The 57108-nt window shown below is 69.4% G+C and carries 48 protein-coding genes and 3 tRNA genes (1 of these 51 only partly in view); 33 read left to right on the forward strand and 18 right to left on the reverse strand.

Going from position 1 to position 57108, the window contains the following annotated elements; genetic code table 11:
• Nucleotides 1–636: 636 nt before the first annotated feature.
• The 4 genes from dnaN to ACFYNL_RS17120 all read left to right on the forward strand — a co-directional run bounded on the left by dnaN (nucleotide 637) and on the right by ACFYNL_RS17120 (nucleotide 4638).
• Nucleotides 637–1767 carry a DNA polymerase III subunit beta gene (dnaN, locus tag ACFYNL_RS17105; protein ID WP_388804570.1) on the forward strand — a complete coding sequence of 377 codons (1131 nt, stop codon included), beginning with the start codon at nucleotides 637–639 and terminating at the stop codon, nucleotides 1765–1767.
• 188 nt (nucleotides 1768–1955) lie between these two features.
• A complete protein-coding gene (gene gnd / locus ACFYNL_RS17110; RefSeq protein ID WP_388803422.1) occupies nucleotides 1956–2831 on the forward strand; it encodes a phosphogluconate dehydrogenase (NAD(+)-dependent, decarboxylating) in 876 nt (291 codons plus the stop codon).
• Nucleotides 2832–2968: 137 nt separating this feature from the next.
• A complete protein-coding gene (gene recF / locus ACFYNL_RS17115; protein WP_388803425.1) occupies nucleotides 2969–4090 on the forward strand; it encodes a DNA replication/repair protein RecF in 1122 nt (373 codons plus the stop codon).
• Complete coding sequence (locus tag ACFYNL_RS17120) at nucleotides 4087–4638, forward strand: DUF721 domain-containing protein (RefSeq protein WP_388803428.1); 552 nt, start codon at nucleotides 4087–4089, stop codon at nucleotides 4636–4638. The genes recF and ACFYNL_RS17120 overlap by 4 nt, the downstream gene beginning before the upstream one ends.
• 217 nt (nucleotides 4639–4855) lie before the next feature.
• Here the strand turns inward: ACFYNL_RS17120 and ACFYNL_RS17125 are convergent, their stop codons facing one another.
• On the reverse strand, nucleotides 4856–5320 hold the full coding sequence (locus tag ACFYNL_RS17125) for a hypothetical protein (protein ID WP_388803430.1): 465 nt from the start codon (nucleotides 5318–5320) through the stop codon (nucleotides 4856–4858).
• A 523-nt stretch (nucleotides 5321–5843) separates the two neighbouring features.
• On the opposite strand from ACFYNL_RS17125, the gene gyrB reads away from it, so the two are divergent.
• From gyrB to ACFYNL_RS17155, 6 genes are all read left to right on the forward strand, one after another.
• Complete coding sequence (gene gyrB / locus ACFYNL_RS17130) at nucleotides 5844–7916, forward strand: DNA topoisomerase (ATP-hydrolyzing) subunit B (protein WP_388803432.1); 2073 nt, start codon at nucleotides 5844–5846, stop codon at nucleotides 7914–7916.
• A 42-nt stretch (nucleotides 7917–7958) separates the two neighbouring features.
• Nucleotides 7959–10556 carry a DNA gyrase subunit A gene (gene gyrA / locus ACFYNL_RS17135; protein ID WP_388803435.1) on the forward strand — a complete coding sequence of 866 codons (2598 nt, stop codon included), beginning with the start codon at nucleotides 7959–7961 and terminating at the stop codon, nucleotides 10554–10556.
• 18 nt (nucleotides 10557–10574) lie between these two features.
• Complete coding sequence (locus ACFYNL_RS17140) at nucleotides 10575–11363, forward strand: DUF3566 domain-containing protein (protein ID WP_388803438.1); 789 nt, start codon at nucleotides 10575–10577, stop codon at nucleotides 11361–11363.
• A gap of 125 nt (nucleotides 11364–11488) precedes the next feature.
• Nucleotides 11489–11565, forward strand: a tRNA-Ile gene (locus tag ACFYNL_RS17145).
• A gap of 294 nt (nucleotides 11566–11859) precedes the next feature.
• Nucleotides 11860–13290, forward strand: a complete 1431-nt coding sequence (locus ACFYNL_RS17150; protein ID WP_388803441.1) for a PA14 domain-containing protein — start codon at nucleotides 11860–11862, stop codon at nucleotides 13288–13290.
• Between the two features lie 143 nt (nucleotides 13291–13433).
• Nucleotides 13434–14189: an AAA family ATPase gene (locus ACFYNL_RS17155; protein WP_388803444.1), complete on the forward strand. Its 756-nt coding sequence runs from the start codon at nucleotides 13434–13436 to the stop codon at nucleotides 14187–14189.
• 202 nt (nucleotides 14190–14391) lie between these two features.
• Here the strand turns inward: ACFYNL_RS17155 and ACFYNL_RS17160 are convergent, their stop codons facing one another.
• Nucleotides 14392–14772: a DUF6344 domain-containing protein gene (locus ACFYNL_RS17160; protein ID WP_388803447.1), complete on the reverse strand. Its 381-nt coding sequence runs from the start codon at nucleotides 14770–14772 to the stop codon at nucleotides 14392–14394.
• Nucleotides 14773–15119: 347 nt separating this feature from the next.
• Between ACFYNL_RS17160 and ACFYNL_RS17165 the strand changes: the two genes are divergently transcribed.
• Nucleotides 15120–15248 (forward strand): DLW-39 family protein, encoded by a 129-nt coding sequence (locus ACFYNL_RS17165; RefSeq protein ID WP_003999697.1) that lies wholly within the window; start codon nucleotides 15120–15122, stop codon nucleotides 15246–15248.
• 349 nt (nucleotides 15249–15597) lie between these two features.
• Complete coding sequence (locus ACFYNL_RS17170) at nucleotides 15598–16878, forward strand: hypothetical protein (RefSeq protein WP_388803450.1); 1281 nt, start codon at nucleotides 15598–15600, stop codon at nucleotides 16876–16878.
• Nucleotides 16879–17055: 177 nt separating this feature from the next.
• Here the strand turns inward: ACFYNL_RS17170 and ACFYNL_RS17175 are convergent, their stop codons facing one another.
• Together ACFYNL_RS17175 and ACFYNL_RS17180 are read right to left on the reverse strand one after the other, a co-directional pair.
• Nucleotides 17056–18849 carry a protein kinase gene (locus tag ACFYNL_RS17175; RefSeq protein ID WP_388803453.1) on the reverse strand — a complete coding sequence of 598 codons (1794 nt, stop codon included), beginning with the start codon at nucleotides 18847–18849 and terminating at the stop codon, nucleotides 17056–17058.
• A gap of 288 nt (nucleotides 18850–19137) precedes the next feature.
• Complete coding sequence (locus tag ACFYNL_RS17180) at nucleotides 19138–19686, reverse strand: hypothetical protein (protein ID WP_019753195.1); 549 nt, start codon at nucleotides 19684–19686, stop codon at nucleotides 19138–19140.
• A gap of 182 nt (nucleotides 19687–19868) precedes the next feature.
• On the opposite strand from ACFYNL_RS17180, the gene ACFYNL_RS17185 reads away from it, so the two are divergent.
• From ACFYNL_RS17185 to ACFYNL_RS17200, 4 genes are all read left to right on the forward strand, one after another.
• Nucleotides 19869–19941: transfer RNA gene (locus ACFYNL_RS17185), tRNA-Ala, on the forward strand.
• A 407-nt stretch (nucleotides 19942–20348) separates the two neighbouring features.
• Nucleotides 20349–20522 carry a hypothetical protein gene (locus ACFYNL_RS17190; protein ID WP_388803457.1) on the forward strand — a complete coding sequence of 58 codons (174 nt, stop codon included), beginning with the start codon at nucleotides 20349–20351 and terminating at the stop codon, nucleotides 20520–20522.
• The gene (locus tag ACFYNL_RS17195) at nucleotides 20519–21163 is read left to right on the forward strand and encodes an RNA polymerase sigma factor (RefSeq protein WP_388803460.1); all 645 of its coding nucleotides are present in this window, start codon (nucleotides 20519–20521) and stop codon (nucleotides 21161–21163) included. Before ACFYNL_RS17190 ends, ACFYNL_RS17195 begins: the two co-directional genes overlap by 4 nt.
• Nucleotides 21147–22082, forward strand: a complete 936-nt coding sequence (locus ACFYNL_RS17200; RefSeq protein WP_388803463.1) for a hypothetical protein — start codon at nucleotides 21147–21149, stop codon at nucleotides 22080–22082. Before ACFYNL_RS17195 ends, ACFYNL_RS17200 begins: the two co-directional genes overlap by 17 nt.
• A 105-nt stretch (nucleotides 22083–22187) precedes the next feature.
• Here ACFYNL_RS17200 and ACFYNL_RS17205 read toward each other — a convergent pair whose 3' ends face one another.
• The gene (locus ACFYNL_RS17205; protein ID WP_388803467.1) at nucleotides 22188–22898 is read right to left on the reverse strand and encodes a DUF5324 family protein; all 711 of its coding nucleotides are present in this window, start codon (nucleotides 22896–22898) and stop codon (nucleotides 22188–22190) included.
• A 328-nt stretch (nucleotides 22899–23226) separates the two neighbouring features.
• Between ACFYNL_RS17205 and ACFYNL_RS17210 the strand changes: the two genes are divergently transcribed.
• Together ACFYNL_RS17210 and ACFYNL_RS17215 are read left to right on the forward strand one after the other, a co-directional pair.
• Nucleotides 23227–23760: a peptidylprolyl isomerase gene (locus tag ACFYNL_RS17210; RefSeq protein ID WP_388803470.1), complete on the forward strand. Its 534-nt coding sequence runs from the start codon at nucleotides 23227–23229 to the stop codon at nucleotides 23758–23760.
• A gap of 121 nt (nucleotides 23761–23881) precedes the next feature.
• A complete protein-coding gene (locus ACFYNL_RS17215; RefSeq protein ID WP_388803473.1) occupies nucleotides 23882–24769 on the forward strand; it encodes a rhomboid family intramembrane serine protease in 888 nt (295 codons plus the stop codon).
• A gap of 304 nt (nucleotides 24770–25073) precedes the next feature.
• Here the strand turns inward: ACFYNL_RS17215 and crgA are convergent, their stop codons facing one another.
• The gene (gene crgA / locus ACFYNL_RS17220; protein ID WP_019756195.1) at nucleotides 25074–25328 is read right to left on the reverse strand and encodes a cell division protein CrgA; all 255 of its coding nucleotides are present in this window, start codon (nucleotides 25326–25328) and stop codon (nucleotides 25074–25076) included.
• 142 nt (nucleotides 25329–25470) lie between these two features.
• Here crgA and ACFYNL_RS17225 point away from each other — a divergent pair, with 142 nt between their 5' ends.
• The 6 genes from ACFYNL_RS17225 to ACFYNL_RS17250 are packed head-to-tail and all read left to right on the forward strand — an operon-like array spanning nucleotide 25471 to nucleotide 29782.
• Nucleotides 25471–26247, forward strand: a complete 777-nt coding sequence (locus ACFYNL_RS17225) for a DUF881 domain-containing protein (RefSeq protein WP_388803477.1) — start codon at nucleotides 25471–25473, stop codon at nucleotides 26245–26247.
• Nucleotides 26248–26265: 18 nt separating this feature from the next.
• A complete protein-coding gene (locus ACFYNL_RS17230) occupies nucleotides 26266–26979 on the forward strand; it encodes a class E sortase (protein WP_388803480.1) in 714 nt (237 codons plus the stop codon).
• A 17-nt stretch (nucleotides 26980–26996) separates the two neighbouring features.
• A complete protein-coding gene (locus ACFYNL_RS17235; protein ID WP_388804640.1) occupies nucleotides 26997–27194 on the forward strand; it encodes a hypothetical protein in 198 nt (65 codons plus the stop codon).
• Nucleotides 27191–27829 carry an aminodeoxychorismate/anthranilate synthase component II gene (locus ACFYNL_RS17240; RefSeq protein WP_388803483.1) on the forward strand — a complete coding sequence of 213 codons (639 nt, stop codon included), beginning with the start codon at nucleotides 27191–27193 and terminating at the stop codon, nucleotides 27827–27829. The genes ACFYNL_RS17235 and ACFYNL_RS17240 overlap by 4 nt, the downstream gene beginning before the upstream one ends.
• Complete coding sequence (locus tag ACFYNL_RS17245) at nucleotides 27826–29007, forward strand: class E sortase (protein ID WP_388803486.1); 1182 nt, start codon at nucleotides 27826–27828, stop codon at nucleotides 29005–29007. The genes ACFYNL_RS17240 and ACFYNL_RS17245 overlap by 4 nt, the downstream gene beginning before the upstream one ends.
• A gap of 13 nt (nucleotides 29008–29020) precedes the next feature.
• Complete coding sequence (locus tag ACFYNL_RS17250; protein ID WP_388803489.1) at nucleotides 29021–29782, forward strand: class E sortase; 762 nt, start codon at nucleotides 29021–29023, stop codon at nucleotides 29780–29782.
• A gap of 226 nt (nucleotides 29783–30008) precedes the next feature.
• On the opposite strand, the gene pknB is transcribed toward ACFYNL_RS17250, so the two are convergent.
• The 6 genes from pknB to ACFYNL_RS17280 form a co-directional block, all read right to left on the reverse strand.
• Entirely contained in the window at nucleotides 30009–32039 is a 2031-nt protein-coding gene (gene pknB, locus ACFYNL_RS17255; RefSeq protein ID WP_388803492.1) for a Stk1 family PASTA domain-containing Ser/Thr kinase, read from the reverse strand.
• A gap of 169 nt (nucleotides 32040–32208) precedes the next feature.
• A complete protein-coding gene (locus ACFYNL_RS17260; protein WP_388803495.1) occupies nucleotides 32209–33681 on the reverse strand; it encodes a peptidoglycan D,D-transpeptidase FtsI family protein in 1473 nt (490 codons plus the stop codon).
• Nucleotides 33678–35117 (reverse strand): FtsW/RodA/SpoVE family cell cycle protein, encoded by a 1440-nt coding sequence (locus ACFYNL_RS17265; RefSeq protein WP_388803498.1) that lies wholly within the window; start codon nucleotides 35115–35117, stop codon nucleotides 33678–33680. The genes ACFYNL_RS17260 and ACFYNL_RS17265 overlap by 4 nt, the downstream gene beginning before the upstream one ends.
• A gap of 27 nt (nucleotides 35118–35144) precedes the next feature.
• A complete protein-coding gene (locus ACFYNL_RS17270) occupies nucleotides 35145–36722 on the reverse strand; it encodes a Stp1/IreP family PP2C-type Ser/Thr phosphatase (RefSeq protein WP_388804573.1) in 1578 nt (525 codons plus the stop codon).
• 98 nt (nucleotides 36723–36820) lie between these two features.
• Nucleotides 36821–37333 carry an FHA domain-containing protein gene (locus ACFYNL_RS17275; RefSeq protein ID WP_388803501.1) on the reverse strand — a complete coding sequence of 171 codons (513 nt, stop codon included), beginning with the start codon at nucleotides 37331–37333 and terminating at the stop codon, nucleotides 36821–36823.
• Nucleotides 37334–37343: 10 nt separating this feature from the next.
• Nucleotides 37344–38231: an FhaA domain-containing protein gene (locus ACFYNL_RS17280; protein ID WP_388803504.1), complete on the reverse strand. Its 888-nt coding sequence runs from the start codon at nucleotides 38229–38231 to the stop codon at nucleotides 37344–37346.
• Nucleotides 38232–38729: 498 nt separating this feature from the next.
• Here ACFYNL_RS17280 and ACFYNL_RS17285 point away from each other — a divergent pair.
• A tRNA-Leu gene (locus ACFYNL_RS17285) sits at nucleotides 38730–38813 on the forward strand.
• Between the two features lie 356 nt (nucleotides 38814–39169).
• Here the strand turns inward: ACFYNL_RS17285 and ACFYNL_RS17290 are convergent.
• The 4 genes from ACFYNL_RS17290 to ACFYNL_RS17305 all read right to left on the reverse strand — a co-directional run bounded on the left by ACFYNL_RS17290 (nucleotide 39170) and on the right by ACFYNL_RS17305 (nucleotide 45590).
• Nucleotides 39170–39934, reverse strand: coding sequence for a ribosome-inactivating family protein (locus ACFYNL_RS17290; RefSeq protein ID WP_388803507.1), 765 nt, complete (start codon nucleotides 39932–39934; stop codon nucleotides 39170–39172).
• Between the two features lie 196 nt (nucleotides 39935–40130).
• A complete protein-coding gene (locus tag ACFYNL_RS17295; RefSeq protein ID WP_388803509.1) occupies nucleotides 40131–43868 on the reverse strand; it encodes a helix-turn-helix domain-containing protein in 3738 nt (1245 codons plus the stop codon).
• Nucleotides 43869–44293: 425 nt separating this feature from the next.
• Complete coding sequence (locus ACFYNL_RS17300) at nucleotides 44294–44656, reverse strand: DUF1304 domain-containing protein (protein WP_388803512.1); 363 nt, start codon at nucleotides 44654–44656, stop codon at nucleotides 44294–44296.
• A 283-nt stretch (nucleotides 44657–44939) separates the two neighbouring features.
• Nucleotides 44940–45590, reverse strand: a complete 651-nt coding sequence (locus ACFYNL_RS17305; RefSeq protein WP_388803515.1) for an FMN-dependent NADH-azoreductase — start codon at nucleotides 45588–45590, stop codon at nucleotides 44940–44942.
• A gap of 139 nt (nucleotides 45591–45729) precedes the next feature.
• On the opposite strand from ACFYNL_RS17305, the gene ACFYNL_RS17310 reads away from it, so the two are divergent.
• The 4 genes from ACFYNL_RS17310 to ACFYNL_RS17325 all read left to right on the forward strand — a co-directional run bounded on the left by ACFYNL_RS17310 (nucleotide 45730) and on the right by ACFYNL_RS17325 (nucleotide 49683).
• Complete coding sequence (locus ACFYNL_RS17310; protein WP_388803518.1) at nucleotides 45730–46092, forward strand: winged helix-turn-helix transcriptional regulator; 363 nt, start codon at nucleotides 45730–45732, stop codon at nucleotides 46090–46092.
• Nucleotides 46093–46308: 216 nt separating this feature from the next.
• Nucleotides 46309–47733 (forward strand): DUF2252 domain-containing protein, encoded by a 1425-nt coding sequence (locus tag ACFYNL_RS17315; protein WP_388803521.1) that lies wholly within the window; start codon nucleotides 46309–46311, stop codon nucleotides 47731–47733.
• A 354-nt stretch (nucleotides 47734–48087) separates the two neighbouring features.
• Complete coding sequence (locus ACFYNL_RS17320) at nucleotides 48088–48990, forward strand: hypothetical protein (protein WP_388803524.1); 903 nt, start codon at nucleotides 48088–48090, stop codon at nucleotides 48988–48990.
• 345 nt (nucleotides 48991–49335) lie between these two features.
• Complete coding sequence (locus ACFYNL_RS17325; RefSeq protein WP_388803527.1) at nucleotides 49336–49683, forward strand: rhodanese-like domain-containing protein; 348 nt, start codon at nucleotides 49336–49338, stop codon at nucleotides 49681–49683.
• 56 nt (nucleotides 49684–49739) lie between these two features.
• Here ACFYNL_RS17325 and ACFYNL_RS17330 read toward each other — a convergent pair whose 3' ends face one another.
• Nucleotides 49740–50873, reverse strand: a complete 1134-nt coding sequence (locus ACFYNL_RS17330) for an acyl-CoA dehydrogenase family protein (RefSeq protein ID WP_388803530.1) — start codon at nucleotides 50871–50873, stop codon at nucleotides 49740–49742.
• 245 nt (nucleotides 50874–51118) lie between these two features.
• Between ACFYNL_RS17330 and ACFYNL_RS17335 the strand changes: the two genes are divergently transcribed.
• Genes ACFYNL_RS17335 through ACFYNL_RS17345 form a run of 3 tightly spaced genes read left to right on the forward strand, consistent with a single transcriptional unit; the run spans nucleotide 51119 to nucleotide 53858 of the window.
• Entirely contained in the window at nucleotides 51119–51901 is a 783-nt protein-coding gene (locus ACFYNL_RS17335; protein WP_388803533.1) for a DUF5819 family protein, read from the forward strand.
• Entirely contained in the window at nucleotides 51898–53124 is a 1227-nt protein-coding gene (locus ACFYNL_RS17340) for an HTTM domain-containing protein (RefSeq protein WP_388803536.1), read from the forward strand. Before ACFYNL_RS17335 ends, ACFYNL_RS17340 begins: the two co-directional genes overlap by 4 nt.
• Entirely contained in the window at nucleotides 53121–53858 is a 738-nt protein-coding gene (locus ACFYNL_RS17345; protein ID WP_388803539.1) for a TrmH family RNA methyltransferase, read from the forward strand. Before ACFYNL_RS17340 ends, ACFYNL_RS17345 begins: the two co-directional genes overlap by 4 nt.
• Here ACFYNL_RS17345 and paaN read toward each other — a convergent pair.
• Complete coding sequence (gene paaN, locus ACFYNL_RS17350) at nucleotides 53855–55549, reverse strand: phenylacetic acid degradation protein PaaN (protein ID WP_388803542.1); 1695 nt, start codon at nucleotides 55547–55549, stop codon at nucleotides 53855–53857. The genes ACFYNL_RS17345 and paaN overlap by 4 nt on opposite strands.
• A 160-nt stretch (nucleotides 55550–55709) precedes the next feature.
• Here paaN and ACFYNL_RS17355 point away from each other — a divergent pair, with 160 nt between their 5' ends.
• Nucleotides 55710–57108, forward strand: the 5' portion of a protein-coding gene (locus tag ACFYNL_RS17355) for a 3-hydroxyacyl-CoA dehydrogenase (RefSeq protein ID WP_388803545.1). It continues 128 nt past the right edge of the window; 1399 of the gene's 1527 nt are visible here — the first part of the coding sequence; it begins with the start codon at nucleotides 55710–55712; its stop codon lies off the right edge, out of view.

The following is a 57108-nucleotide window of genomic DNA, read 5'->3' on the forward strand; positions in this document are numbered from 1 at the left end:
GGATTCGTGGACGAGCGATCTCCACAGACTGTGGACAGCGAGAAGATCCACAGGCTGTGCATCGAGTTGTCCACCGGCAACTCACAGGCTGGGGCCAGTTGTCCCCAGCGATCCCCAGCTTCTCCACATGGCTGTCCACTGTTCGGCAACCCGACGCGCCTGCTCACCGGGTCGAGTGAAAGGCGTCACATGAAGGTGCCGGACTGCCCTGTGGGAAAGCTGGGTAAACCTGGGGACGGCGCTGGGGAGAAGTCGCCTCAGGCTGTGCATGGGGTGTGCAGAACTTTCTGTTCTCCACAGAGACACCCGGTTGTCCACTGCTTCCGCCCACAGGGCCGGTGGACAAAATCTCCGCTCTGACCTGGGCAAACGAGGTTATCCACGGTATCCACAGGCCCTACTACTACTCCCAACTAGAGAGAGTGGGGAATCCGTTTCGAAGGGGGTCCTGTGCACAACTCGCTGTCCGGCTCCCGGCTGCCCCTCGTCACGACTTGACCCCGAGAGGCACCTACTGTCAGTGGGGTGCGTCAGACTGTTCCCGGTGTCCTTCCCCGCACCGGGGCCGACGACACCGAGACAGATGACGAAGCCAGGCAGGCCGAGAAGCGCCGGCAACAGCAGGAGGCGGCAACAGTGAAGATCCGGGTGGAACGCGACGTACTCGCGGAGGCCGTGGCCTGGGCGGCGCGCAGCCTCCCGGCCCGTCCGCCGGCGCCTGTCCTCGCCGGCCTCCTGCTCAAGGCCGACGACGGTCAGCTGAGCCTGTCCAGCTTCGACTACGAGGTCTCCGCACGTGTGAGCGTCGACGCCGAGGTCGAGGAGGAGGGCACGGTCCTCGTCTCCGGCCGTCTCCTCGCGGACATCTCCCGCGCGCTCCCCAACCGCCCGGTGGAGATTTCCACAGACGGTGTACGGGCCACCGTGGTCTGCGGCTCCTCGCGGTTCACACTCCACACCCTGCCTGTGGAGGAGTACCCGTCCCTTCCGCAGATGCCGAACGCGACCGGGACGGTCCCGGGCGAGGTCTTCGCCTCCGCCGTGCAGCAGGTGGCCATCGCCGCCGGCCGTGACGACACGCTGCCCGTCCTGACCGGTGTGCGCATCGAGATCGAGGGCGACACCGTGACGCTGGCGTCCACCGACCGCTACCGCTTCGCGGTTCGCGAGTTCCTGTGGAAGCCGGAGAACCCGGAGGCCTCCGCGGTCGCCCTGGTCCCGGCCAAGACGCTCCTGGACACCGCCAAGGCGCTGACCAGCGGTGACAGCGTCACGCTGGCGCTGTCCGGCTCGGGTGCGGGCGAGGGACTGATCGGTTTCGAGGGCGCGGGCCGCCGTACGACGACCCGGCTGCTGGAGGGCGACCTCCCGAAGTACCGCACGCTGTTCCCGACGGAGTTCAACAGCGTCGCCGTGATCGAGACCGCCCCCTTCGTGGAGGCCGTCAAGCGTGTGGCCCTGGTCGCCGAGCGCAACACCCCGGTGCGGCTGAGCTTCGAGCAGGGGGTGCTGATCCTGGAGGCCGGCTCCAGCGACGACGCACAGGCTGTGGAAAGGGTGGACGCCCAGCTGGAGGGCGACGACATCTCGATCGCCTTCAACCCGACGTTCCTGCTGGACGGCCTGAGCGCCATCGACTCCCCGGTGGCCCAGCTGTCGTTCACGACGTCCACCAAGCCCGCGCTGCTCAGCGGTAAGCCGGCGCTGGACGCGGAGGCGGACGAGGCCTACAAGTACCTGATCATGCCGGTGCGGCTGAGCGGCTGAGCCGCCGGGGATCGCCGCGAGTTGTCCACAGGCCGGGGAGGAACTGGCCCGGCCTGTGGGAAAAACCCGCAGGTGAGAGTGTACGTATGAGCGCGTATGCCCACAGCTGTGCATGGACGTCCGGGTTTAGGCTCGTACGTGGGTACGAAGGTGCCTCACACGCCACAGCAACCTAAGGAACACAACTGATGGAGCTCGGTCTCGTCGGCCTCGGCAAGATGGGCGGCAACATGCGCGAGCGGATCCGCCGCGCGGGCCACACCGTCGTCGGATACGACCGCAATCCGGACCTCGCGGATGTCCACAGCCTGGAAGAGCTTGTGGGCAAGCTCTCGGGTCCGCGCGTGGTCTGGGTGATGGTCCCGGCGGGTGCCGCGACCCAGTCGACGATCGATGAGCTGGCCGAGCTGCTGGAGCCCGGTGACGTCGTGGTGGACGGCGGGAACTCCCGCTGGACGGATGACGAGAAGCACGCGGAGGAGCTGGCGGCCAAGGGCATCGGCTTCGTCGACTGCGGTGTCTCCGGCGGCGTCTGGGGCCTGGAGAACGGTTATGCGCTGATGTACGGCGGTGACGCGGAGAACGTGGCCAAGGTGCAGCCGATCTTCGACGCCCTCAAGCCGGCGGGCGACTTCGGCTCGGTGCACGCCGGGAAGGTCGGCGCGGGCCACTTCGCGAAGATGGTCCACAACGGCATCGAGTACGCGATGATGCAGGCGTATGCCGAGGGCTGGGAGCTGCTGGAGAAGGTCGACTCCGTGACCGACGTCCGGGAGGTCTTCCGCTCCTGGCAGGAGGGCACGGTCATCCGCTCCTGGCTGCTGGACCTCGCGGTGAACGCCCTCGACGAGGACGAGCACCTGGACGGGCTCCGGGGTTATGCACAGGACTCGGGCGAGGGACGCTGGACTGTGGAAGCCGCCATCGACCACGCGGTGCCGCTGCCGGCGATCACCGCGTCGCTCTTCGCGCGGTTCGCCTCCCGTCAGGAGGACTCTCCGCAGATGAAGATGATCGCGGCGCTGCGGAACCAGTTCGGTGGCCACGCGGTCGAGAAGAAGTAGCCCGTCGCGCACGGACGCGGGCAGGAGAAGAAGTAGTCCACACCCTGGGGATGCCGATCTGGCACCCTGGGTGGCCCGGTTGTCCACAGCTGGGGACGGTTGAACCACACACGTTGGGGGAGGTCGGCGAAACGACCATGCACGTCACGCATCTGTCGCTGGCCGACTTCCGCTCGTACGCCCGGGTCGAAGTTCCGCTCGACTCGGGCGTCACGGCCTTCGTGGGGCCCAATGGGCAGGGCAAGACGAACCTCGTCGAGGCCGTCGGCTATCTCGCCACCCTCGGCAGCCATCGGGTGTCCTCCGACGCCCCCCTCGTCCGCATGGGCGCCGAGCGGGCGGTCATCAGGGCGCAGGTGCGGCAGGGCGAGCGGCAGCAGCTGGTCGAGCTGGAGCTGAATCCCGGCAAGGCGAACCGCGCCCGCATCAACAGGTCCTCGCAGGTCAGACCGCGTGATGTGCTCGGAATCGTGCGCACCGTCCTGTTCGCCCCGGAGGACCTCGCCCTGGTCAAGGGCGACCCGGGTGAGCGGCGCCGGTTCCTGGACGAGCTGATCACCGCCCGCTCCCCGCGCATGGCGGGCGTCCGCTCGGACTACGAGCGGGTGCTCAAGCAGCGCAACACCCTCCTGAAGTCGGCCGCGCTGGCCCGTCGCCACGGCGGCCGCACGATGGACCTGTCCACGCTCGATGTCTGGGATCAGCATCTCGCGCGCGTAGGCGCCGAGTTGCTCGCCCAGCGCCTCGATCTGATCGCGGCGCTCCAGCCGCTCGCCGACAAGGCGTACGAGCAACTGGCACCAGGTGGCGGCCCCGTCGCGCTGGACTACAAGCCGTCGGCCCCGGGCGAGGCACACACGCGTGAGGACCTCTTCGAGCAGCTGATGGCGGCGCTCGCCGATGCCCGTAAGCAGGAGATCGAGCGGGGTGTCACCCTCGTGGGCCCGCATCGGGACGATGTGCTTCTCAGACTCGGTCAGCTGCCCGCCAAGGGATATGCCTCCCATGGCGAGTCCTGGTCGTACGCGCTGGCGTTGCGTCTGGCTTCGTACGACCTGCTCAGGGCGGAGGGCAATGAGCCGGTGCTGGTCCTCGACGATGTGTTCGCCGAACTGGACAGCCGCCGCCGTGAGCGCCTGGCCGAGCTGGTCGCGCCCGGTGAGCAGGTGCTGGTGACCGCCGCGGTCGATGACGACGTGCCGGACGTGCTCTCCGGAGTGCGGTACTCCGTGTCGGAGGGTGCGGTGGAGCGCGTATGAGCGAGAAACCGGCCGAGGAGCCGGCGGTGAGCGCTCCGAAGAAGACGCCCGAGCCCTCCGGAGTCGACCTCGCGCGTGTGGCGCTTCGGGCGGCCAAGGAGCAGGCACGCGCGCGTGGGGACGCGGCACGGCAGAAGAAGCAGGCGCGGCGCGGGGGGCTCCGCTCCGGCGCGCGGGCCGACGGACGCGACCCGATGGCGCTCGGCTCCGCCATCAACAGGCTCATCACCGAGCGCGGCTGGGAGACGCCGGCCGCGGTGGGCGGGGTGATGGGGCGCTGGCCGCAGATCGTGGGTGAGGACGTCGCCAAGCACTGTGTGCCGGAGAGGTACGACGAGGACGAGCGGGTCCTGGTCGTGCGGTGCGACTCGACGGCCTGGGCGACGAACCTGCGGCTGCTCGCGCCGACACTGGTCGCCCGCCTCAACGAGGACCTCGGTCATGGTGCGGTGCGGCAGATCAGAGTGCAGGGGCCCGGTGGCCCCGCCCGCCGCTACGGACCGCTGCGAGCACCGGGCAGCACGGGACCCGGCGACACCTACGGGTAGGCGACAGGTCCTCAGCGGAAAAGAAAATATTCTGGAATTCCGGATTCTCAAGAGCGCCGGACGGTCGTTCCGCAGCGGATTTTTACGTCATGGCGGCAGCCCTGGAGAATTCCGGCAACGAACAGGGGCCTGTGGCACACCCACAGGCCCCTGTTGAGTGCTCAGCCGGAGCCGCCACCGCTCAAATCATTTGTGCAGCGTCGGGTCCGACAACTGGCTAGGCCAGTGCGGCACGCCATCCGCTGCAGAACTGAGGCGCTCCATCGGCGCCGTTACGGAGGCAGACCTTGATCTCGACCTTGGTCTCTTCCGCGATCGAGAAAATGCGTGACACCGAGCCCGAGGAGGAACCGGTGCTGGCCCCGTTGGCATCGTCCAGACGGTGCGTGGTGCCGTTGAACCGTATGTAGCCGGAGGCTCGCAGGCCATCGGCCTGGTGGTCAGTGACGGTGAACTTGTCCCCGTTGGGCCAGAAGGTGGCCCAGCCGCCGGGGTTGTCGTCCGTGGTCTTGACCGTGATGGGGTCGCCGGCTGCCCAGGAGTTCGTTGCCGTACCCAGAACCAGAGCTGCCGAGCCGACGATGATTCCCGCCTTGACTACAGACGCCTTTCGAACCTTCACTTTACCTGCCGTTTCGTTAAACGTTGAGCTAATATCCGCGTTCTCTTTACGGTGATCCAACCGTAACAGGCTGCGGTGGGCTGGCAAATTCTTTTTCGGGTGGGCTGTATTTGAAGGCTCAACTCGTCGGAGCGCCTCGGTTCGGGTCGTGTCGCATTGCGCGCCGCTAAATCCATAAAGCGGCACTTATTGACATCGGGGATGAAATGCCCGCTTCCGGGGATCGGATGCAGGTCTTCGAGGCATGTGGACATAAGGGGCATTACGGTCCCGCTTCGACGCGGTGGCGACTCAGTAGCTGAAGGTTGACAGTCCGAAGCGCTGAGTGCCGCTGTGAGCCTCTCGGAGCCCCGTGCCGCATATGGGGAGTCGGCCGAGGCCGGTTCAGGGCGGTACGTGCGGACTCAGGTACCGGCAAACCCCCATCACTGTCGGCGCTACCGGTAGACTGGAAGTAATCCCGCCCCAATCGTGGGGACCGTCCGGGAAAAGCTGAGCAACGCTGATCAAGGCTTACCAACGCAACATGCCGCAGCCGCTCCGGCACCCTCCCGCAAAGGGGGCACCTCAAGGAGCCCGGCTCGTGCTGTGCCAGAAAGGGCGCTTCGTGGCCGATTCCGGCAACCCCAACGAGAACATCCCGTCCACCGACGCCGCGGCGACCTCGTCGAACGGCGAGGTCACCGCCTCGTACGACGCCAGCGCCATCACCGTCCTCGAGGGTCTGGACGCGGTCCGCAAGCGGCCCGGTATGTACATCGGCTCGACCGGTGAGCGAGGGCTGCACCACCTCGTGTACGAGGTCGTCGACAACTCCGTCGACGAGGCGCTGGCCGGCCACGCGGACACCATCGACGTGACGATCCTCGCCGACGGCGGCGTCCGGGTCGTCGACAACGGCCGTGGCATCCCGGTGGGCATCGTCCCCTCCGAGAACAAGCCGGCCCTTGAGGTCGTGCTGACCGTGCTGCACGCGGGCGGCAAGTTCGGCGGCGGTGGCTACGCGGTCTCCGGTGGTCTGCACGGCGTGGGTGTCTCCGTCGTGAACGCGCTGTCCTCGAAGGTTGCCGTCGAGGTCAGGACCGACGGTCACCGCTGGACGCAGGACTACAAGATGGGCGTCCCCACGGCCCCGCTCGCCAAGCACGAGGCCACGGAGGAGACCGGCACGTCGGTCACGTTCTGGGCGGACGGCGACATCTTCGAGACCACCGACTACTCCTTCGAGACGCTCTCCCGGCGTTTCCAGGAGATGGCGTTCCTCAACAAGGGTTTGACGATCAAACTCACTGATGAGCGCGAGTCGGCGAAGGCCACGTTCGGAGCCGACGAGGCGGGCGCCGACGAGACCGCCGAGGTCAAGACCGTCACGTACCACTACGAAGGCGGCATCGTCGACTTCGTGAAGTACCTCAACTCCCGCAAGGGAGACGTGGTGCACCCGACGGTGATCGACCTCGAGGCCGAGGACAAGGACAGGAGCCTGTCCCTCGAAGTCGCGATGCAGTGGAACAGCGGTTACAGCGAGGGCGTGTACTCCTTCGCCAACATCATCCACACGCACGAGGGCGGTACCCACGAAGAGGGCTTCCGCGCGGCGCTGACCAACCTGGTCAACAAGTACGCGCGCGACAAGAAGCTGCTGCGCGAGAAGGACGACAACCTCACGGGTGACGACATCCGCGAGGGTCTGACCGCGATCATCTCGGTGAAGCTGAGCGAGCCGCAGTTCGAGGGCCAGACCAAGACCAAGCTGGGCAACACGGAGGCCAAGACCTTCGTTCAGAAGGCGGTCTACGAGCACCTCAACGACTGGCTGGACCGCAACCCGGTCGAGGCCGCGGACATCGTCCGCAAGGGCATCCAGGCGGCCACCGCGCGCGTGGCGGCCCGCAAGGCCCGTGACCTGACGCGTCGCAAGGGCCTGCTGGAGACGGCGTCGCTGCCGGGCAAGCTCTCCGACTGCCAGTCGAACGATCCCACCAAGTGCGAGATCTTCATCGTCGAGGGTGACTCCGCCGGCGGTTCGGCCAAGTCCGGCCGCAACCCGCAGTACCAGGCGATCCTCCCGATCCGAGGCAAGATCCTCAACGTCGAGAAGGCGCGGATCGACAAGATCCTGCAGAACCAGGAGATCCAGGCGCTGATCTCCGCCTTCGGCACCGGCGTGCACGAGGACTTCGACATCGAGAAGCTCCGCTATCACAAGATCATCCTGATGGCGGACGCCGACGTCGACGGCCAGCACATCAGCACCCTGCTGCTGACCTTCCTGTTCCGCTTCATGCGGCCGCTGGTCGAGGCCGGACACGTGTATCTCTCCCGCCCCCCGCTGTACAAGATCAAGTGGGGCCGGGACGACGTCGAGTACGCCTACTCGGACCGCGAGCGCGACGCGCTGATCGAGATGGGCCGCCAGCGCGGCAAGCGCGTCCGCGAGGACTCCATCCAGCGCTTCAAGGGTCTCGGCGAGATGAACGCCGAGGAACTGCGCGTCACCACGATGGACCAGGAGCACCGGGTCCTCGGGCAGGTCACCCTCGACGACGCCGCCCAGGCCGACGACCTGTTCTCGGTCCTCATGGGCGAGGACGTCGAGGCCCGCCGCCAGTTCATCCAGCGCAACGCCAAGGACGTCCGCTTCCTCGACATCTGAGTCGGTCTCAGCTGACCGCACCAGGAAGGATCTTCACCAGCAATGACCGACGAGAACACTCCCGTCACCCCTGAAGAGGGCGGCGAACTCGTGATGCGTGTCGAGCCCGTCGGGCTCGAGACGGAGATGCAGCGCTCGTACCTCGACTACGCGATGTCCGTCATCGTCTCGCGTGCGCTGCCGGACGTCCGCGACGGCCTCAAGCCCGTCCACCGCCGTGTGCTGTACGCCATGTACGACGGCGGCTACCGCCCCGAGCGCGGCTTCTACAAGTGCGCGCGCGTGGTCGGCGACGTCATGGGCAACTACCACCCCCACGGCGACAGTTCGATCTACGACGCCCTGGTGCGGCTCGCCCAGCCGTGGTCGATGCGGATGCCGCTGGTCGACTCCAACGGCAACTTCGGCTCTCCGGGCAACGACCCGGCGGCGGCCATGCGCTACACCGAGTGCAAGATGGCGCCGCTGTCGATGGAGATGGTCCGTGACATCGACGAGGAGACCGTCGACTTCACGGACAACTACGACGGCCGCTCCCAGGAGCCGACCGTCCTGCCGGCCCGCTTCCCGAACCTGCTGATCAACGGCTCGGCCGGTATCGCGGTCGGTATGGCCACCAACATCCCGCCGCACAACCTGCGCGAGGTCGCGGCCGGCGCCCAGTGGTACCTGGAGAACCCGGACGTCTCGCACGAGGAGCTGCTGGACGCGCTCATGGAGCGCATCAAGGGCCCCGACTTCCCGACGGGCGCCCTTGTCGTGGGCCGCAAGGGCATCGAGGAGGCGTACCGCACGGGCCGCGGCTCCATCACCATGCGCGCGGTCGTCGAGGTCGAGGAGATCCAGAACCGCCAGTGCCTGGTGGTCACGGAGCTGCCGTACCAGACCAACCCCGACAACCTCGCGCAGAAGATCGCCGACCTGGTGAAGGACGGCAAGATCGGCGGCATCGCCGACGTCCGCGACGAGTCGTCGTCCCGTACCGGCCAGCGCCTGGTCATCGTGCTGAAGCGCGACGCGGTCGCCAAGGTCGTCCTGAACAACCTCTACAAGCACACGGACCTGCAGACGAACTTCGGCGCCAACATGCTGGCGCTCGTCGACGGTGTGCCGCGCACGCTCTCCCTGGACGCGTTCATCCGCCACTGGGTGACGCACCAGATCGAGGTCATCGTCCGCCGCACGCGGTTCCGTCTGCGCAAGGCCGAGGAGCGCGCGCACATCCTGCGCGGCCTGCTGAAGGCCCTGGACGCCATCGACGAGGTCATCGCGCTGATCCGGCGCAGTGACACCGTCGACGTCGCGCGCACGGGCCTGATGGAGCTCCTGGAGATCGACGAGATCCAGGCCAACGCCATCCTCGAGATGCAGCTGCGCCGACTCGCCGCCCTGGAGCGCCAGAAGATCGTTCAGGAGCACGACGAGCTGCAGGCGAAGATCAACGAGTACAACCAGATCCTCGCCTCCCCGGTCCGCCAGCGCGGCATCGTCAGCGAGGAGCTCGCGGCGATCGTCGAGAAGTACGGAGACGACCGCAAGACCAAGCTCATCCCCTACGACGGTGACATGTCCATCGAGGACCTCATCGCCGAAGAGGACATCGTGGTCACCGTCACGCGCGGCGGCTACGTCAAGCGCACCAAGACCGACGACTACCGGGCGCAGAAGCGCGGCGGCAAGGGCGTACGCGGCACGAAGCTCAAGGAAGACGACATCGTCGACCACTTCTTCGTCTCGACGACGCACCACTGGCTGCTGTTCTTCACCAACAAGGGCCGCGTCTACCGGGCGAAGGCGTACGAGCTTCCCGACGCCGGCCGGGACGCGCGCGGCCAGCACGTGGCGAACCTGCTGGCCTTCCAGCCGGACGAGGCGATCGCCGAGATCCTCGCGATCCGCGATTACGAGGCGGCGCCGTACCTCGTGCTCGCCACAAAGGCGGGTCTGGTGAAGAAGACGCCTCTGAAGGATTACGATTCACCCCGTTCCGGCGGCGTCATCGCGATCAACCTCCGTCAGATGGAGGACGGTTCGGACGACGAGCTGATCGGAGCTGAGCTGGTGTCGGCCGACGACGATCTGCTTCTGATCAGCAAGAAGGCACAGTCGATCCGGTTCACGGCCACGGACGAGTCGCTGCGCCCCATGGGACGTGCCACCTCCGGCGTCAAGGGCATGAGCTTCCGCGAGGGAGACGAGCTGCTCTCGATGAATGTTGTTCGAACCGGTACGTTCGTGTTCACTGCCACCGACGGCGGGTACGCGAAGCGGACTGCCGTCGACGAGTACCGCGTCCAGGGTCGTGGCGGCCTCGGTATCAAGGCTGCCAAGATCGTGGAGGACCGCGGCTCGCTCGTCGGCGCGCTGGTGGTCGAGGAGACCGACGAGATCCTCGCCATCACGCTGGGCGGCGGTGTGATTCGTACGCGAGTCAACGAGGTCAGGGAGACGGGCCGTGACACCATGGGCGTCCAACTGATCAACCTGGGCAAGCGCGATGCCGTGGTCGGCATCGCTCGTAACGCCGAGGCGGGGCGCGAGGCGGAGGAGGTCGACGGCGACGTGGTCGTCGACGAGACCGCCGAGGGCGCTGCCGAGACCATCGGCGAGGACGAGGGTGCGGCACCCTCGGCCGAGTAGCACGAGGAGTGAGTCATCGTGAGCGGAGCCACGGGCGCCGGATCGTCCGGTACCTCGACCGGTCCCACGGCCGGTAAGGAGACGGGCGGCGGCCGTGGCTCCGCCGCGCGTGCGACGGACACGCACACGACCCAGCTCAAAGCGATCAAGTCGCCCGCGAAGGACTCTTCCTCGTCCGACGCACCTGGATCCCAGGGGGGAACCGTGACGGACCGAGGTCCGCAGACCCAGCAGTACGCGGCCGGCGCGGGCGCCCAGCCGCAGGCCGCGCCCGCGGGGGCCCAGCAGCCGGCCTCCGCGCAGTCGCCGCTGCCGGGCGAACGCCAGCAGCAGCCCGCCGGAGGGCCGTACCACCCGCCGCAGGCCTACCAGACGGCCACTCCGGCGAGCGGGACGCGCATGCCGCGCACCGGGGCGGGGGCCCGTACGACGCCGCGTACCCGCAAGGCGCGCCTGCGGGTGGCCAAGGCCGACCCGTGGTCGGTGATGAAGGTCAGCTTCCTGCTCTCCATCGCCCTGGGCATCTGCACGATCGTCGCGGCCGCCGTCCTGTGGATGGTCATGGACGCGATGGGCGTCTTCTCGACGGTCGGCGGCACGATCTCCGAGGCGACCGGCTCCAACGAGTCGAACGGCTTCGACCTGCAGTCCTTCCTGTCGCTGCCGCATGTGCTGATGTTCACCTCGATCATCGCGGTGATCGACGTCGTCCTCGCCACGGCGCTGGCGACGCTGGGCGCGTTCATCTACAACCTCTCCGCCGGTTTCGTCGGCGGCGTCGAGCTGACGCTCGCGGAGGACGAGTGAGGCCGGCCGCTCACGGCTGAGCACGGCCTCGCCTGACGGTGCCCCGACAACCGATTTTGGGACTGCCCATGTCGTGCGCTAATCTTCAGGAGTCAGCGCGCGGGACACACACCGCAGAGCGCGGCGGGGCTATAGCTCAGTTGGTTAGAGCGCATCCCTGATAAGGATGAGGCCACAGGTTCAAATCCTGTTAGCCCCACCAGCGAGAAGGCCCCCGGACCATCGGTCCGGGGGTCTTTGACATTTCCGGTTGCCATCGGGAAGGGCGCGGATGGACCAGCAATGGCCTGAAGGGCCGAACGTCGATCCTGAGGCGGCGAGAGACCGCTACCACGCGGACATGCGGGCGTAGCGCGCCGCGATACGAGAACTCTTGGTGTCGGCGCCCTTCACGAGCCGTGACGCCCGTGCGACGAGCCGCGATCTTCGTGCAACCTTCCTCCAGTGTCGCGAGTCTCCACGCTGTACGTCCTCCCGCACAGCGCGAAAGGCCCCCGTGCGCCAGAAGAGTCTCGTCGCCGCCCTGACCGGTGGCGCCCTGTCCGCCGCCGTCCTCGGCAGCCTGCTGGCCGCCGCCCCGCAGGCGGCTGCCGCAGACGTCACCTGCTCGACCAACGTCTACAAGCGGACGTTCTACAGCAACACCTCGTTCTCCGGCACGCCGGTGAAGACCGACTGCGACAACGCCGTCGACCAGTACTGGTCGGGTAGCCCGGTCTCCGGCGTGCCGACGAACAACTTCGGTGTCCGTTGGTCGGTGACCCGCGACTTCGGCTCCGGCGGCCCCTTCACCTTCACCGTCTCCGCCACCGACGGCGTCCGCGTCCACCTGGACGGTGTCCGCAAGATCGACCTGTGGCAGGGCACCGGTGACACCGCCCGCTCCAAGAGCGTCAACCTCACCGTCCCCTCCGGCAAGCACACCCTGCGCGTCGACTACGTGAACTGGTCCGGCGCCGCCAAGGTCAAGTACACGTACACGCCCCGGACGTCGGCCACGTACGACAAGACGAAGCCGCTGGCCCCCACCGGTGTGAAGACCGCCTACAGCACCACCACCCGCAGGACGACCGTCTCCTGGTCCGCCAACAAGGAGATGGACCTGGCGAGTTACTCCCTCTACCGGCGGCCCGTCGGCTCCAGCACCTGGACGAAGGTCACCACGACCACCGCCCGCAGCCACACCGATCCCCTGGTGAACCCCGACGACCGCACGCCCTACTACTACGAGGTCCGCGCCAAGGACAAGGCCGGCAACACCTCGTCGGGCAGCACGGACACCATCGTCCGTCCACTGCCGGTCGTCACCTCCCTGACCGGCACCTACGACAAGGCGACCAGCAAGGTCACCCTGAACTGGCCGCTCAACACCGAGCCGCACTTCGACCACTACACGGTGCTGAGCAACGACAAGGTGGACGGCTCCTATGTCTGGGTCCCGCTCGGCACCACCAAGGGCAACACCTGGACGACCGGCCCCGTCACCGCCGACGGCGAGACCCGTCACTACCGCGTCCTCGTCACCAACGACGGCGGCACCACCACCTACAACCCGGCCTGGCTCGACGCCAACGCCACCAACGAACTCTGGCTCGCCATCCCCGACGGCATCGCTCCCGCCTACGCGCCCGACCTGACCGTGGGCTCGTGCACGAGCGGAATCCGTGCGACCGCGTCCGACAGCACGCCGGCCCCGATCCGTGACTTCATCGGCTTCGAGATCGAGCGCCGTACCGCAGGGACGGAGACCTGGTCGGTCGTCCTCCACCAGGGCTTCGACCCCCGTTTCGACCCCGCCACGGCTTCGGTCTGCGATCCGGTTCCCGCCGACGGGCAGTCCTACCAGTACCGGGCCCGTACCTATGACTCGGCCGGGAACTACTCGCCGTACAGCGAGATCCATGCCATGACCCGGCCGGTCGGCTGACGGGCGCGGACCCGTGGCGAGGAGCCCCTCGGCCGATCCCGGCCGGGGGGCTTCGACGTCGACGTCACCGGAGGAGCCCTGCCGACCGCGCGCCCGATCGCCGTGGCAGCCTGATTGTCAGTGCCGGGTGAGAGTCTGGCGGCATGATCGTCGAGAGGGCGTACGCGCATGTGGCCGACGGTGAACTGGAGGAAGGCAGCCAGTGGCCGTGGTCGGTGCCCTGCGTACGGCAGCTGGTGGAGGACGGCCTGAGGTTCCGCACGCCGGTCACGTTCCTGGTGGGGGAGAACGGCTCGGGCAAGTCGACACTCGTCGAGGCGCTCGCGGAAGGCTTCGGTCTGGACTCCTGGGGCGGGTCCGCGGGCTACCGGTACGCCAGTTGGCGTGCGCCGTCGGCGCTGGGCGGGCGGATACGCTTCGAGGCGACGCCGGCCGGCCGCCGCATGCTGCGCGGGCCTCGTACGCGCCGCAGAGGTTTCTTCCTGCGGGCGGAGACCGCGCTGGACGCGCTGGGCCGGGAGCAGCAGACGGGAAGACTGTCCGGGGCCGTGGACGAGATGAGCCACGGCGAAGGCTTTCTGATGGCCTTCCGTGAGCGGTTCCAGGAGCCTGGGCTGTACGTCCTGGACGAGCCCGAGGCCGCGTTGTCCTTCGCTTCTTGCCTTCAACTGGTCGGTGTGCTGCACGAACTGGGGCGTTCCGGCGCGCAGATCATCTGCGCCACGCACTCACCTGTACTGACGGCGCTGCCGGGCACCGAGATCATCGAGGTGGGCGACCACGGAATGCGTCCCGCGGCTTGGCGGGACCTGGAGCTCGTGGACCACTGGCGGCGTTACCTCGACGATCCGTGGTCCTATCTCCGGCACATCGTCGCAGAGGGGTTCGGAGAGGGGTGAGGTGTCGCGCGGGGCGTCTTCGTACGTCGTGCCGTGCATGAGTCGTACTGCGTCTGATCCGTGTGCCGAGCGGTGTCCTGCTGGGCGGTGTCGTGCCGAGCGGTGCCTGTGCGCAAGCTCGCTGTGACAGTGCGTTCTGGATAACGGCGCGGTAGGCGCAACAAGGGGGTAAGGGTGACGGCTCGGCGTGGAGCCGTCGGGTTCAGCGCTGGTGCGGGACGAGTGGCTGCCCTGGGGCGGCGGCCGAGACGCACTCGCCGGCCGCCGAGGTCGCCGTCGTGGTGGCTTCGTCGTCCGTGAGCGGGCGGTGACGGCAGCCGGGGGTCTTGCCGTGTGCCTCGGCGCGGATGCGCTGCTTCATCGTGGGGGGCAGGGATCTGGCGTAGGACCAGGCCCACTGGGGCATCGCCGGAACCGTCACCTGCGTGTTGCGGTCGGTGTCGTCGCTGCCGCTCTTGCGGGTCGTCTCGGTGTGCGGTACGGCCGCGGCCGAGGTGGTCGTGACGAAGCCGAGCGCCGTGAACAGCGCGAGGAAGGCGGTGACGATGGTGGTCCACAGGTTCATGACCTTGTTCCGGGCCATGGCCCCTCACTTTCGGGTTGGGCGATTTGCGTACTTTCCTCATGATGTGTATGGGGGCCGAGAAATCATGTACCGACGCCCGTGGCGCGTCGATCTTCAGATCAACACCACTCGGATGGGTGCAAGGAGCCTGAAAAGTCGAGGAAAGTGCGGGACGCGGGAGGAAGGGGAGCAAAGTCACCGTCCGTCGGGGTGTCATCACCCTCCGATCGGAGCGGTGCCGTCCGCTTCTACTGCGCTGTTCCGGACGGCAGTTGAGCCTCGACGCAGGTCACCGATCGATATCGGTCGGTGTGTATAGTCGGGCGCCAGAGGTCCCCTACGTCAAGGAAAGACGAGGTCGCGCGGTGAAGAAGCTTCTCCTGGTCGCACTGGCCGCCATCGGCGGGCTCCTCGTGTACCGCCAGATCCAGGCGGATCGCGCCGAGCAGGATCTGTGGACGGAGGCGACTGACTCCGTGCCCACGGGTTCGTGAGCCACGACAACGCAATCTGAAACAGACCCCGGCCGCCCTGCGGTCGGGGTTTTGTGTGTTTCGGGGCGCCCGCCCCGCGACGCCGTGTCGTGGATTCGAGTTGCGGGAGGGGACCGGAGGACCTAGAGCCGGGCGTTTCGGACGGTCGTACGGATTGTGCGGGTGAGGCGAGGCCGCGCTGGGCAGGATGGGCGACGGCCATGGTCCGAAGAGAAAAAGGGGGCGGCGCGTGATGGGGCGGCGGCGTACGGCAGGGGGTCGCCGCTGGCGAGCGGCACGGCGCGATCACCGCACGGTACGTGCTGAGGTGGCAGGCGGGCGCGGGGGCTCAGGTGCGCGAGGGGCCGTCGTGGTGGCTCTGCTCGTGTGGACGACGATCGCCCTGCCCGGCCCGTCCGCGCGGGCGGCGGGAACCCCCAGCCCTTATGCCTTCGCACCGGATGCCAGGTCCGTGCGAGGCACGACGGACACCGCGGCCGCCGCACAGCTCGAACCGGGCGCGACCTACAAGAGCTCCCTGCCGCCGACCGACGCGCCGATCGCCTACAGACTCGACCTCGACGCCACCTCCGACACCTACGTCTCCGTGACGGCGATCCCCGCGCCCGGCAGCACCGTCCAGGCGGGCGACGGCATCAAGGTGACCGTAAAGGACCCCGACGGCCGTTCCTGCTCCCTCGACAGGCAGACCTTCGGAGTGGTCCGCAGCCCGCGACCGATCGCGGCCTGGGGCGGACGCGAGATCTCCGCCGACCGGACCCTGTGCAAGAGAGCGGGCACCCACCACGTCATCGTCGAGCGAGTCGGTACGGCGGCTGCCGCTTCGGACGCCTGGGGCCTGGAACTCTTCGTGACCGCGGAACCGCCCCCGCGACGGACCGCTGTGCCGAGCGCCCCCGAAGCGTGGAACTCCGCCTCTCCCACACCCGTCAGCGGCGAGGGCGTGCGCCGTGCGGGAGGCGCGAGCTTCGCCTCGGCGGCATCGGTCGGCCACGGCGTGTGGACCTCCGACATCCAGCCGGGCCGGACACTCTTCTACAAGGTCCCCCTCGACTGGGGACGGCAGCTGTCCGCCACCGCCGAACTGGGCAGCTCGAACAGCGGCGACAACTCCGTCGTGGGAGCTCTCGGCCTGTCCCTCTACAACCCCGCACGCGGCATCGTCGACGACAAGAGCACCAGCTACGACGGAAGGCGGACGGCCGTGGCGCTCCCCCCGTTGCCTCCGGTCGCCTACGAGAACCGGTTCGCCGTCCCGGCCCGGTATCAGGGCATGCGCTTCGCCGGCTCCTACTACCTCGTGGTGCACCTGGCCGACGACGTGGGCGAGAAGCACGGCGACGGGCCCTTCGAGCTGAGGCTGCGCGTGCGCGTGGACGGCGAGGAGCTGGCAGGGCCCGGTTACGCGGGGGAGTCGAAGCCCTCGGGGGTCTTCGAGGTCGCCGCGGGCGAGGAAGAGGCTGCCGCCGAAGGAAGGGGCCTCGGGGTCGGCGGCGGTGGCGAGGACGGCGACACCACGATGACCGTGCTCGCGGTGAGCGGCATCGGGACGGGGACTGCGGTGCTGGTGGTGCTGGGGGTGTGGGCGGTCGTGGCACGGCGGGGGGTGGGGTCGTCCGGTAGAGCCTGAGCCTGGGGCTGGGGCTGGGGCTCTGCTCGTGCAGGGCGCAGGGTGCAGGGTGTGCGGTCCGGCAGGCCGGTTCGTCGATCGCCCTCCGAGCCCGCGGGCGTCCTCGTGAGCCGCGCGTCCTCGCGGGTCGGACGTACTCGTGATTCGGGAGCTCGCGGCCGGCGGGTCTTGGGCTGCTCAGATCTGGGCCAGGGCCCAGAAACCCACGGCGTAGCAGGCCAGCGCCAGCAGCAGAAGGGGAACCGCCACCTTGGCGGGTGGGCCGGGCCGGCGCGTGACGTGGCTGCTGCTCGCTCGGCGTGGGGCACGGTGGCCGCCGCCGCGACGGCGTGGCTGCGCAATCGGTGATGCCGGAGATGGAACCTGCGGGCTCTCAGCGGTGTACGAAGCAGTAGAGGCATCGACGCGCTGGTGTGGCGTCGGCGTCGGGGGCTGAGCCGGATGGCGCGGCCCGAACTGCTGGGGGGAGGACAGGACGTGCGTGTTGTCGTAGGGGGAGACGTGAGCGGGGTACTGCTGTGCGTCCTGGCGTACTTGTGCCTCTGCCTCTGCGTACGCATGACCCTCCTGTCTCGGGCCGCGTGCGTTCGACGACTGCCCGGGCGCGTGTACCGGGTGGGCAGGGGGCGTGTGCGCCTGAGGGGTGGAGCCGGTGGCCTGAGGCGGCGGGAGGGGGAAGCTGCCGGTGTCCGACATGGGGAAAAGCTCGCCGTCGTCGCCGGGCGGCGAGAGGGCGGACGGCTCGTGGGCGGCGGGTGGCTGGTGGGGGGAGGGTGGCTGAGGTCCGTGCCGGGGCGGCTGCGGGGCGGCTGCGGGCCCGGAAGGTGTGACGTCCGACGCCGGTATCGAACCGGTCAGTCCTCGGCGCGGATCGCTCGGCACGGAGCCGGACCCGGAGGCGGAGCCGGCCCCGGTACCGGACGGTACGGGTCCTGCACCCGCTGGTACGGATCCGTCAGCGACGCCTGCGGAGCCGTCCCCGGCCCATCCGGAACCTGCGCGCCCCGAGGATCCGGCAGTGCCTACCTGCGAGCCGCCCGTGCCCGCCTGCCAGACACCGCCTCCGGCCCCTGTCGCGCCGGGCGTCGGCTTGAGCGGCCCGTCAGGCCCGAACCCCTTCGGCAGCGGCCCGAGTTGGTCGAATATCTCGATCACCTCGTCGTCCGGACCCGGCTCCGGCAGCAACTCGACGGCCGAGGCGAGGGCCTTGCGCGCACCCGTGGCCGTACGGAAACGCGCGTGCGGCTCCGGCTGCAGCAGCGAGGCCACCACCTGCCACAGCGGTTCCGGAATGCCCTTGGGCGCACCAGGAGTTCCGTGCTCGGTGAAGTACTGGACGAGCGCTTTGGTGTCCGGCTTGGCCCCCTCCAGCAGATACAGCGCGACCAGCCCCACGGCGAACAGGTCGGCCGGGAAGTCCGGTTCCGCGCCCATCAGCTGCTCGGGGGCGAGATAACCGGGCGTGCCCACCACGAGGTTGGTCTCGGTCAGGCGGGGCTCGCCCAGCCGCATGGCGATGCCGAAGTCGGACAGCCGCAGGCGCGGGCGCGCGGTGCCCGTGGCTTCGAGGAGCACGTTGGCGGGTTTGATGTCACGGTGGACGACGCCCTCGGCGTGCACCGCGGCCAGCCCCGCGAGGAGCTGGTCGAGGAGTGTGCAGACGAAGGAGGGCGGCAAGGGGCCGTAGTCCCCGATGAGATGGACCAGCGAACCGCCGGAGACGAGGTCCATGGTGAACAGGACCTTGTCGTCGTCGGCGGCCCAGCTGGCCGGCGCGAGCACATGGGGGTGATCGATCCGCAGAGCCTGCTCACGGACGAACCGCAGCAGCGAGTGCGCATCGCTCTGCTGGAGCACCTTGGCGGCCACATACCGCCGACGGCGGTGGTCCCAGGCGCGCCAGACGGCGCCGACGCCTCCTCGTCCGATCGGATCGACCAGTTCGTAGCGGGCGGCGAAGACCTCACCCATGGCTGTGCGTCTCTCCTCCCCCTGCGGCTACCCCCTTGCTTCCCCCTCGACGAGCGATACGACTCCCCCTCGTAGCCCTCAATGCCCTCACGGCCCCGTCCAGGCCGACACCCCCGCGCCGATGACTGCTTCCGCCCTGCCCGGGGGCACATGCCCCCGTCGTGCATCCCCCGCGGACGGCCGGACCTCCGGTGACCCGCCGATGAACCGCACGACCCCCTCGTGCCGCTCACGGGCATGGCCCGAAGGCCGGCTGCCGAACCGTCTCGGGCGCACGCGCCCAGAGAGTCAGTTCTGGTGCGACTGGTAGTGCGCGACCGCGTCGGAGGTGCGACCGGCGCCGTACACCCGGAGGAACTCTGCCAGTTCCGGGTGGCTGGGCGCGAGGCTGTCCGCGGCGTCGAGTATGTCTCCCGCCGCTGCCACCGAGCGCAGCAGCGACTGGATCTCGCGGACCACCCGCTTGACCGTGGGCGCCCCCGAACTGCTCGTCGTCTGCGTGGTGTTGCTGAGCACCGAGCCCCCCTGCGACTTCTTGATCTCTTCCATGCGCTCGGTGGCCTCGGCCGCACTCACGCTGCCGTCCGCGACCTGCCCCGCCAGGTCCTGCAGCAGCTGCACCCGCTGGACCACGGCGGGATTACCGATCTTCGCGCGCTGGCCGCTCATCAGCTGCGACAGCATCGGTGCGGACAGTCCCAGTACCCCCGCGAGACGAGCCTGGTTGAGACCAAGATCGTCGATGAGCTTACGGAAGAGCGCCCCCAGCGGCTCCCCGTACCAGTTCCGCTGCAGTTCCCGCGCTCTTGCGGTGGCTTCCTGCTGTGCGGCGTCCATTGCGTCTCCCCATCGCTTCCCCTAAAACCGCGGTTCGCTGTAGCGAACCACGCCGAGCATCTTACGGAGAGTGGTCGTTCATCGGGACCCCCAATCTTTTTGCGAGATACGGGGGCCGACCCGGTACTCTTGTCTGCGGCGCCCGACGGATTGTGGTTCTTCCGGTCGGACGTTCCCTTTCCGGGGCCTTAGCTCAGTTGGTAGAGCGCTGTCTTTGCATGGCAGATGTCAGGGGTTCGACTCCCCTAGGCTCCACATCTCGAACCGGTCAGACGCCCCTGAGGCATCTGGCCGGTTCTCGTATGTCACGGTGGCCTGTGGGGCCCGTGTTGAGTGACGTGCGTCACGTGGTGCGAGGTGCCGCCGTTGCAGTCGTTTGCGCAAATATCCCGTGCGCGGGACGGTTGCGAACGGCTTGCGCAGGTGGCCGACGTGGCGCCAGGGTGGCCCGTCCCCGTGTACAGCCCTTGTGTGAACTGGCGTAAACGTAATCCGGTAATCAGAAGGATGCGCTCCGTTAAGAAAGTCTGTGCGGGACTTGCACACACAGCCCGTTGCAAACGTCATCGTGGGCGGAGGGCGTAAACAGGCGCCGTCCCGAGGCCGCCGGGGGTGCTGAGAGGCCTCGCCTGACATCAGGAAGGCACACCAGCACAGTGACCATGGACATTGCCGGCGAGGTGATCCTGGCAGCCCTCGCCCTACGGGTCTTCGGCCGCGACACGGTCGTACTGCTGCGCCGACTGGCCGCAGCCGGCGTACGCGCGGGCATCAGCGAAATGCGACGCGACCTCCCCGAGACCGCCAAGGACGCACACCACGAGGGGCAGGCGTGAGCCAGGACCTGCCGAGCCAAGCACCCCGCGCACCGCGCATGAAAAAACTGCCGCCGGACTTCGAGGCCTTCCACCAGATGTACCGGCCGCTCTACGTCAACTGGGCCAAGTCCCGCCTGGGCAACTGGCACGACGCCGAGGAAGCGGTCGACGCCGCCTTCGAGCAGCTGCTCAAGGCGTGGACCACCGTCCTGTCCAAGGAGAACCCCGCCGCGTACGCCTGGCGCGTGCTCAAGAACAGCACCATCGACCACTCCCGGACCCGCGACCGCCGCCCGGCCCTCATAGGCGAAGCCTTCGAGACCGTGGCACTGGCCCAAGCCGTGGACCCCATCAGCCAACTCGAGGAAAGCCTCAACCTCTACGCGGAGATCGGCCAACTGCCGCCACGTCAGATGGATGTCGCCCTACTGCATTTCGGGCTCGACTACAGCGCGGTCGAGATAGCGGCCGCCCTCGGCATCACCCCGGCCGGCGTGCGCTCCACGATCCGCCACGCCAAACGTCGCCTCCAGCACGCCTACGGCGTCAGGAAGAACCTCACAGACCCCCAGCCCGACGACACCCCCCACACCGACGAGGACCGACAGGCCGAAGACGGACACGCCGAGGAAGGAAAAGCCGATGACATCGCCCATTGACGACCTGCTCGCCCGGGCCCGCCTCCACCGCCGGCCCTATCCCCAGGCAGCCATAGACGCCGCGGCCGTACGACTGTCCGTGCGAGCCGCCGTCCTCCCCGGCACCCCCGGCACCCCCGGCACCCCCGGCACCTCAAGCCCCGCCCCGACCCGCACCACCCGCCGACAAGTCCCCCCGACCCCACCGAGCCCCACCCCGCCCCCCGACGAACGCTCCGCCGCCGATGACCTGCAAACCCTCTGCGAAACGGTCATCACCCACACCGACGCCCTCACCGACCTCGAAGAATTCCTCGCCCGAGCACTCCCCGAACCCCCAGGCGCCCGGGTCCTCGGCTGCATGCTCCAGCTCTGCGCCCGAGAGGAATCAGCCCGCTTCTGGTGGCAGTACGCCGCAGGCGCCGGTGACTCCGCCGCCAACTACTGCCTCTACCTCCACCACCGAGCCCTCGGCGAGCACGGCGTCGCCGACTGGTGGCAGACCCAACACGCCCGCTACACCCGCAGTGTCCGACCCACCGACGACCACCCCCATAACGACGGCACCGTCCTCATCGACACCACCATCCGCACCGACGACCCCACCCCCGAACCCGACGACGAGATCAGCACCACGCTGCGCGTCCTCCGCGCCCTCAAACCCGACAGCTCACCCGTCCCCGAGCCCGTCAACGCCGTCCTGCACTACGTCCCCGCCGCAGTCGCCTACGTCGACGACGACCTGGACCTCCCCCTGCCCGACCCCGACTTCACCGACCGGATACGCGCCCTCGCCGCACCCACCCCACCGAAAACCCCGCGAGCCGGTCATCAGCCCAGCCCTCTGCCGTCACGCCAGCGCACCCGCGTCCCGGCCCACCACACGATCGACGACCCACCCGAAGGCGCCAGCGAGCCTCAGGGCGAAGACCTCCCCTGAGGAACAACGGCCGATGTTCCACGTGAAACATGGCCGTGGGGCGGGAGACCTCAAGTCTCCCGCCCCACGGCCCAGTTCGACGTACGACCAGCACCGGCCGTCACATCACCGGCCCTCGTCGCGCCGGGCAGCCTCCTCCTCGGCCTCCTTCGCCTGAACCTCCGGATCCAGACCCGACTGGCTCCCGTCCACCGACGCCAGCCGCGTCGACTCCGGCACCTCGGTCGCAGCAGGCGGTTCGACCAGCCAGTCCGGGTTGGCCTGCTTGTCCCACCACTTCCAGGCAGCAAAAGCAGCGCCCGCGAGGGCACCGAACACCGCCAGTCCCTTCACCGCACGACCCGCCTTCGCGCGCCGCTGATGCTTGCGGACCAGCTTCTGAATCTCCTTCGACGAGACCTGGCCGCGCAGTGCGGCCAACGCCGCAGCCCCACGCGCGGCGGCCTCATCCCTGACAGGCCCAGCCGCGGCAACCGCCTGCTCGATCTTCGGCCGGGAATAGACGGCGGCCTGCCGGGCAGCCTTGCGGGTGCGTGCAGCGGCTTCATGAGCGGCGTGGTCGACCTTCGGCGGCACGTGCGCACGGGCCTGCTCCAGACGCGGTGCGACATACGTGCCGTACTGCATGCGCGCCTGCGCACGGGCCTGCTCGGTGGCCTGTGTCACCACTGGCGCGAGCCGTACGCGTGCCTCCTGTGCATAGTGCGCGGCCCTGTCCTTGGCGGTGTCGGCGTAGGGCGCCACCACTTCCGCGGCGTGCAGCACGCTGTCCTTCGCCGAGCCGGTCGCGGCGCGCACGCTGTCGATGCGGGTCACGGGATCCTCCTCCTCGGTGGCGTACGGTATTTCGACTTTCCACCCTTTTACGGATCATGCCTGCAAGAACGCCCCGCGGCATGTGCGGGCAGGCATATGGGTGCCGATGGAACTTGATCGACTGCAATAAAAGGATCATTGCGGGGCAACACGGGCTTGTCGTCGACAATGCCACGGTTCGCCGCATCGCGCTCCCGTCACGGGACTACTCGACCGGTTTTCCGTAAACGATCTACACGGTTGCGGCCCGTTAAACGGGTGCCGGGCGACGTACGCCGCCTTCCATGCGAGGATCAGGGGGTCACAGGAAGACAACGGAAGGCAGATCGTGGCTGAGCAGCTCTACGCCACCCTGAAGACCAACCACGGCGACATCGAGGTCCGGCTCCTCCCGAACCACGCGCCGATCACGGTCAAGAACTTCGTCGAACTCGCCAAGGGCGAGCGTGAGTGGACGAACCCCGCCACCGGTGAAAAGTCCACGGCCAAGCTCTACGACGGCACGGTCTTCCACCGGGTCATCAGCGGCTTCATGATCCAGGGCGGCGACCCCCTGGGCAACGGCACGGGCGGCCCCGGCTACCAGTTCCAGGACGAGTTCCACCCGGACCTCTCCTTCGACAAGCCCTACCTGCTCGCCATGGCCAACGCCGGCCCCGGCACCAACGGCTCGCAGTTCTTCATCACGGTCTCCCCGACGACCTGGCTGAACCGCAAGCACACCATCTTCGGCGAGGTCACCGACGCGGCCAGTCAGAAGGTCATCGACACCATCGCCACCACGCAGACCAACCCCCGCACCGACCGCCCGCTCAACGACGTCGTCATCGAGTCGGTCGTCGTAGAGACCCGCGAGGGCTAGGCACAAACCCACAAGGGCTGGTCCAGCACCCCCACAGGGAACCAAACGCCCCGCTCGTCCGTAAGGATGAGCGGGGTGGTGCATTTCCACACGCACCGCGTACGACAACCGAGGGGACCTCATGGACCAGCCGGCAGGCAGCCCGCAGGACGCCCAGAGCCTGCCCGTCTGCTACCGCCACCCGGACCGCGAGACCGGCATCCGCTGCACCCGCTGCGAACGCCCGATCTGCCCCGAATGCATGGTCAGCGCATCCGTCGGCTTCCAGTGCCCCGACTGCGTCCGCAGCGGCTCCGGCACCGGGCACGCCCCCGACGCAGCCCGCCCCCGGACCATCGCCGGCGGCACCATCACCGCAGACCCCCATCTGATCACCAAGATCCTGATCGGGATCAACGTCGCCGTCTTCATCGCCGTCCAGACCAGCGACACGCTGCTGAACGACCTCGTCCTCCTCGGCGCCTGGCCACCCGCACCCTTCACCCCCACCCAAGGCATCGCCGGAGGCGAGTGGTACCGCCTCGTGACCTCCGTCTTCACCCACGAGGCCATCTGGCACATCGCCTTCAACATGCTCAGCCTCTGGTGGCTCGGCGGCCCCCTCGAAGCAGCCCTCGGCCGCGCCCGCTACCTCACCGTCTACCTCGTCTCAGGACTGGCGGGCAGCGCCCTCGCCTACCTCCTGACCTCACCGGCCACCGCGACGCTCGGCGCCAGCGGCGCCGTCTTCGGACTGTTCGGCGCCACCGCCGTCCTGATGCGACGACTCAACCAGGACATGCGGCCGATCATCGCCCTGCTGGCGATCAACCTGATCCTGACCTTCAGCCCGGGCTTCAACATCTCCTGGCAGGCCCACATCGGCGGCCTCGTCGCCGGTGTCATCACGGGGTACGCGATGGTCCACGCGCCGCGCCGGCACCGCGCCCTCGTGCAGTACGGCACCAGCGCTCTCGTACTGGTCGCCGTGGTCCTGCTGACCCTGCTCAGGACCGCTCAGCTCACCTGACGTACCCGGTTGTCCACAGCGTGTGGCGGATCGTGTGCACATCGCGCGGGAACAACTGTGCCCCCTGTCACTGACCTGTGTTTCCGCAGGTCAGGCAGGGGGCGAACAGGTTTTCGAGACAGGGTGTCGGCCGGTCGTTCCGTCACACCGGCGTCAACGCCCGATGGGTTATCCACAGATCGTCTTTCTTTTTCAACACTGTGGAAAACGGCTGTGGATAACTCATTGGATAGCCCAGGGCAGAGCTGAGTTCACCCCGAAGTCGCCGCTCGTCGGGGCGACCGCTTCGAGGGCTGGTCGAGGGCTACTTCCACTGCGTGGAGACACCGAATCCGGCGGCGATGAAGCCGAAGCCCACGACGATGTTCCAGTTGCCGAGCGCGTCGATGGGCAGGGAACCATCGGTGACGTAGAAGACGACGATCCATGCCAGGCCGATGACGAACATGGCCAGCATCACGGGGGCTACCCATGTGCGGCTGTTCAGTTTGATGGCGGTCGCCTGCTTCGACGGCGGCGGCGTGTAGTCGGCCTTCTTGCGGATACGTGACTTCGGCACGAGGGTCTCTCCTGTCGATGCGCTGCGTGGCCGCGCAGGGAACTGGGGCTGGCTCCGGGGCAGCGTACAAGGGGACTCTGATTGCTCCCCCGGGCGTCCGTTAGCGTAGTGCTTCCGTGGCGTTGAAGGAGATAAGGGTACGTTGAGCAATTCTGCCGACTCCCCCGGGACGGGATCCAGTCCCGTCCGTGGCCGGTTCCGGCCGGTGCGGGTGCTGACCGCGGCCGTCTTCGCTCTCGCGGGGCTCATTTTCTTCACCAGCTTCAATACGGCCAAGGGCACCGATATCCGTACGGACGCCTCGCTGCTGAAGCTTTCGGACCTGATCCATGAGCGCAGCCATGAGAACGGTGAGCTCGATGAGTCCAATGCGGCGTTGCGGGACGATGTCGAGGCGCTGGCGGAGCGGGACGACGGAAGTACCAGGGCCGAGGACGACAAGCTGGCCACGTTGGAGAAGCGGGCGGGTACGCAGAAAGTGACGGGTGAGGCGGTCTCCGTCACGTTGAACGACGCCCCGCCGGACGCGACGGCCAAGTTGCCCGGTTATCCGGAGCCGCAGCCCGACTACCTGGTCATTCACCAGCAGGATCTGCAGGCGGTGGTGAACGCGCTGTGGCAGGGCGGCGCCAAGGGCATCAAGGTCATGGATCAGCGGTTGATCTCGACCAGTGCGGTGCGTTGTGTCGGCAACACGCTGATTCTTCAGGGGCGGGTCTATTCACCGCCGTACAAGATCACTGCGGTGGGTGATCCCGAGAGGCTGCAGAAGGCGTTGGCGGCGTCGCCGTCGATCCAGAACTACATGGTGTACGTCAATGTCTACGGCCTCGGGTGGAAAGTGACCGAGGACGGGACGGTGACTCTGCCGGGTTACTCGGGCACAGTGGATCTGCAGTACGCCAAGCCTGTGGAGTGAGCCTCTCTGGAGCTGCCGGTGCGGGTCGTCGTCAGGACCGTCAGCGAACTGTGCATCACCGTTGGCACCGTGATCGTGCTTTTCGTCGTCTATGTGCTCTTCTGGACGGGTGTGAAGGCCGACAGTGTCATGGACGACCAGATCGACCGGTTACAGGAGCGTTGGGCGCAGGGGGATGTGCGGCCGTCGGTCGCGCCGTCGGGGAGTGAAGCCGGTTCTGGTGAGGGCTCCGGGGCCAGTCCTGCGAGGCCCGCTCCGTATGTCGCGGACGAGCCCTTTGCGATCATGTACATCCCGCGTCTTGGTTTCACGTGGAACAAGCCGGTTCTGGAAGGCACGGCCGCGAGCACGCTCAAGAAGGGCCTCGGGCATTACACGCGCACGGCACAGCTCGGACAGAGGGGCAATTTCGCGGTGGCCGGTCACCGCCGTACGTACGGCGATCCGTTCAAGGACTTCCCGAGGCTGCGAGCCGGTGACGCGGTGGTGCTGACGGACGGGACGACCTGGTTCACCTATCGGATCGACAAAGGCCCCTACAAAACAGTGCCTGCCGACATTGAGGTGATCGACCCTGTGCCGCGTAAGTCGGGGTACACGCGTAAGGGCCGATATCTGACCCTGACCACGTGTGATCCGGAGTGGGGCCACAGTCACCGGCTGATCGTGTGGGCCCATCTGGACTCCACACAGCCTGTGGAGGCCGGGAAACCGGAGGCGTTGCGCCGTTAGTCTGTTGGCTGTACGGCGTGAGTCTGGTGCCGTGGTGCGACGGAAGGGACGGCATGTACGGCTGGATCTGGCGGCATCTGCCGGGGAACGCGTGGGTGAGGGCGCTGCTCTCGCTCGCTCTGATCGTGGCCGTGGTCTACGTGCTGTTCAACTACGTCTTCCCGTGGGCCGAGCCGCTGCTGCCCTTCAACGATGTGACGGTGGACGACCAGTGAGTGCACGCATTCTCGTCGTGGACAACTACGACAGCTTCGTCTTCAACCTGGTCCAGTACCTGTACCAACTGGGCGCCGAGTGCGAGGTGCTGCGCAACGACGAGGTGTCGACGGCGCACGCCCAGGACGGCTTCGACGGGGTGCTGCTGTCGCCGGGCCCGGGAACGCCGGAGGAGGCCGGGGTCTGCATCGACATGGTGCGTCACTGCGCGTCGACCGGGGTGCCCGTGTTCGGAGTGTGCCTGGGGATGCAGTCGATGCAGGTGGCGTACGGCGGGGTGGTGGACCGTGCCCCGGAGCTGCTGCACGGCAAGACTTCGCTCGTCGAGCACGGGGGCAAGGGCGTTTTTGCCGGATTGCCGACTCCGTTCACCGCGACGCGCTATCACTCCCTCGCCGCGGAGCCGGAGACCGTGCCGGCCGAGCTGGAGGTGACGGCGCGTACCCAGGACGGCATCGTCATGGGCCTGCGGCATCGTGAACACCGGGTCGAGGGCGTGCAGTTCCATCCGGAGTCGGTGCTGACCGAGCACGGGCACCGGATGCTCGCGAACTGGTTGGTGGAGTGCGGCGACCAGGGTGCGGTGGCGAGGTCGGCGGGGCTCGCCCCGGTGGTGGGCAGGGCTACGGCGTGACCGCGCTGCGCCCCGAGCGTGAGTCCGGTGCCGCGTACGGGGAGTCCGTGTCGGATTCCTACGGTGGCGTCGGCGACCAGGGCACCTCGTACGGGCAGCAGCCGTACGAGGGGTCGGGTGCGCTCGGGGACTGGTACGAGGGTGAGGGGTACAGCCCTCAGGGCGCCGAGGGTTACGGCGCCGAGGGTTACGGCGCCGGGGGGCCGCCTGTGGTGCGGGAGGGTTACCGGGAGCCGTACGTGCCTCCTGCCGATGACGAGACGGTGGCGCTGCGGATAGCGGATCCGCCGGCCGGAGCGTCCATATCGGCTTCTGCGGCCTCATCGGGCGGGACGACCACGGGAACCCCGACCGGTGGCCGTGCGGCCCGGAGGAAGGCCGCCAAGCGGCGTCATGGGCGTGGTGGAGGCGGTCGGCAGGCGGCGGAGGCCGCTGAGGCGGGTTCGGCGGCGTCCGGGGTTCCGCTGTCGCGCGTGGAGGCGCGTCGGCAGGCGCGGGCGCGCAAGCCCAGTCCGGCGGTGCTGGCCAGCCGGGCGATCGGTGAGGCGTTCATCACGACCGGTGTGCTGATGCTGCTGTTCGTGAGCTATCAGCTGTGGTGGACGAACGTGCGGGCGCATGCGCAGGCGGACAAGGAGGCGAGCAGCCTTCAGGAGGACTGGGCGAGCGGCAAGCGTGCCCCCGGGAGCTTCGAGCCCGGGCAGGGTTTCGCGCTGCTGCACATCCCGAAGCTGGACGTGGTCGTGCCGATCGCGGAGGGCATCAGCAACAAGAAGGTGCTCGACCGGGGGATGGTCGGTCATTACGGCGAGGGCAAGCTGAAGACGGCGATGCCCGATGCCAAGACCGGCAACTTCGGGCTGGCGGGGCATCGGAACACGCATGGTGAACCGTTCCGGTACATCAACCGGCTGACGCAGGGCGATGCGATCGTCGTGGAGACGCAGGACAAGTACTTCGTGTACAAGATGGCGTCGATCCTGCCGGTGACGTCGCCGAGCAACGTGAGTGTGCTGGATCCGGTTCCCCGGGACGCGGGCTTCACCAAGCCGGGGCGCTACATCACGCTCACCACCTGTACGCCGGAGTTCACCAGCAAGTACCGGATGATCGTCTGGGGCAAGATGGTCGAGGAACGGCCGCGCAGCAAGGGCAAGCCGGATGCGCTCGTCAGTTAAGGGCAGATGAAAAGTGGCAGCGACCACAGACGGCACGGAACAGCACACGGCTGCCCCTGCGTCACGGCGTCCTCCGGCACGTCGTCGCATGGGCCGGGTCGCGATGGCGATCAGCGTCTTCGGCGAACTCCTCATCACAGCGGGCTTGGTGCTGGGCCTGTTCGTCGCCTACTCCCTGTGGTGGACGAACGTTCTGGCCGATCGTGCGGCGGACAAGCAGGCCGACAAGGTGCGTGACGTCTGGGCTCACGAGGGCGACGGCTCGCGTGGTCCGGTCGAGTTCGACTCCAAGGACGGCATCGGTTTCCTGCACGTGCCCGCGATGGGAGACGACGAGATCCTGATCGAGAAGGGCACGACGGCGAAGATCCTCAACGACGGCGTGGCCGGCTACTACACCGACCCGGTGAAGGCGACCCTGCCGACGTCGGGCAAGAAGGGCAACTTCTCCCTCGCCGCCCATCGTGACGGGCACGGTGCCGAGTTCCACAACATCCACAAGATCGAGAAGGGTGACCCGATCGTCTTCGAGACGAAGGACAAGTGGTACGTCTACAAGGCCTACGCGGTCCTTCCCGAGACCTCGAAGTACAACGTGAAGGTGCTGTCCAAGATCCCGAAGGAGTCGGGGAAGACGAAGGCGGGCCACTACATCACGTTGACGACGTGCACGCCGGTGTACACGAGTCGGTACCGGTATGTGGTGTGGGGGGAGCTTGAGCGCGTCGAGAAGGTCGACGAGGAGCGGACGCCGCCGGAGGAGCTGCGCGGCTGACGCAGTGGCTCACAGAGGTTCGTCGGGCAGCTCTGCCACCCAGCATGCCGGAGGCCCGAAGTCGCAACTGAAGCTTGCGACTTCGGGCCTTTTTGCGTGCGGGGTTTCCACAGGCTGTGCGGCGGCCGGCAGGAGTGGCTGCAAAGAGCGTGACGGCTGCTGAGTCCCGGCAACGCGTAGGCCCCGGCACCGCATCGGGTGCCGGGGCCTGGGAGCGAGTGCGCGGTCAGTCCTCCGTGCGGGCGGACGTTCCTGTCACGCCGCCGAAGATGCCACCACCGCCGTTGTCACCGCCGCCGTTGTTGCCGCCGCCGTTGTCTCCGCCGAAGCTCACAGTGGTCAGGGTGACCTGCGTGTTCGCAGGATCGTCGACCTCCTGGTTGCCCTTGGGGTCCTGGGCGGCGACGAGGGCGTTGTCGCTGGAGTCGCTGCCGTTGGCGAACTGGATGTTCGTGAAGCCGTTCTGCTGCAGGATCTGCTTGGCCTGGCCCACCGTCTGACCGACGACGGTCGGCACCCGGGTCTTCTGCGGGGCCGCCTTGCCGATCTGGATGTTCACCGAGGAGTTCTTGTCGGCCGGGGTGCCCGCCTCCGGCGAGGTCGCGATGACCTTGCCGACCTGGTTCGGGTCCTGGGTCTCCACCTCGGTGCAGTTGCCGACCAGTTCGTTGGCCGTCATCTGGGCCTTCGCCTCGTCACAGGTCTTGCCGAGGACGTCCGGGACGGTGGACTTCTCCTCCTCCTTGGCGACGGTGAGGGTGATCGTCGAACCCTTCTCCCGCTCGGTGCCCCCCTTGGGGTCCTGGCGAATGACCACGCCCGGGGTCCGTTCGGACTCCTCGGTCTTCTGCTCGACCGTGAAGCCCTTGTCCTCAAGGTCGGCCTTGGCCTCCTTGTACTGCTGGCCCTCGACGTCCGGCACCGACACCTTCGGCGCGCCGGTCGAGACCACGATGTTCACCGTGGACTCCTTGTCGACCTTGATGCCGGCGTCGGGGTCCTGGTCGCAGATCTTGTCCTTGGGCGTGTTCTCACACTCCTTGGGAGTGATCGTGCCCATCTTGAGGTCGCTGTTGGTGAGCAGGCCTCTGGCGGTTTTCTCGCTCTCGCCGACGAGGTTGGGCACCGCCACCTGGGTGTTGCTCGCGCTCTTGCCGTCGAAGATCCACTTGCCGATCAGGACCGCGCCGACCAGGACCAGCACCGCGGCGACGACCAGCAGGATCGTGGACGTGTTGGACTTCTTCTGGCGGCGGCGGTCCATGCGCTCGTCGTAGCCGTAGCCGCCGTCGTCCGGGTTCATGGGCGGCAGCATCGACGTGGCGCCGGCGTCCTGGGCGCGCAGGGCCGTGGTCGGCTGGTCGTCCGGGTAGCCGCCGTATCCCACCGAGCCCATCGCGGCCGTGGCGGCGACGGGCTGGCCGTCGAGGCAGGCCTCGATGTCGGCGCGCATCTCGTCGGCCGACTGGTAGCGGTAGTTGGGGTCCTTGACCAGGGCCTTCAGCACGATCGCGTCCATCTCGGGCGTGATCTCGGGGTCGAAGACCGACGGGGCCTGCGCCTCCTCGCGGACGTGCTGGTAGGCGACCGCGACCGGGGAGTCGCCCACGAAGGGCGGGCGGACGGTCAGGAGCTCGTAGAGCAGGCAGCCGGTGGAGTAGAGGTCGGACCGGGCGTCGACCTGCTCGCCCTTGGCCTGCTCCGGCGAGAGGTACTGGGCGGTGCCGATGACGGCGGCGGTCTGGGTCATCGTCATGCCGGAGTCGCCCATGGCGCGGGCGATGCCGAAGTCCATCACCTTGACCTGGCCGTTGCGCGTCAGCATGACGTTGGCCGGCTTGATGTCACGGTGGACGATGCCGCTGCGGTGGGCGTACTCCAGGCCCTGGAGGATGCCGATCGTCATCTCCATGGCGCGCTCCGGCAGCAGCTTGCGGCCGGAGTGGAGCAGCTCGCGGAGCGTGGAGCCGTCTACGTACTCCATGACGATGTACGGGATCGACACGTTGTCGATGTAGTCCTCGCCCGTGTCGTAGACCGCGACGATCGCGGGATGGTTGAGCGAGGCGGCCGACTGGGCCTCCCGGCGGAACCGGGCCTGGAAGGACGGGTCGCGCGCGAGATCCGCGCGCAGCGTCTTCACCGCCACGGTGCGGCCGAGACGGGTGTCATGCGCGAGGTATACCTCCGCCATGCCACCACGACCGAGCACCTGGCCCAGTTCGTACCGGCCGCCGAGGCGACGCGGCTCTTCCATAGCTACCTACCAGCCCTCTCCGTCGGTCCCGCCCTCACCCTTGTGGGTGTGGCGGTGGTCCGTCCGGGCATACCGTACCCGGCTCATCTTGTGTGACCTGGCCAAGCCCGTAACCCGATACAGGACCGGTATCGCAACGTGCACCGATGTGAAGGGGACGTGAGCGGGGTCACTTCTTGCTGTTGATGACCGCCTCCATGACGCTCTTGGCGATGGGTGCGGCGAGACCACCGCCGGAGATGTCGTCGCGGACGGCGTTCTCGTCCTCGACCACCACGGCCACGGCCACCGGCGCGCTGTTGTCGACCTTGGCGTAGGAGATGAACCACGCGTAGGGGTTCTCGCTGTTGTCCACGCCGTGCTGGGCGGTGCCGGTCTTGCCGCCCACCTTGACGCCGTCGATGCGTGCCCGCTTGCCGGTGCCGTCCTCGACGACGGTCTCCATCATCGACTGCAGGATCTGCGCGTTCTCCGCCGACAGGGGCCTGCTCAGCTCCTCGGGGTCCGTCTTCTCGATGGCGTCGAGGTTGTGGGTCTGGAGTTCGTCGACCATGTACGGCTTCATCAGGACGCCGTTGTTGGCGACGGCCGAGGCGACCATGGCCATCTGCAGCGGGGTGGCCGCGGTGTTGAACTGGCCGATCGATGACAGCGCGGTCTGCGAGGGGTTCATGTCGTCGGAGAAGACCGACGCGCTGGTGCGGACCGGGGTGAACTGCTCCTCGGTGAAGCCGAACTTCTTGGCTTCCTCCAGCATCTTGTCGTTGCCGAGGTCGGAGCCGATCTTTCCGAAGACGGTGTTGCAGGACCACTGCAGGGCGACCCGGAGCGTCGCGTTCTTGCAGGGGATGTCGCCCTCGTTCTTCAGCACGGTCGAGGTTCCCGGCATCGTCCACGGCAGCGGGGTCTTGGTCTTCTGGTCGGCGGCCGTGTACAGGCCGTTCTCCAGCGCCGCGGCCGCGGTGACCACCTTGAAGGTGGAGCCGGGCGGGTAGACCTCGCGCAGCGCCCGGTTGAGCATCGGGTCGTCCGGGTTGTTCTTCTTGTCGAGCTTCTTCCAGGCCTTGGCGTCGGACTCGCCACTGCCGGCGATCGTGGAAGGGTCGTACGACGGGAACGACGCCAGCGCCAGGATCTTGCCGGTGGACGGCTCGATGGCGGCCACGGCGCCCTTGCCGCCCTGCCTCTTCAGGCCCTTGTACGCGGCCTTCTGCGCGGCGGCGTTGAGGGTCGTGACGACGTTGCCGCCCTCCTTCTCCTTGCCCGTGATCATGTCGAGCGTGTTGCGGAAGAAGAGCCGGTCGTCGGTGCCGGTGAGGATGCCGTCGTTGATGGACTCCAGCTGATTGGCTCCGTAGGCCTGCGAGACGAAGCCGGTGACGGGCGCCCACATGGCGCCGTCCTTGTAGGTGCGCTTGTACTTGAAGTCGCCGCTGGTCGTCTCCTTGTGCCCGGTGATCGGGCTGCCGTCGACGACGATCTCGCCGCGTGGCGTGGCGTAGCGGGCGATGAGGACCCGGCGGTTGTCGGGATCCTCGCGCAGGGTGTCGGCCTTGACGTACTGGAGCCAGTTGTCGCGGATGAGCAGGGCGAGGACGAGGAGGCCGCAGAAGACCGCGATCCGGCGCAGGGGCTTGTTCATGACGGACGGACCACCTGGGTCATCTCAGCGTCGGGGTTCGGTGCGGGGGCCGGTGCGGGGCGGCGGGCGGTGTCGCTGATGCGGATCAGGATGCCGATCAGGGCCCAGTTGGCGATGACGGAGGAACCTCCGGACGCCAGGAACGGCATCGTCATACCGGTCAGCGGGATAAGGCCCATGACGCCGCCGGCGACCACGAAGACCTGGAGCGCGAAGGCGCCGGAGAGGCCAATGGCCAGCAGCTTGCCGAACGGGTCGCGGGCGGCGAGGGCGGTGCGCACGCCGCGCTCCACGATCAGGCCGTAGATCAGCAGGATCGCCATGACGCCGGCGAGGCCAAGCTCCTCGCCGAAGGTGGCGAGGATGAAGTCGGAGTTGGCGGCGAACCGAATGAGCTCGGAGTGGCCCTGGCCCCAGCCGGTGCCGAGGGTGCCGCCGGAGCCGAAGGCCCACAGGGCCTGCATGGCCTGCTCGGAGTGACCGCCGATGCCCTGGCGGGAGAGCGTGTACTCGCGCATCGGGTCGAGCCAGGCGTCCACACGCTGCTGGATGTGCGTCTCGAAGCTGGCCACACCGACCGCGCCGACCGCGGACATCAGCAGACCGAACACGATCCAGCTGGTCCGCTCGGTGGCGACGTACAGCATGATCACGAACATGCCGAAGAACAGCAGTGACGTACCGAGGTCGGTTTCGAAGACCAGGATGAGGATCGAGATAACCCAGACCACGATGATCGGTCCGAGGTCCCGGCCGCGCGGCAGGTACAGGCCCATGAAGCGGCGGCTGGCCAGCGCCAGCGCGTCACGCTTGACCATCAGGTAGCCGGCGAAGAAGACCGCGAGGACGATCTTCGCGAACTCGCCGGGCTGGATGGAGAATCCGGCGACCGAGATCCAGATCTTGGCGCCGTAGAGGTTCTTGCCGAGGCCTGGCACAAGGGGCAGCAGCAGCAGGAACAGGGCGCCGACCATGGAGATGTAGGTGTAGCGCTGCAGGACGCGGTGATCCTTGAGGAAGATCAGCACCGCGACGAACAGTGCGATGCCCATCGCCGTGTACATCAGCTGACGAGGCGCGGCGGATCCGCCCTGTCCGATCTGCTGCAGCAGCTTTGACTGGTCCAGCCGCCAGATCGCCACCAGTCCCAGCCCGTTGAGCAGCGTCGCCAACGGCAGCATCAGCGGGTCCGCGTACGGCGCGAACTTCCGTACCACGAGATGGCCGACGCCGGCCAGCAGGCCGAGGCCCAGGCCGTAGCTGAGCAGCCCGGCGGGCACCTCGTCGTTGATGGCCAGGCCCACGTTGGCGTAGGCGAAGACCGGGATGACAACCGCGAACACCAGCAGCGCGAGCTCGGTGTTGCGCCGACTCGGCGCGCCGATCGCGCCGATCGTGGACGTGTGGTGCGTCGGCGAGTTCGTAGTACTGCTCATCGTGTGACGGGGCCTCTCACGGCTTGCCTACTGCGTGCCGCAGTTCGTGACGACCTTCTGCTCTTCCTCCGAGAGAGTGGGTCCGGGGCTTGGCGTCGCGGTCGGTGTCGGGGAGGTGGAGGAGGAGGGCGGGGTCGGGGACTTGGTGGCCGATGGGGTCGGTGTCGCCTTGGACGTGAGGGAGGTACGGGTGGTTCCCGTGGTGCCTCCGGCCTCGCCCTCGCCCGTGCGGGAGTTCTTGTCGCTCTGCGCGGCCTGCTGCTCGGAGCGCTTCTTGCAGGCGGACGCCTGCAGGGCGAGCTCGTCGATCTTCGCCTGGGCGTCCTTGAGGCCGCCTTCGGCGATGGTCTCCTTGACCAGCTTCTGCTGGTAGGGCGGCAGGTACTTGAGTTCGATCTCGGGGTGGTCCTTCTCCACCTCGGACAACGAGACCCAGGCCAGGTCCTGGCTGATCCCGCGGTACAGGGCGACGTGTTCTTCGTTGGCGCCGACGTAGTACTGGGTCTGCGTCCAGCGCCAGCCGCCGTACAGGCCGCCGCCGATGACGGCGAGCGCGAGGGCTGTGTAGAAGGATCTCTTCAGCCACTTGCGGCCCGTGCCGGGCTTGACGAAGTCGTCGTCGGTGTAGTCGCCGAAACTGCCGGCCGGGATGTAACCGGTGGTGTCGCCGGAGCCGGGCGGGCCGAACTCGCCGCCCGCGCCGCCCTGTCCGGGCATCTGGCGGCCGAGACCGGAGGCACGGCCGGCCGGGGTCTGCATGATGCCGTTGTCGTGCAGGTGGTTCTGGTTCTCGGCGACGGCGCCGACCACGACCGGGGTGTCGTGCAGCTGTCCGGCGAGGGTGTCGCCCGTGTCGAGGTCGAGGACATCGGCGACGATGACCGTGATGTTGTCGGGGCCGCCGCCGCGCAACGCGAGCTCGATCAGCTGCTGCACGGTCTCCTGGGGGCCCTGGTAGCTGGCGAGGGTGTCCTCCAGCGTCTGGTGGGACACCACTCCGGACAGGCCGTCGGAGCAGATCAGGTACCGGTCGCCGGCGCGGACCTCGCGGATGGACAGGTCGGGTTCGACGTGGTCGCCGCTGCCCAGCGCGCGCATCAGCAGGGAGCGCTGCGGGTGGGTGGTGGCTTCCTCCTCGGTGATGCGGCCTTCGTCGACGAGGCGCTGCACCCAGGTGTGGTCCTGCGTGATCTGCGTGAGGACGCCGTCGCGCAGCAGGTAGGCGCGGGAGTCGCCGACGTGGACGAGGCCGAGTCGCTGACCGGTCCACAGCAGGGCGGTGAGCGTGGTGCCCATGCCCTCCAGCTGGGGGTCGTCCTCGACCATGGCGCGCAGCTGGTCGTTGGCGCGCTGCACGGCCGTGCCGAGGGACGTGAGGACGTCGGAGCCGGGGATGTCGTCGTCGAGGGCGACGATGGTGGAGATCGCCTCGGAGGAGGCGACCTCGCCCGCGGCCGCGCCGCCCATGCCGTCGGCGATGGCGAGCAGGCGGGGTCCGGCGTATCCGGAGTCCTCGTTGCCCTCGCGGATCATGCCTTTGTGCGATCCGGCGGCGAAGCGCAGTGACAGACTCATGCGCACCTCGCCTGTCGGCTCCGGGTACATCCGCACGGTGCCCACCCTCCGGTCGGGAGCGCGCCGGGGCCCGTGGTGTGGGCCACCGCTGCGTGCTCGCTCCGCTCGCGCCTATTCATGATGTAGCACTACTTCCGCAGCTCGATGACGGTCTTGCCGATGCGGATCGGCGCGCCCAGCGGAATCGGTGTCGGGGTCGTCAGCCGCGTTCGGTCGAGGTACGTGCCGTTGGTGGAGCCCAGGTCCTCGACGATCCACTGGCCGTCGCGGTCCGGGTAGATCCTGGCATGCCGGCTGGAGGCGTAGTCGTCGTCCAGCACGATCGTGCTGTCGTGCGCCCGGCCCAGGGTGATGGTCTGGGACTGGAGCGCGACGGTGGTGCCGGAGAGGGTGCCCTCGGTCACAACCAGCTTGGAGGGTGCGTTACGGCGCTGCCGGCCGCCGCTCTGCTGGCCGCGCTGCTGCGGCGGGGCCGCTTGCCGGGCGGCCTGCTGCGGCCGGGCGGACTCGCGGCGCGAGCCGCGCTGAGTGACGCGCGTACCGAACAGGTCGCTGCGGATGACCTGCACGGCCACGATCACGAACAGCCACAGGACGGCCAGGAAACCCAGCCGCATGACCGTGAGGGTCAGCTCTGACATTGCCCCCGCTTCACCCTTCGGCTTGCCTATAGATAACGGTGGTGCTGCCCACGACGATCCGCGAGCCGTCGCGGAGCGTAGCGCGGGTGGTGTGCTGCCCGTCCACCACGATGCCGTTGGTGGAGCCGAGATCCTGGATCGTCGAGGGCGTTCCGGTCCGGATCTCGCAGTGCCGGCGGGAGACGCCGGGGTCGTCGATCCGCACGTCGGCCTCGGTGCTGCGGCCCAGCACGAGTGTCGCGCGGGAGATCTGGTGGCGGGTGCCGTTGATCTCGATCCAGTAGCGGGTGCGTCCGCCGGCCGCGGGGGCGGCGGGACGCTGGCCGCCCGCGGGTTGCGGGTAGCCGTAACCGCCGGGGCGGCCGCCGGGGGGCGGCGCGGCCGGCATGGGCGGGGCTCCCGCGGGTGCGGCGGCCGGCGGGTAGCCGTAGCCGCCCGGGGCGCCGGGGCGCTGGGGGCCGCCGGGCCGTCCGGCCGGGGCGGCGGGCGCGGGCGCCTGCCGGCCGCCGGCCTGCTGGTCGGTGGAGCCGGCGAGCGTACGGCTGCGCACGCGGTACAGGCCGGTGTCGAGGTCGTCGGCCTTCTCCAGGTTGACCTTGATCGGGCCCATGAAGGTGTAGCGCTGCTGCTTGGCGTAGTCGCGGACCATGCCGGCGAGCTCGTCGCCGAGCTGGCCGGAGTAGGGGCTCAGGCGCTCGAAGTCCGGCGCGCTGAGCTCCACGATGAAGTCGTTGGGGACGACCGTGCGGTCGCGGTTCCAGATGGTCGCGTTGTTGTCGCACTCGCGCTGGAGCGCTCCCGCGATCTCCACGGGCTGGACCTCGGACTTGAACACCTTGGCGAAGGTGCCGTTGACCAGACCTTCGAGACGCTGCTCGAACTTCTTCAGGACTCCCATGGGGCACCTCCTCCGTCGTTGCCTACGTCCTGCATCCCGCCTGGCGGGTACTGCCTTACCTGGTACTGCTTACTGATCGTATCCACGCGCCGGTAAATCGGCTGGTTCCCCCTGTCGGCACGGTCGACGGGTGTCGACGCCCACGAAGTTCCCTTCGGAGCTCCCGTTCGAACTCCTCGGGGACACAGTCTTGCCATGGATCGTAGAGGCGGCCGAAGACCAGTGTCCCGCACCTGACTGTGGAGCCCGACCTGCTCCTGGGGAGACGAGGGGTACCGGTACGAGGTTGATACGTGAACAGGTCGTCGTCGATACGAACGCCGGTGGCCGTCGGCGGACCCGTGCTCGCACACCGGTGCCGACCGCGCTGGTGGGCGGTCGCGGGGGGCGTCTGCCCGCCGATAAGGGATGTGAACCCACCCTGGACGGCGTGCTAATGTTCTGGGTGTCGGAAGGCGCCAAGCCCCAAGGGGCGAGGGGCCGGAGGACACACCCAATGCGCGGGTGGCGGAATAGGCAGACGCGCTGGATTCAGGTTCCAGTGCCCGCAAGGGCGTGGGGGTTCAACTCCCCCCTCGCGCACAGAGAGAACCGATGGAACGGGTCTCTGCAGGTGACGGAAGTCACCGCAGGGGCCCGTTTCTCGTTGTGCTGGTTGCTGTGAGGCATTCCACAGCCTGGTCAGAGTCGCTCAACAGGCCCCGGAGCGTGAGCTATCTCACGGGTGGGAGTGGCTTCGGATGACGCGCATGACGCGATGACGCGCATGACGCGATGACGCGATGACGCGCATGACGCGGATACGACGCGGATACGGCGGGACCCCGTCTGTGGGTAGGAAGAAGCCCCGGCGGGACAGGGGGGGAGTGTCCCGCCGGGGCGGCTCGTGGTGGGTCGGTGCGGTTCGGGCGGCCGGTAAGGGCACGGCTGGTGCCCGTCTAGTCGCGCGGCAGGCCGACCTGCTGTGCGGTGACGAGGACGTCGGACCCGTTGTCCATGCCGTACGCGATGCGGTCGCCGATGGGGCGGGACCGGGCGGCCTCGGTGATGGCGATGATGCAGCGGAGCATGCCGCGCGCCTGGGCGGTGCGGTCGGTGCCGCGGAGGCCGAGGGCCCTGAGGCTGTCCTGAAGGCTGAAATCGCTCAGATCCACAGCGCGCAGTGGCTGGTTCGCGATGCGGGTGAGGGTGTCGTAGCCCGCCTTGCCGAGGAACCAGTCGTCGTGGGTGGCGTCCTCGTCGTGGGGGATGTCGGAGGTGAGGTTCAGAACGAAATCGTGCGGGGTGTCGCTGGAGAAGAACCGCACGACGTGGAAGTCGCCGAGCCGTACGACCGCATGCACCGTCGGGGTGTGGTTGTCGCTGCTGATCACGATGTCGGCGAAGGCCCGGGTTGGCGCGGTGTCGGTGGCGGCGGCGGTCCCCCCGGTGTCGACGCTGGGTGCGACGCGGCGGTCCGCCGAGGTCGCGGCGAGATCGCGCAGCTGGTCGAGCATGGTCAGGTAGGCGCCCGAACCGCGGTTGATGTTCCAGTGGACCTGGGGGAAGCCGATGGGTTCCCCGCCGGCGACGGTCTCGGTGTCGCTCGGCGCATCGTCCGCCGCCGTCGAGGCGGACGTGCCGGTGTCCCCGGACCCCAGCATGATCACCAGTAGTCCGAGGAGGACGGACAAGGCGACCACGAAGAGGACGCTGGTGGGCATGGTGTGCTCCGGTTGTTCGACGTGCGGCGATGTCACGACCGACGCTCACAGCCGGGAGGTTGTTTGGCAGGCCCCCTGTGCCGCCGCATACAACTCCGGAGGATCGCGTCCCGCCTTGATTGTCCCGGTGTTGGAGTTTCGTCGCTTTACGTCTCTACCCAGGGCGCGGGGGCGGACTGGTGCACAGGCGCACCGGTCAGGGGCAGACCCGCCGGTACGGCCGGTCCGGAACGTAGGTGCGCCACTGTGCCCGGGTCAGCTCCGCGTTCCCGGCGCGGGAGCAGACGAGGGACACGGCTCGGTCAGGATCCACGACGTACCGCTGGAGCGGGACGTGCGCGCCGCCCGCGTACAGCGTGGTGCTGTCCGGGCTGAAGGCGAGGGTGTCGATGCTCCCGCCGGGGGTGGGCAGGGGAGGGCCGAGAGGCTGCTGGGTGGCGATGTCCCAGAGTTGGACGGTGCCCGCGTCGCCGCCCACGGCGAGTGTGCTGCCGTCCGGACTGAACGCGAGAGCCCTGATCGCCTCGGCTGAGTCGGAGGACGGATCGACGGGCGCCAGGAAGACGTTCCTCAGGATGCCCGCCCGGTGCCGGAGGTCGCCGTCCCAGATGGCCACCCGCCCTGTCCAGTCGCCCGCCGCGAGGCCGGAGCCGTCGGGAGCGAAGGCGATGGCTCCGATGCCGTCGTGCTGGACGAGGTCATGGGCGTGGGACCGGCCCGCTCGCACGACGCGGTTGTCGGTCACGAGGAGCTTGCCGTCTCGGCTGACGGCCAGATGATTCCCGGCCGGGCCGGGGAGGACGGCCGTCCTCCGCCGCCGCGTGGTGTCCCAGGTCTCGTTGACGATGCCGTCGTCGGTCAGACGTGCGGTGAGGAGCGTACGGCCGCCCGGTCCCAGGGCGATCGCGTCCGCCGGCATGGCGGACGGCGTCGACAGGTCCACAGTGGTCTTCGCGTGTCCGGCGGCCACGTCCCACACGGTCAGACGCTGAGGCACCGTGTCCCAGCCGGGGACGGAGACTCCGTACGCGAACATGCCGCCGTCAGGGCTGAAGGACAGCAACGGCTCGGTGCCGTCCGAGGGAACCGTCGGTATGCCGGTGCGCGAGACGCGACGGGACGGGGTAGGCAGGGTGCGCAGCAGACGGCCGTCGCGCGTGTTCCGCAGCTGGAAGACGTAGCGGTCACCGACACGTTCGGCGGTGGCGAGCGTCCTGCCGTCGGGGCTGAGCCGGACCCCGGCGAGCGGACGCGTGCGCCAGGCGCGGGTGAGCGTCGTGGTGAGGTCGAGGGTGTGGACCGTACCCCCTTCGAGGTACCGCAGCAGCGGCCGCGAGGAGTCCCAGGCGAGACCGGAGAGCGACTCGTTGTCCAGGGAGTGCCGGAAAACGGGGGCGCCGCGCTCGGGCAGACGCCACACCCTGATCTCCTGGCCGCCGCCGGTCGCCAGGAACGAGCCGTCGGCGCTCACGACGGCGCCGAGGGCGCCCGGGTGGGTGACATCGGCGAGCTCTCGTCCCGACGTGGTGTCCCATACACGCACCCGGTCCCCGGTGAGGGTGAGGAGCCGGCCGCCGGTGAGGCCGAGGAAGGTGCGGTCACCATCACAGACGCCGCGAGCGCTCGTCCAGGCACCGGAGCGGACCCTGCGCGCGGAGGTGTCCCAGACCTGCGGGGCACCGCCGCGCGGGCAGACGGCCAGCAGCCGGTCGTCGTCGGCCGCCACGTGGGTGAGCTCCCCGCTGCCGGCCGACGGGGTCCGGAAGACCAGATGGCCGTCGGTGACGGAGTGGAGCCGAGCCCGGTCGTCGAACATGCTCTTCACCAGGTAACTGCGGCCATTCGCCCCGAAGCTCACGGTGTCCGTGAACGGCAGGGGGTCCCCGATCCAGCGCTTCGTCCGGGTGTCCCACAGCCGCTGGGTCTGCCGGTCGGTCCGGACGACGAGCACCCGGCCGTCCGGATCCGCGTCGAGTACCGCACCGCGGGGTACCGACCCCGAGGCGATACGGCGGTGGGTGCCCACATCCCATGTTCGCCACGTGCTGCCGCCGACGCTGAGCAGGGTGCGCCCGGAGGTGTCGAGGATGCGCGTCGGTTCGTCACCGGGCGTCGGGTCGGTGAAGGTGCCCAGTTCGCGCTGGGCCAGCGCACCCAGCAGGGCTCGGCGTGACTCCGGCAGCGGGGATATGCGCCAGGCGGCGACGCCGAGCAGCATCGCGGTGCGCGGGTCCGTGGTACGCAGCGCTTCGGCGACCGCGGCCACCCGGCGGGCCGCCGTGTCGGTGATCTGCTTCTCGCTGTCCTGCCGCAGTCGCACCGCGGCCAGGCCGATGACCAGGGCCACCGCCAGCACGGTGCAGAGCGAGGCCGTGAGCGTGCGGCTCCGGCGCCGGGCCCGGGCGGCGGCCCGCTCCTCCGTGGCCCGCTGCTCCGCCGCGGCGACCAGGAAGGCCGTCTCCTCGGACGTCAGACCGTCGTAGCCGCGGTCGTCGCCCGCGAACAGTTCCTCGGCCCGCGCCAGGCGGGTGCCCCGGTAGAGCGTGCCCGGGTCGCGGTCGTGCTCCAGCCAGGTGCGGGCGGCCTCGGTCAGCTGCCGGTGGTGGCGCAGCCGCTCCCGGTCGGCGTCGATCCATTCGCGCAGCCGCGGCCAGCAGGTGATGAGCGCCTCGTGGGCCAGCTGCACTCCGTCGTCGTCGGTGGTCAGCAGCCGGGCGCGGGTCAGCCGCCCGGCGACGGCTCGCACGTCGGGGTCCTCCCACCCGGCCATTTCCTCCCAGCTGAGCGGGCGGCGGGTGTCGGCGTTGCCCTGGCCGGGCTCGACCATCCGCAGGAGCAGTTGCCGGGCGGCGTGCGCCTGCGCCGGTGAGAGCTCCCCGTACGCCTCCTCGGCGCTGGCCGCGATCGCGCCGCGCACCCCGCCGGCCGCTTCGTACGCGGCCAGGGTCAGCATCCGTCCCTTGCGCCGCCGCCAGGTCTCCAACAGGGCGTGGGACAGCATCGGCAGTCCGCCGGGCTCGTCGAGCACGTCCTCGACGATCCGCGCGGTCAGGGTCCGCTCCACGATGAGCCCGGCCGCCTGCGCGGGTCGGACCACCGCCTCGCGCAGTTCGTCCGCGGTCATGGCCCTGACCAGCAGCCCGCTCCGGTGCAGCGCCTCCGCCAGCCGCGGGTGCTCGGCGCACCGCGCATAGAAGTCCGACCGGACGGCGACGATCACGCGCAGCCGGCTTCCCGGGTCGCGCGCCGCGAGGAGAAGGTCGAGGAAGCGGTCCCGTTCGGCGCGCTCGCGGCAGAGGGTGAAGACCTCCTCGAACTGATCCACCACCACCCAGCTCTCCGGATCGTCGGCCTTCGGCGTCAGCAGATGTCCGTAGGTGGTGGCGGGCCGGGCTCCCGGAGTGAGGATCCGAAGGACGGCCGTACGCCCCTGCTGCGCGATCTTCTCCCGCAGCAGGGGAATCAGACCGGCTCGCAGCAGGGAGGATTTGCCGCTGCCGGACGCCCCGAACACCACGGCGAAGGGGGACCCGCTTCCCAGTTCGCTCAGTTCGCTCAGTTCGTCGATCAGTCGGTCCCGGCCGAAGAACAGCTCACGGTCGTCCGGCTCGAAACGCGCGAGGCCGCGGTAGGGCGGTGCGGCGTCGGCATCCTCCTGCTTCTCCTCCCCGGCCAGCGCCGCGGCCTGCGCCCACCGCGCCTCCCACGGGACGGGGTCGGCACCGCATGCCTGGACGTACGCCTGGAGGACGGCCAACGACGGCAGTCGCTCGCCGCTCGCGGCTTTCGCCAGGGTCGTCACCGAGAAGCCGGCCTGCTTCGCCATGGCCCGGTACGACACGCCACCCGCCGAGCGGCGCAGCTCCCGAAGATCGTGGGCGAGTCGCTGCACCGGACCGGCCGCCGGGTCGACCGGCCGTTCGGGACGCCCCATCGCGAAGCCTCTTTCACATACGGGAAGAAAAAGCTGATCAGCAGCACAAGGTAGTTTTCGCCCCTCTCGGGAGAGAACCCTTTCCGACTGTGACGTGTGCCGTAGAAGTTGTTCGTGGCGGCGATGCTGAGTTCGTTTTCCCTGATGAGAAGGGGGAACGGCCGGCATTCCCGGGGTGCCGGGATCGGTCCCTCGTCGTCACGACGGGCCCAGGTACGGAGGTCTCGTCACGGAAAGCAAACGATCCCCCTTTGCCGGTCGGCGGTGGGGGTGGGGGGCGTTCGAGGTCGCTGATTGCTGATCGCCGGTCGCTGATCACCGGTCGCGGTATGTGCTGGTTGCTGTGAGGTGCCCGACCGGCCGGTCGGAGGTGGCGCCCCGCCCGGCTTGTGACCCGTCTCACGGGCGGGGCCGGCGGCGGGAGTTCAGCCCGCCGCGACGACCGCGGCGAGGGTCACGGCGGCGGGCAGGGCCTGGGCGAAGAGGATGCGGCGGTTGGCGGTGGCGGCGCCGTAGACACCCGCGACGACGATGCAGGACAGGAAGAAGATCTGGACGTCGTGACCCGTCGGGTCGTCGGCGATCAGACCCCAGACCAGGCCCGCGGCCAGGAAGCCGTTGTAGAGGCCCTGGTTGGCGGCCAGTGCCGCGGTCGAACGGGCCATCTCGGCGTCGAAGCCGGAGAAGCGGCGGCCCGGGCCGCGCTGCCACAGGAACATTTCCAGGACCAGGATGTAGGCGTGCAGCAGCGCCATGAGGGCGACGAGGACGACCGAGAGCAGATGCATGCGCTGATTGTGCCGGTGGCGTCTCCGCGGTCGCCTCGCAGGCCCCTCGGTGCCGGGTCGGTGCCTCGCCACCGGGGTCCGGACCCGGCCCCGCGGTGCTGTCCCCGCGCCCGGCTGGACCACAGGCCCTGCGGCCCAGCCGGACCGGTGCGTCCAGCCGGACCGGTGCGTCCCGCCGACCAGTGCGTGCCGCCGGACTGGTGCGTCCCGCCGGGCCCGTGGCGTGCGCCTGGACGTGCTGGCCGGGCTGGGCTGCGCGGCGAGACGCCGAGCCGCGGCGGTGTCAGGCCGCGAGCCGCTGCGCCAGCTGCTTCGCCTTCGCGGCGGCCTCGCCCAGGGCCCGTTCGCGGGAGGCCTCGAAGAGCGGGACCAGGTCGGCCATCTGCGGGTTCGCCGGGGCCATCGTGAGCTCCGGAACGATGAAGTCGAGGTCGGTGCCGAGGAAGTCCCCGAGGACGGCCGACAGGTAGTTCTGCACGTACTCGTAACCCGCACGCAGGGTGCCGGGACCGTACGCGCCGCCGCGGCTGGCGACGACGGTGACCGGGGTGCCCTTGACCGACTGGGCGTCGCCCGCCGTACGGCCGAACAGGACCACGTTGTCCAGCCACGCCTTCAGTGTCGACGGGATCGTCAGGTTGTACATCGGGGCGCCGATCAGCACGGCGTCCGCGCGCTCAAGTTCCTCGATCAGCTTCAGGCGCTCCGCGAAGGCGGCCGCCTGCTCGGGGCTGTGGGTGGCCGGATCGGAGAACCCGGCCGTGTGGGCGTGTGCGGTGATGTGCGGCACGGGATCCGTGGCGAGATCGCGGTGGATCACCGTGCCCTCGGGGTGCTGTTCCTGCCAGGTGCGTCGGAAGGCGTCGGTGACGGCCCGGGAGGAGGAGGCGTCGCCGGTGAAGACCGAGGAGTCGATGTGCAGGAGCGTGGCCATGGCTGTCTCCGGAAGAGGAGGGAGCGGAACGGGCTTTCGCCCGCAGGAACCGCAGGGACTGAAAGTTCGTACTCGACTATGAATAACACAGTCACTTACTTTTTTTCACCCCCCAACGGGAAGGCAGTACGCTGAGGGCATGGCGGGTGAGCGGAGTCACGACCTAGGGGCGTGCCAGCGGGTCGACGAGGGCATCAACCGCGTCTTCCAGCTGCTCGGAAAGCGCTGGACGGGCCCCATCGTGTCCGTGCTCACCGCAGGGCCCGCGTACTTCGTCGCCCTGCGCCGCGCGATCCCCGGGATCAGCGAGCGCATGCTCTCCGACCGGCTCACCGAGCTCTCCGCCGCGGGGCTGGTGGTGCGCGAGGTGTACGAGGGACCGCCGCTGCGGGTGGTGTACCGGCTGACCGAGGCGGGGGCCGCGCTGGAGCCCGCGTTGACCGAGTTGGGCCAGTGGGCCAAGACGTACCTGGCGGACGGGGAGCGGCGTGAGGGGTGTTGAGGTGCGCGGGTTGGCGCGCCGATGAGGACCGACCTGATCACCGGCTACATCGGCCTCATCCCGGGCCTATCGGCTGATCGGCCTATCGCTCCGGTTTTCCACATCCGCGGAGTTGTCCACAGGGTCTGACGAGTTTCGGCCACCGGCTGTAACGTCGGCACGAGTTGATGTTCGTGTTGATGTTCATGTGTGAGCGAGCGGGGGAGGCGGTCGGTGATGGCCCAGGCAGGTGGACAGGACGGGTCGAAGACAGTGGCGGGCCGGCTGCCCCACGTGGGCGGTTTCGCGAAGTGGCCCGGCGGCGGGTCGCCCAAGGAGGACGGCAAGGCTCTGCGTGAGCGGCTCCCGCGCGCCGAGCACGCGGTCCTCGCCCTCGACGCCGACCGCCCCGACGTCGTGGCCGCCGTCGAGGAGTCCAACGTAGGCCGGCTCCCCGAACTCACGCCGATCAGGGTCGGCCGTATGGCGGCCACGCCCTTCGCCTTCCTGCGCGGTTCGGCGGGCCTCATGGCGTACGACCTCGCCCGGACCCCCATGACCCGGATCCGCGCACAGATCTGCGGCGACGCCCACGCGGCGAACTTCGGTCTGTACGGTGACGCGCGCGGTGGCCTCGTCATCGATCTGAACGACTTCGACGAGACGGTGAAGGGTCCCTGGGAGTGGGACCTCAAGCGGCTGGCCACCTCCCTCGTGCTCGCGGGCCGCGAGGCGGGCGCGGACGAGGACGCGTGCCGCAAGGCGGCGCACGACGCGGCCGGTGCCTACCGGCGCACGATGCGGTTGCTGGCCAAGCTGCCCGTGCTGGACGCGTGGAACGCGATCGCGGACGAGGAACTGGTCTCCCACACCGATGCCCATGACCTGCTCGGCACGCTGGAGCGGGTCGCGGAGAAGGCACGGGCCAACACCAGCGGTCGCTTCGCGGCGAAGTCGACGGAGCCGACCGAGGACGGCGGACGCCGGTTCGTCGACGCCCCGCCGGTACTGCGCCGGGTCCCGGACGAGGAGGCCGCGGTGGTCGCGGCGTCGCTGGAGGAGTACCTCACCACGCTCTCCGAGGACCGCCTCCCCCTGCTGGCCCGTCACTCCGTGCACGACGTGGCGTTCCGCGTGGTGGGCACGGGCAGCGTCGGCACCCGCTCGTACGTCGTCCTGCTTCTGGACCACCGGGGCGAGTCCCTGGTCCTCCAGGTGAAGGAGGCCCGCCCCTCGGCCCTCGTCCCGCATCTGTCCACGGCCGGATTCGAGGCTCAGGAGCCGGAGCACGAAGGGCGGCGCGTGGTCCTCGGCCAAAAGCGCATGCAGGTCGTCAGCGACAACCTGCTGGGCTGGACGACGGTCGACGGACTGCCCTTCCAAGTACGCCAGTTCCGCAACCGCAAGGGCAGCGTCGACCCGGCCGCGCTGGCCGCCGACCAGATAGACGACTACGCCCGCATGACCGGCGCCCTGCTCGCCCGCGCCCACTCCCACAGCGCCGACCCCCGCCTGATCTCCGGCTACTGCGGCAAGAACGAGGAGTTGGACGAGGCGATCGCCACCTTCGCCGTCACCTATGCCGACCGTACGGAGGCGGACCACGGGGCCCTCGTGGCAGCGGTGCGGGCGGGGCGGGTCGCGGCGGAGATGGGGGTGTGAGGGGTTGATGGGGTGTGAAGGGCTGACCCTGCGCGGGGCTCGGCGGGGCTCTCCGTCGCGTGAGATGTAGGGGCGCAGGTGCGGCCGGGGCCCCGGGCCGCACTGCTCGCCGGATGCGTCCGGCCACACCGATTCGCAGGAGTCGTCCGGTCGTCCGGTCGTCCGGTTCCCTGGTCGCCGGTCGCCGGTCGCCGGTCGCGCGGTCGGGCAGTCGCAGGAGTCGCCCGGGCCCGGTGAGCTGCGATGTCTTCGGTGGGACGGGGACCGGTGAGCGCAGGCCGGTGCCGTCCGGGCAGGACGTCGTGGTCGGATCGGCTACGAAGGGCGGGGCACGGTGTGGCCTACGCTGGTCGGGTGACGACCCCGGAAGCTGAGCAGTCCCAGGCCGAGCCCACTGGTGCGGAGACCCGCAGTGGTGCCGACGCGCCCGCCGGTGGAACCGAGCAGGACGGTGAGGCGAAGGTGACGGCCGAGGACGGCGCACCGCGGCCCGAGGAGCGGCTGGAGCGGGCCGTGCGGGCCGCCGAGCAGGCGTTGATCGAGTACGAGATCGCGGTGGAGACGTTCCGAGTCGAGGTGGAGAACTTCTCCCGGCTGCACCACCAGAAGCTCGGGCCGATGTACGCCCGCCTCGACGAGCTGGACGCCCGGATCGCCGAGGCCACGGCCGCCCGCACCGGTGACCCCGAGGACATCCGCAAGGCCGACGAGGCCCGCGCCCGGGTGATGCCGATGCCGGGCGTCGAGGAGCTCTTCCACGGCTGGATGGACGACGAGGGACTGTTCCCGGAGGCCGCGGCGATGCTCACGGATCAGCCGGTGCAACCCCCGCAGCGGGTGCGCCCCAGCGAGGAGGCCCGCAAGCTCTACCGCGAGCTGGCCCGCAAAGCCCACCCCGATCTGGCCCAGGAAGAGGCCGAGCGGGCCCGGCGCGAGGAGTTCATCACCCGCGTCAACGCCGCCTACGCCCGCGGTGACGAGGCGCTGCTGCGGGAGCTGGCGGAGGAGTGGGCCGCGGGTCCCGCGCCCAAGGAGCAGGGCCCGACCCCCGCCGAGGAGCTCTACGCCCGCCTCGAATGGCTCGCCCGGCGCAAGGAGATGCTCGCCCTCGTCGCGAAGGACCTGGAGGAGGGCGCGATCGGCGCGATGCTCCGCCTCGCCCCCGAGGACCCCGACCGCCTCCTCGACGAGATCGCCGACCAGCTGCTGGCCCAGGTGGCGCAGAAGGAAGCGGAGCTGGCGGCGCTGCTCGGCTAGGGCGCGGGAGCGGCCCCGGGGGGGGGGCCTGTCGACGCGTGGTTCCGCCGCGACCGTTGCGCGGTTCCGTCCCGCCGGGACGATGCGCCGTTACACCGCGGGGAACTGCTCGGTTTGCGCTGCGGGGTGGTGTGCGGTTTGTCCCGAGAGCTGCTGGGGATGCGCCGCGGGGCGCTGCCCGGTCTGCCCGGAGCGGCTGCGCCGGATGCGCCGCGGGGCGGTGCGCGGTTCGCGGCCGCGGGGGCAGGTCGGGCCTCGGCCGGGCATGCGTTCGCCGGGCGGCCGTCGGGTGTGCCCACGCCGGAGACCGCAGCTGCCCCGCACCCGTCCGGTAGCGTCGGAGTCATGCATTTCGGATCAGGTGTTCCCACGGTCGAGGTCACGGACCTCAAGGACGACGACTTCCTTCTGGACGTCCGTGAGGCCGACGAATGGCAGGCGGGCCACGCCGAAGGCGCCCTGCACATTCCCATCAGCGAGTTCGTCGCCCGCTACGGCGAGCTGACCGAGGCCGCGCCGCAGGACGGCCGCGTCCATGTGATCTGCCGCTCCGGTGGCCGCTCGGCGCAGGCCGCGATGTACCTCGTCCAGCAGGGCGTCGACGCCGTGAACGTCGACGGCGGCATGCAGGTGTGGGCGGCGGTCGGGCGGCCCGTGGTGACCGACGAGGGCCGGCCGGGCTACGTGCTCTGAGCCGTTTCGCGCAACCGTTGCTCTGAGCTGCTCCGCCGAGCCCTCGGCCGCGACCCTCAGGCCAGGGGATGCGCCGCCAGCAGGTCCCCCAGCGCCTCCTCATGTGCCGCCGCCGGGCCGAGCGCCAGCTCCAGGTGCTTGGCCCAGGCGTGGTACCGGTGCAGCGGATACTCGACGTCGGCGCCGAAGCCGCCGTGCAGATGCTGGGCGGTCTGCACGATCCGCCGTACGCCCTCCGAGGCCCAGATCTTGGCCACGGCCACATCCCCGGAGACCGGCAGCGCCCCCGGTGCCCCCGAAGCGATCCGCCACGCGGCCTGCCACAGCGCGGCCTCCATAGCGCGCAGGTCGATGTAGCGGTCGGCGCACTGCACGGCGACCGCCTGGAACGTGGCGATGGGATGCCCGAACTGCTCCCGCTTGCTCGCGTACCCGGAAGTCATCTCCAGCACCCGCTCCCCCAGCCCGAGCGTCAGCGCGCAGATCCCCGTGGTCAGCAGCTCCCGCAGCCACTCCCAGGCGCCCTCGGCGTCCAGGACGTACCGCGCCGCCACCCGCACCGACTCCAGCCGCAGCTCCCCCAGCCGTTCTCCGCTCGTGGAGAACTGCTCGGTGAGCGCGGCCCCCTCGGCGCCGGGCGGCAGCAGCGCGAGGACGCTCCGGTCGGCGGCCGTACGGGCCGGGACGACGACGAGATCGGCCTCGTACGCCCAGGGAACCGCGGTCTGCACCCCGTCCAGCACCCAGGCGGAACCCTCCTGCCGAGCGGTCACCGCCTGCTCGGCCGGATCGTGGCCGGTGCGGCCGTGCGCGGCGACCGTCAGCACGACCTCGCCGCGCCCCGCCGGCGCGAGCAGTTCGTCCTTCAGCTCCGGGCCGCCGTACGCCTGGACGGCTGCCGTCGCCGCGCTGCTCTCCAGCAGCGGCACCCGGGCCAGTACCTTCGCCGACTCGCGCAGCACCAGGCACAGGGCGATGGCGTCCAGTCCGGCCCCGCCGTGCTCCTCGGCCAGCAGCAGGCTCAGCAGGTCAGCGTCCGCGAGCCTGCCCCACAGCGGGCGGTCGAAGTCGTCGGCCACGGCACCCGGCGTGAGCGCGGGGGAGGGCACCGCGTCCGGCGCGACGCCCGCGAACACCCCGCGCGCCGCCTCGGCCGCCGCCTGCTGCTCCTCGGTGAAGGTGAAGTCCACGGTCCCTGCCCTTCCACACGCACGGCGATCTGACGGAGCGTCAAGATAGAACAGGTTCTAGAAGAAGGGAATGCTCCGCGTAGGCCCCCCGTAACCTCCCGTAAGACCCCCGTACGGTCCCGTATGACCCCCGTAAGGTGTGGACAACGGCGGCCCGTCAGGGGGTGTGCCCGGCGGGTGGGCCTGAGTACCGTTCCCGTGCGAGCGCTGAGGGCAGACGAACCGGAATCAGGGAACGGGGCAGCATGGACGCGTACGACGCAGGCTCGGCCGCCTGCCGCGGCCCGGAAGAGGAACCGCGGGACGCCCCTTCCTCCGCCGTGCCCGCGTCCGCCCCGCCGGCCCGTACCGGTGTGGCCGCTCTCTCCCTGCGGTACCAGATCGGCGCCGCCCTCGCGCTCGCGGTCGTGGCGATCACCGTGTGCGTCCACACCGGCATGGTCTTCCTGCACGTCGCTCCGCCGAACACGGTCACCAAGCAGCACGGCAAGGCGATCGACGACTGGATATACCCGGAGTTCGAGCAGAACTGGAAGCTGTTCGCCCCCAACCCGTTGCAGCAGAACATCTCGGTGCAGGTCCGCGCCGAGGTCGTCGGCGGCGACGGCACCCGCACGACCGGCTGGTACGACCTGTCCGCCCAGGACGGCCGGGCCATCGACGGCAATCTGCTGCCCAGCCACACCGAGCAGAACGAGCTGCGTCGCGCCTGGGACTTCTTCGTCGCCACCCACGACGCCCAGAACAGACCGGTGGGGCTGCGCGGTGCGCTGTCCGAGACGTATCTGCGACGCATAGCGGAGCTGCGCCTGGACCGTGAGGACGCGGCCGGTGCCGGGGGCGTCGTCGAACGCGTCCAGTTCCGCTCCCGCACCACCAACGTGCCCCCGCCGAAGTGGAGCGACGAGCGGGTCTCGGACAAGCCGAGCTATCGCGTGCTGCCGTGGTGGTGGGTCGACAACAAGGAGGAGAGCGCCGACGCGGCCGGGGCCGCGAGCGCGCACGGCGTCCAGGGGGGCGCACGGTGAACCGCCTCACCCTCGTGATCTCCTCCGGTATCGCCCGGGTCACCGAGGCCGCCCTCGGCCCGTACCAGACGGCCGTGATCCGCATCGGCTTCGCCGCGACCTGGCTGCTGTTCCTGCTGCGCGAGTTCCCGCACCGCCACGAGCTGTACGGCCCCGACGGTCCCTGGAACATCGACCTGGCCCAGCAGCTGATCGGGTCGAACGGTGCCTTCACCGCCCTGGTGTGGTCGAGCGACGGGACCTGGTTCGAGTCCGTCTACGCATTCGCCGTCCTGACCAGCGTGCTGCTGCTGCTGGGCTGGCGCACCCGCACGATGTCCGTGCTGTTCATGGTCGGTGTGCTCTCGCTGCAGAACCGGTCCATCTTCATGGGCGACGGCGGCGACAACGTCCTGCACCTGATGTGCGTCTACCTCGTGTTCACCCGCTGCGGTCAGTTGTGGTCGCTGGACGAGCGCCGGGCGCGGCGCGCGCGGGCGGCACGCGCGCGCGGCGAGCGCGTCCCGCCGGACCGGGTCGGCCCGGTGCTGTGGAGCGTCCTCGGGCTGGCGCTGGTCGCGGTGACCGCCGTGGGCCGGCTCGACGGCGACCCCACCGTGCCGGTGATCCTGTGGGCCGTCTGGCTGGGCCTGGGCGTGTGGTGGATCGTGGGCCGCCGCGCGCGGACCGACCAGCCCCGCATCCTGCTCGACGTCATCGGCAACGTCGTCCACAACGGGGCCCTGCTCGTGATCATGGCCGAGGCCTGCCTGATCTACGCCACCGCCGGCTGGTACAAGATCCAGGGCTCCCGCTGGCAGGACGGCACCGCCGTCTACTACCCGCTGCACCTCGACTACTTCTCGCCCTGGCCGGCCCTCGCCGAGCTGCTGTCCTCCAGCGGCACCATGGTGATGCTCATCACCTACGGCACGGTGCTCGTGCAGGTGGCCTTCCCGTTCACCCTGTTCCACCGGCGGGTCAAGAACGTCCTGCTGGCAGCCATGATCACGGAGCACGCCGTGATCGCGGTCGTCCTCGGACTGCCGTTCTTCTCGCTGGCGATGATCGCGGCGGACGCGGTGTTCCTGCCGACGTCGTTCCTGCGCCGCCTGGGTGTCGGGGCGGCACACGCGCGCGAACGGCTCGCACGGCTGGCCCGGCGCGGCGGCGCCCCGGGGGCGCTCCCCGACCCGCACACGCCGGAGAACCCCGAGCACGCGCACGTAGGCTTCCCGGCATGACCGTGACCTCCTGGCACCGGCTCGCCGAGACCGCTGTCCTGCTCGACGGCTTCCATGCCCTCAAGCACGCCCTGCGCTTCGGTGCCGAGGTCCCGCTCGCGGTCGCCGTGGACCGGGACGGCACGCTCGCCCTCGCCGAGGAACTGGCGCCGGACGTACGGCAGACGCTGGAGGCGCTCCTGACGGAGGTCTCCGAGCCGACCTACACCTCCCTCGTTCCACGGCCGCACCCCACCGCCGTGGCCGCCCTGGCGGTACGTCCGCCTCGCGCGGCCAACCTGGAGAAGCTGGCGCACGCCCCGCGCACCGCCCCCGTGGTGGTCCTCGACAACCCGCGCAACCTCGGCAACGCGGGCGCCGTGATCCGCCTGGCCGCCGGTTTCGGCGCGACCGGCGTCGTCACCACCGGCACCCTCGACCCCTGGCACCCGACCGTCGTACGCGGCGGGGCCGGCCTGCACTTCGCGACCGCCGTCGAGCGGCTGGACGTGGCCGAGCTGCCGCCCGGGCCGCTCTACGCGCTCGACCCCGAGGGCGACGACATCCGGGCCGTCAAGCTCCCGGACGACGCCGTCCTCGCGTTCGGGTCGGAGCGCAGCGGCCTGTCCGCCGAACTACGCGCGCGTGCCGACCACTTGGTGTCGCTGCCGATGCGCCCGCAGGTCTCCAGCTACAACCTGGCGACGAGCGTGGCCATGACGCTGTACCACTGGAGCCTCGGCAAGGCGTTCTAGGCCTCCCGGCGCACCTCGACGACCCGGAACCGGTTGGCGACGAACGCCCCGTCGCACAGCGCCGAGTTGGCCGCCGGGTTGCCGCCCGACCCGTGGAAGTCGGAGAACGCGGCCGTCTGGTTGACGTACACCCCACCGGTCAGGTTCAAGGACAGCTGGGCCGCCTCCTCCAGGCACACCTCCTGGATCGCCTGCTCGACCTCCTCGTCGGTGGTGTAGGCGCCGACCGTCATCGCGCCCTTCTCGCGGACCGTGCGCCGCAGCAACTCCACCGCGTCGGCCGCCGAGTCGATCGCGACGGCGAAGGAGACAGGGCCGAAGCACTCGCTCATGTACGCGGCCTCGTCGTCCGGCTTGGCGCCGTCCAGCTTCACCATCACGGGCGTACGGACCACCGCGCCCGGGAACTCCGGATTGCCGATCTCCCGCGAGGCGAGGGCGACTTCGCCGAGGCCGGCCGCGGCCTCCAGGCGGGCCTTGACGTCCGGGTTGACGATCGCGCCCAGCAGGGCGTTCGCGCGGGCGTCGTCGCCGAGCAGGCCGTCGACCGAGCGGGCGAGGTCGGCGACGACCTCGTCGTAGGTCTTCGGACCCTGCTCGGTGCGGATACCGTCGCGGGGGATGAGCAGGTTCTGCGGGGTGGTGCACATCTGGCCGCTGTACAGGGACAGCGAGAAGGCCAGGTTGGACAGCATCCCCTTGTAGTCGTCGGTGGAGTGGACGATCACCGTGTTGACGCCGGCCTTCTCGGTGTAGACCTGGGCCTGGCGGGCGTTGGCCTCCAGCCAGTCGCCGAAGGTGGTCGAGCCGGTGTAGTCGATGATCCGGATCTCGGGGCGGGTGGCCAGGGTCTTGGCGATGCCCTCGCCCGGGCGCTCGGCGGCCAGCGCCATCAGGTTCGGGTCGAAACCGGCCTCGGCGAGCACCTGCCGGGCGACCTGCACGGTGAGCGCGAGCGGCAGCACCGCGCGCGGGTGGGGCTTGACCAGGACCGCGTTGCCGGTGGCCAGGGAGGCGAACAGGCCCGGGTAGCCGTTCCAGGTCGGGAAGGTGTTGCAGCCGATGACCAGGGCGATCCCGCGCGGTACCGGCGTGAACTGCTTGGTCAGCGCGAGCGGGTCGCGCTTGCCCTGCGGCTTGGTCCACTCGGCCGTGTCGGGGGTGCGGACCTGCTCCACGTACGCGTACGCCACCGCTTCCAGGCCGCGGTCCTGCGCGTGTGGGCCGCCCGCCTGGAACGCCATCATGAAGGCCTGGCCGGAGGTGTGCATGACCGCGTGGGCGAACTCGTGCGTGCGGTCGCTGATCCGCTTGAGGATCTCCAGACAGACCACCGCGCGCATCTCAGCGCCCGCGTCCCGCCACGCGCGCTGACCGGCCTTCATGGCGGGCAGCAGCACGTCGATGTCGGCGTGCGGGTACTCGACGCCCAGCTCGATGCCGTACGGGGAGACCTCGCCGCCCACCCAGTCGTCGGTGCCGGCCTGGCCGAGGTCGAGGCGGTTGCCGAGCAGGGCGTCGAAGGCCGCCTTGCCCGCCGCCGCGTCCAGGCTGCCGTTCTCCCCGTAGGCCTTGGGGTGCTCCGGGTGCGGAGACCAGTAGGCGCGCGTGCGGATCGCTTCCAGCGCCTGGTCGAGAGTGGGCCGGTGCTTGGCGATCAGCTCGTGGGTGGTCATCTCGGCGGTGGCCATGCGGGACCAACTCCTCGTTTCCAGAGCTCGCCGTCGAGCTCTTGGCCTGGGCAGAAACATGGGCGGGAACAGCCAGTCAGAGCTAGAGTAACCGAACGATCGGTCGGTTCAAGGGGGTCCGCCGCATCTGTGGAAAACCCCGTGCGGGAGGATCGCGCACATGACAGCACTCGACCTCAGCAGCCCCGTGGCCGTCGTCGGCACCGGCACCATGGGCCAGGGCATCGCCCAGGTCGCGTTGGTCGCCGGCCATCCCGTACGGCTGTACGACGCCGTACCCGGGCGGGCCCAGGACGCGGCCGACGCGATCGGCGCGCGCCTGGACCGGCTCGTCGAGAAGGACCGCCTCACCGGCGCCGAGCGCGACGCGGCCCGCGCGCGACTGCGGCCCGCCGGGTCGCTCGCCGACCTCGCCGACTGCGCCCTCGTCGTCGAGGCCGTGCTGGAACGCCTCGATGTCAAGCAGGACCTGTTCCGCGAGCTGGAAGGCGTCGTCGGCGAGGACTGCCTGCTCGCCACCAACACCTCGTCCCTGTCCGTCACGGCCATCGGCGGCGCCCTCGCCAACCCCGGCCGCTTCGTCGGCCTGCACTTCTTCAACCCCGCCCCGCTGCTGCCGCTGGTCGAGGTCGTCTCCGGGTTCGCCACCGACGTCACGTCGGCCACGCGCGCGTACGAGACGGCCCGTGCCTGGGGCAAGACGCCGGTCGCCTGCGCCGACACCCCCGGCTTCATCGTCAACCGCATCGCCCGGCCCTTCTACGCGGAGGCCTTCGCGGTCTACGAGGCGCAAGGGGCGGACCCGGCCACCATCGACGCCGTCCTGCGCGAGTGCGGCGGCTTCAAGATGGGCGCCTTCGAGCTCACCGACCTCATCGGGCAGGACGTCAACGAGTCCGTCACGCACTCGGTGTGGCAGTCGTTCTTCCAGGACGTGCGCTTCACGCCCTCGCTCGCCCAGCGCCGCCTGGTCGAGTCCGGCCGGCTCGGCCGCAAGAGCGGGCGCGGCTGGTACGACTACGCCGCCGAGAGCGGGACCGCCGAGCGCGACGAGCCGCACACCGCGGAGAAGCAGCGGCCGCCCGCCTACGTCGTCGTCGAGGGCGACCTCGGCCCCGCCTCCGAGCTGCTCACGCTGATCCGCGAGGCGGGCATCCAGGTCCGCGAGGAGGAAGAGGACCACGGCACCCGCCTGGTGCTGCCCGGTGGCGGCCAACTCGCGCTCGCCGACGGGCAGACCTCGGTGGAGTTCCGGGACGTCGTGTACTTCGACCTCGCCCTCGACTACCGCCGGGCCACCCGGATCGCCCTGTCCGCCTCCCAGGACACCTCGTCGCAGACCCTCGCCGAGGCCACCGGGCTCTTCCAGGCGCTCGGCAAGGACGTCAGCGTCATCGGTGACGTCCCCGGCATGATCGTCGCCCGCACGGTCGCCCGGATCGTCGACCTCGCGCACGACGCCGTCGCCAAGGGCGTGGCCACCGAGGAGGACGTCGACACCGCGATGCGGCTCGGCGTCAACTACCCGCTCGGCCCCTTCGAATGGAGCCGCAGGCTCG

This window comes from Streptomyces sp. NPDC007808 (assembly GCF_042868655.1).
Lineage (GTDB): Bacteria > Actinomycetota > Actinomycetes > Streptomycetales > Streptomycetaceae > Streptomyces.

What these genes read in the sequence shown, in the direction of transcription:
- gnd (WP_388803422.1), top strand. Translation starts at nt 1,956, where the DNA reads ATGGAGCTCGGTCTCGTCGGCCTCGGCAAGATGGGCGGCAACATGCGC.
- recF (WP_388803425.1), top strand. Translation starts at nt 2,969, where the DNA reads ATGCACGTCACGCATCTGTCGCTGGCCGACTTCCGCTCGTACGCCCGG.
- ACFYNL_RS17120 (WP_388803428.1), top strand. Translation starts at nt 4,087, where the DNA reads ATGAGCGAGAAACCGGCCGAGGAGCCGGCGGTGAGCGCTCCGAAGAAG.
- gyrA (WP_388803435.1), top strand. Translation starts at nt 7,959, where the DNA reads ATGACCGACGAGAACACTCCCGTCACCCCTGAAGAGGGCGGCGAACTC.
- ACFYNL_RS17155 (WP_388803444.1), top strand. Translation starts at nt 13,434, where the DNA reads ATGATCGTCGAGAGGGCGTACGCGCATGTGGCCGACGGTGAACTGGAG.
- ACFYNL_RS17160 (WP_388803447.1), bottom strand. Translation starts at nt 14,772, where the DNA reads ATGGCCCGGAACAAGGTCATGAACCTGTGGACCACCATCGTCACCGCC.
- ACFYNL_RS17175 (WP_388803453.1), bottom strand. Translation starts at nt 18,849, where the DNA reads ATGGGTGAGGTCTTCGCCGCCCGCTACGAACTGGTCGATCCGATCGGA.
- ACFYNL_RS17180 (WP_019753195.1), bottom strand. Translation starts at nt 19,686, where the DNA reads ATGGACGCCGCACAGCAGGAAGCCACCGCAAGAGCGCGGGAACTGCAG.
- ACFYNL_RS17190 (WP_388803457.1), top strand. Translation starts at nt 20,349, where the DNA reads ATGGACATTGCCGGCGAGGTGATCCTGGCAGCCCTCGCCCTACGGGTC.
- ACFYNL_RS17200 (WP_388803463.1), top strand. Translation starts at nt 21,147, where the DNA reads ATGACATCGCCCATTGACGACCTGCTCGCCCGGGCCCGCCTCCACCGC.
- ACFYNL_RS17215 (WP_388803473.1), top strand. Translation starts at nt 23,882, where the DNA reads ATGGACCAGCCGGCAGGCAGCCCGCAGGACGCCCAGAGCCTGCCCGTC.
- pknB (WP_388803492.1), bottom strand. Translation starts at nt 32,039, where the DNA reads ATGGAAGAGCCGCGTCGCCTCGGCGGCCGGTACGAACTGGGCCAGGTG.
- ACFYNL_RS17260 (WP_388803495.1), bottom strand. Translation starts at nt 33,681, where the DNA reads ATGAACAAGCCCCTGCGCCGGATCGCGGTCTTCTGCGGCCTCCTCGTC.
- ACFYNL_RS17265 (WP_388803498.1), bottom strand. Translation starts at nt 35,117, where the DNA reads ATGAGCAGTACTACGAACTCGCCGACGCACCACACGTCCACGATCGGC.
- ACFYNL_RS17270 (WP_388804573.1), bottom strand. Translation starts at nt 36,722, where the DNA reads ATGTACCCGGAGCCGACAGGCGAGGTGCGCATGAGTCTGTCACTGCGC.
- ACFYNL_RS17275 (WP_388803501.1), bottom strand. Translation starts at nt 37,333, where the DNA reads ATGTCAGAGCTGACCCTCACGGTCATGCGGCTGGGTTTCCTGGCCGTC.
- ACFYNL_RS17280 (WP_388803504.1), bottom strand. Translation starts at nt 38,231, where the DNA reads ATGGGAGTCCTGAAGAAGTTCGAGCAGCGTCTCGAAGGTCTGGTCAAC.
- ACFYNL_RS17290 (WP_388803507.1), bottom strand. Translation starts at nt 39,934, where the DNA reads ATGCCCACCAGCGTCCTCTTCGTGGTCGCCTTGTCCGTCCTCCTCGGA.
- ACFYNL_RS17295 (WP_388803509.1), bottom strand. Translation starts at nt 43,868, where the DNA reads ATGGGGCGTCCCGAACGGCCGGTCGACCCGGCGGCCGGTCCGGTGCAG.
- ACFYNL_RS17300 (WP_388803512.1), bottom strand. Translation starts at nt 44,656, where the DNA reads ATGCATCTGCTCTCGGTCGTCCTCGTCGCCCTCATGGCGCTGCTGCAC.
- ACFYNL_RS17305 (WP_388803515.1), bottom strand. Translation starts at nt 45,590, where the DNA reads ATGGCCACGCTCCTGCACATCGACTCCTCGGTCTTCACCGGCGACGCC.
- ACFYNL_RS17310 (WP_388803518.1), top strand. Translation starts at nt 45,730, where the DNA reads ATGGCGGGTGAGCGGAGTCACGACCTAGGGGCGTGCCAGCGGGTCGAC.
- ACFYNL_RS17315 (WP_388803521.1), top strand. Translation starts at nt 46,309, where the DNA reads ATGGCCCAGGCAGGTGGACAGGACGGGTCGAAGACAGTGGCGGGCCGG.
- ACFYNL_RS17325 (WP_388803527.1), top strand. Translation starts at nt 49,336, where the DNA reads ATGCATTTCGGATCAGGTGTTCCCACGGTCGAGGTCACGGACCTCAAG.
- ACFYNL_RS17335 (WP_388803533.1), top strand. Translation starts at nt 51,119, where the DNA reads ATGGACGCGTACGACGCAGGCTCGGCCGCCTGCCGCGGCCCGGAAGAG.
- ACFYNL_RS17345 (WP_388803539.1), top strand. Translation starts at nt 53,121, where the DNA reads ATGACCGTGACCTCCTGGCACCGGCTCGCCGAGACCGCTGTCCTGCTC.
- paaN (WP_388803542.1), bottom strand. Translation starts at nt 55,549, where the DNA reads ATGGCCACCGCCGAGATGACCACCCACGAGCTGATCGCCAAGCACCGG.